The sequence below is a fragment of the Blastococcus xanthinilyticus genome (genome assembly GCF_008124835.1).
Lineage (GTDB): Bacteria > Actinomycetota > Actinomycetes > Mycobacteriales > Geodermatophilaceae > Blastococcus > Blastococcus xanthinilyticus.
The window spans coordinates 227,790-277,068 of sequence record NZ_VNHW01000006.1; the positions used below are offsets into that span (position 1 = coordinate 227,790).

Annotated in this window: 45 protein-coding genes and 1 tRNA gene (1 of these 46 running past the window's edge); 23 read left to right on the forward strand and 23 right to left on the reverse strand. The window is 74.6% G+C overall.

Annotated features, from left to right (window positions below; translation table 11 throughout):
* Positions 1–249 carry the 5' portion of an acyl-CoA thioesterase gene (locus tag BD833_RS11570; RefSeq protein WP_166533272.1) on the reverse strand. It extends 165 nt beyond the left edge of the window, so only the first 249 of its 414 coding nucleotides appear in the window; it begins with the start codon at positions 247–249; the stop codon falls past the left edge of the window.
* Positions 250–582: 333 nt separating this feature from the next.
* On the opposite strand from BD833_RS11570, the gene BD833_RS22990 reads away from it, so the two are divergent.
* The gene (locus BD833_RS22990; protein WP_243737603.1) at positions 583–753 is read left to right on the forward strand and encodes a protein-tyrosine phosphatase family protein; all 171 of its coding nucleotides are present in this window, start codon (positions 583–585) and stop codon (positions 751–753) included.
* A gap of 28 nt (positions 754–781) precedes the next feature.
* On the opposite strand, the gene BD833_RS11580 is transcribed toward BD833_RS22990, so the two are convergent.
* From BD833_RS11580 to BD833_RS11590, 3 genes are all read right to left on the reverse strand, one after another.
* On the reverse strand, positions 782–1,405 hold the full coding sequence (locus BD833_RS11580) for a maleylpyruvate isomerase family mycothiol-dependent enzyme (RefSeq protein WP_166533273.1): 624 nt from the start codon (positions 1,403–1,405) through the stop codon (positions 782–784).
* Between the two features lie 166 nt (positions 1,406–1,571).
* On the reverse strand, positions 1,572–3,242 hold the full coding sequence (gene ettA / locus BD833_RS11585; protein WP_166533274.1) for an energy-dependent translational throttle protein EttA: 1,671 nt from the start codon (positions 3,240–3,242) through the stop codon (positions 1,572–1,574).
* Between the two features lie 102 nt (positions 3,243–3,344).
* Positions 3,345–3,890, reverse strand: a complete 546-nt coding sequence (locus BD833_RS11590) for a single-stranded DNA-binding protein (RefSeq protein WP_166533275.1) — start codon at positions 3,888–3,890, stop codon at positions 3,345–3,347.
* A 187-nt stretch (positions 3,891–4,077) separates the two neighbouring features.
* Here BD833_RS11590 and BD833_RS11595 point away from each other — a divergent pair.
* The 3 genes from BD833_RS11595 to BD833_RS11605 all read left to right on the forward strand — a co-directional run bounded on the left by BD833_RS11595 (position 4,078) and on the right by BD833_RS11605 (position 5,369).
* Positions 4,078–4,150 (forward strand) — tRNA-Arg (locus BD833_RS11595).
* A gap of 391 nt (positions 4,151–4,541) precedes the next feature.
* Positions 4,542–4,751, forward strand: coding sequence for a hypothetical protein (locus tag BD833_RS11600; RefSeq protein WP_166533276.1), 210 nt, complete (start codon positions 4,542–4,544; stop codon positions 4,749–4,751).
* A gap of 96 nt (positions 4,752–4,847) precedes the next feature.
* Positions 4,848–5,369, forward strand: coding sequence for a DinB family protein (locus BD833_RS11605; RefSeq protein ID WP_166533277.1), 522 nt, complete (start codon positions 4,848–4,850; stop codon positions 5,367–5,369).
* An 88-nt stretch (positions 5,370–5,457) separates the two neighbouring features.
* Here the strand turns inward: BD833_RS11605 and BD833_RS22995 are convergent, their stop codons facing one another.
* Positions 5,458–7,482 carry a transcriptional regulator gene (locus BD833_RS22995; RefSeq protein WP_166533278.1) on the reverse strand — a complete coding sequence of 675 codons (2,025 nt, stop codon included), beginning with the start codon at positions 7,480–7,482 and terminating at the stop codon, positions 5,458–5,460.
* A 144-nt stretch (positions 7,483–7,626) separates the two neighbouring features.
* On the opposite strand from BD833_RS22995, the gene BD833_RS11615 reads away from it, so the two are divergent.
* A complete protein-coding gene (locus BD833_RS11615; protein WP_166533279.1) occupies positions 7,627–7,989 on the forward strand; it encodes a cupin domain-containing protein in 363 nt (120 codons plus the stop codon).
* 121 nt (positions 7,990–8,110) lie between these two features.
* Here the strand turns inward: BD833_RS11615 and BD833_RS11620 are convergent, their stop codons facing one another.
* Both BD833_RS11620 and BD833_RS11625 read right to left on the reverse strand, forming a co-directional pair.
* On the reverse strand, positions 8,111–8,266 hold the full coding sequence (locus BD833_RS11620) for a DUF6131 family protein (RefSeq protein WP_166533280.1): 156 nt from the start codon (positions 8,264–8,266) through the stop codon (positions 8,111–8,113).
* A gap of 140 nt (positions 8,267–8,406) precedes the next feature.
* Positions 8,407–9,120: an NUDIX hydrolase gene (locus BD833_RS11625; RefSeq protein ID WP_166533281.1), complete on the reverse strand. Its 714-nt coding sequence runs from the start codon at positions 9,118–9,120 to the stop codon at positions 8,407–8,409.
* Positions 9,121–9,182: 62 nt separating this feature from the next.
* Here BD833_RS11625 and nadA point away from each other — a divergent pair, with 62 nt between their 5' ends.
* The 3 genes from nadA to nadC are packed head-to-tail and all read left to right on the forward strand — an operon-like array spanning position 9,183 to position 12,774.
* Positions 9,183–10,196, forward strand: coding sequence for a quinolinate synthase NadA (gene nadA / locus BD833_RS11630; protein ID WP_166533282.1), 1,014 nt, complete (start codon positions 9,183–9,185; stop codon positions 10,194–10,196).
* Positions 10,193–11,884, forward strand: a complete 1,692-nt coding sequence (locus BD833_RS11635; RefSeq protein WP_166533283.1) for an L-aspartate oxidase — start codon at positions 10,193–10,195, stop codon at positions 11,882–11,884. The genes nadA and BD833_RS11635 overlap by 4 nt, the downstream gene beginning before the upstream one ends.
* Complete coding sequence (nadC, locus tag BD833_RS11640) at positions 11,881–12,774, forward strand: carboxylating nicotinate-nucleotide diphosphorylase (RefSeq protein WP_166533284.1); 894 nt, start codon at positions 11,881–11,883, stop codon at positions 12,772–12,774. The genes BD833_RS11635 and nadC overlap by 4 nt, the downstream gene beginning before the upstream one ends.
* A gap of 65 nt (positions 12,775–12,839) precedes the next feature.
* Here the strand turns inward: nadC and BD833_RS11645 are convergent, their stop codons facing one another.
* Positions 12,840–13,025: a hypothetical protein gene (locus tag BD833_RS11645; protein ID WP_166533285.1), complete on the reverse strand. Its 186-nt coding sequence runs from the start codon at positions 13,023–13,025 to the stop codon at positions 12,840–12,842.
* A 191-nt stretch (positions 13,026–13,216) separates the two neighbouring features.
* Positions 13,217–14,251, reverse strand: a complete 1,035-nt coding sequence (locus tag BD833_RS11650; RefSeq protein ID WP_208092604.1) for an LLM class flavin-dependent oxidoreductase — start codon at positions 14,249–14,251, stop codon at positions 13,217–13,219.
* Positions 14,252–14,450: 199 nt separating this feature from the next.
* Here BD833_RS11650 and BD833_RS11655 point away from each other — a divergent pair, with 199 nt between their 5' ends.
* Entirely contained in the window at positions 14,451–16,379 is a 1,929-nt protein-coding gene (locus BD833_RS11655) for a putative bifunctional diguanylate cyclase/phosphodiesterase (RefSeq protein ID WP_243737604.1), read from the forward strand.
* Between the two features lie 72 nt (positions 16,380–16,451).
* On the opposite strand, the gene BD833_RS11660 is transcribed toward BD833_RS11655, so the two are convergent.
* From BD833_RS11660 to BD833_RS11670, 3 genes are read right to left on the reverse strand one after another with little or no spacing between them, the layout of a single operon-like run.
* Positions 16,452–17,258 carry an SGNH/GDSL hydrolase family protein gene (locus tag BD833_RS11660; protein ID WP_166533286.1) on the reverse strand — a complete coding sequence of 269 codons (807 nt, stop codon included), beginning with the start codon at positions 17,256–17,258 and terminating at the stop codon, positions 16,452–16,454.
* 46 nt (positions 17,259–17,304) lie between these two features.
* On the reverse strand, positions 17,305–18,270 hold the full coding sequence (locus BD833_RS11665; RefSeq protein ID WP_166533287.1) for an epimerase: 966 nt from the start codon (positions 18,268–18,270) through the stop codon (positions 17,305–17,307).
* A gap of 35 nt (positions 18,271–18,305) precedes the next feature.
* Positions 18,306–19,727: a dihydrolipoyl dehydrogenase family protein gene (locus BD833_RS11670; protein WP_166533288.1), complete on the reverse strand. Its 1,422-nt coding sequence runs from the start codon at positions 19,725–19,727 to the stop codon at positions 18,306–18,308.
* Between the two features lie 35 nt (positions 19,728–19,762).
* Here BD833_RS11670 and BD833_RS11675 point away from each other — a divergent pair, with 35 nt between their 5' ends.
* The 8 genes from BD833_RS11675 to BD833_RS11710 all read left to right on the forward strand — a co-directional run bounded on the left by BD833_RS11675 (position 19,763) and on the right by BD833_RS11710 (position 29,468).
* Positions 19,763–20,275: a flavin reductase family protein gene (locus BD833_RS11675; protein WP_166533289.1), complete on the forward strand. Its 513-nt coding sequence runs from the start codon at positions 19,763–19,765 to the stop codon at positions 20,273–20,275.
* Between the two features lie 127 nt (positions 20,276–20,402).
* Positions 20,403–22,031, forward strand: coding sequence for a thiamine pyrophosphate-binding protein (locus BD833_RS11680; protein ID WP_166533290.1), 1,629 nt, complete (start codon positions 20,403–20,405; stop codon positions 22,029–22,031).
* A 166-nt stretch (positions 22,032–22,197) separates the two neighbouring features.
* Entirely contained in the window at positions 22,198–22,716 is a 519-nt protein-coding gene (locus tag BD833_RS11685; RefSeq protein ID WP_243737605.1) for a sigma-70 family RNA polymerase sigma factor, read from the forward strand.
* A complete protein-coding gene (locus BD833_RS11690; RefSeq protein ID WP_166533292.1) occupies positions 22,700–23,788 on the forward strand; it encodes a hypothetical protein in 1,089 nt (362 codons plus the stop codon). The genes BD833_RS11685 and BD833_RS11690 overlap by 17 nt, the downstream gene beginning before the upstream one ends.
* A gap of 19 nt (positions 23,789–23,807) precedes the next feature.
* Positions 23,808–24,887 carry an ABC transporter ATP-binding protein gene (locus BD833_RS11695; RefSeq protein ID WP_243737606.1) on the forward strand — a complete coding sequence of 360 codons (1,080 nt, stop codon included), beginning with the start codon at positions 23,808–23,810 and terminating at the stop codon, positions 24,885–24,887.
* Positions 24,884–25,729, forward strand: coding sequence for an ABC transporter permease (locus BD833_RS11700; protein ID WP_166533293.1), 846 nt, complete (start codon positions 24,884–24,886; stop codon positions 25,727–25,729). Before BD833_RS11695 ends, BD833_RS11700 begins: the two co-directional genes overlap by 4 nt.
* Positions 25,672–26,655 carry a class A beta-lactamase gene (gene bla, locus BD833_RS11705; protein ID WP_424945170.1) on the forward strand — a complete coding sequence of 328 codons (984 nt, stop codon included), beginning with the start codon at positions 25,672–25,674 and terminating at the stop codon, positions 26,653–26,655. The genes BD833_RS11700 and bla overlap by 58 nt, the downstream gene beginning before the upstream one ends.
* A 209-nt stretch (positions 26,656–26,864) precedes the next feature.
* Positions 26,865–29,468, forward strand: a complete 2,604-nt coding sequence (locus BD833_RS11710; RefSeq protein WP_166533295.1) for a bifunctional FO biosynthesis protein CofGH — start codon at positions 26,865–26,867, stop codon at positions 29,466–29,468.
* Between the two features lie 62 nt (positions 29,469–29,530).
* Here the strand turns inward: BD833_RS11710 and BD833_RS11715 are convergent, their stop codons facing one another.
* Complete coding sequence (locus BD833_RS11715; RefSeq protein ID WP_166533351.1) at positions 29,531–30,346, reverse strand: SRPBCC family protein; 816 nt, start codon at positions 30,344–30,346, stop codon at positions 29,531–29,533.
* Between the two features lie 213 nt (positions 30,347–30,559).
* On the opposite strand from BD833_RS11715, the gene BD833_RS11720 reads away from it, so the two are divergent.
* Positions 30,560–30,997: a cupin domain-containing protein gene (locus BD833_RS11720; protein WP_166533352.1), complete on the forward strand. Its 438-nt coding sequence runs from the start codon at positions 30,560–30,562 to the stop codon at positions 30,995–30,997.
* Between the two features lie 146 nt (positions 30,998–31,143).
* Here BD833_RS11720 and BD833_RS23400 read toward each other — a convergent pair whose 3' ends face one another.
* Positions 31,144–31,686, reverse strand: coding sequence for a DUF981 family protein (locus BD833_RS23400; protein WP_208092605.1), 543 nt, complete (start codon positions 31,684–31,686; stop codon positions 31,144–31,146).
* A 310-nt stretch (positions 31,687–31,996) separates the two neighbouring features.
* On the opposite strand from BD833_RS23400, the gene BD833_RS11730 reads away from it, so the two are divergent.
* Together BD833_RS11730 and BD833_RS11735 are read left to right on the forward strand one after the other, a co-directional pair.
* A complete protein-coding gene (locus BD833_RS11730) occupies positions 31,997–32,413 on the forward strand; it encodes a hypothetical protein (protein ID WP_166533296.1) in 417 nt (138 codons plus the stop codon).
* 120 nt (positions 32,414–32,533) lie between these two features.
* Positions 32,534–33,574 carry a LacI family DNA-binding transcriptional regulator gene (locus BD833_RS11735; protein ID WP_208092606.1) on the forward strand — a complete coding sequence of 347 codons (1,041 nt, stop codon included), beginning with the start codon at positions 32,534–32,536 and terminating at the stop codon, positions 33,572–33,574.
* Between the two features lie 82 nt (positions 33,575–33,656).
* Here BD833_RS11735 and BD833_RS11740 read toward each other — a convergent pair whose 3' ends face one another.
* Complete coding sequence (locus tag BD833_RS11740) at positions 33,657–35,624, reverse strand: glycosyl hydrolase family 28-related protein (RefSeq protein WP_166533297.1); 1,968 nt, start codon at positions 35,622–35,624, stop codon at positions 33,657–33,659.
* A 414-nt stretch (positions 35,625–36,038) separates the two neighbouring features.
* On the opposite strand from BD833_RS11740, the gene BD833_RS11745 reads away from it, so the two are divergent.
* Both BD833_RS11745 and BD833_RS11750 read left to right on the forward strand, forming a co-directional pair.
* On the forward strand, positions 36,039–37,052 hold the full coding sequence (locus BD833_RS11745; protein ID WP_166533298.1) for an NADPH:quinone reductase: 1,014 nt from the start codon (positions 36,039–36,041) through the stop codon (positions 37,050–37,052).
* Positions 37,053–37,116: 64 nt separating this feature from the next.
* A complete protein-coding gene (locus BD833_RS11750) occupies positions 37,117–38,250 on the forward strand; it encodes a glycerate kinase (RefSeq protein WP_166533299.1) in 1,134 nt (377 codons plus the stop codon).
* On the opposite strand, the gene BD833_RS11755 is transcribed toward BD833_RS11750, so the two are convergent.
* The 7 genes from BD833_RS11755 to BD833_RS11785 form a co-directional block, all read right to left on the reverse strand.
* On the reverse strand, positions 38,231–38,998 hold the full coding sequence (locus BD833_RS11755) for a DeoR/GlpR family DNA-binding transcription regulator (RefSeq protein WP_166533300.1): 768 nt from the start codon (positions 38,996–38,998) through the stop codon (positions 38,231–38,233). The two genes, BD833_RS11750 and BD833_RS11755, sit on opposite strands and share 20 nt — an antisense overlap.
* A gap of 24 nt (positions 38,999–39,022) precedes the next feature.
* A complete protein-coding gene (gene pdxA, locus BD833_RS11760; RefSeq protein ID WP_166533301.1) occupies positions 39,023–40,060 on the reverse strand; it encodes a 4-hydroxythreonine-4-phosphate dehydrogenase PdxA in 1,038 nt (345 codons plus the stop codon).
* The gene (locus BD833_RS11765) at positions 40,057–41,412 is read right to left on the reverse strand and encodes a four-carbon acid sugar kinase family protein (RefSeq protein ID WP_166533302.1); all 1,356 of its coding nucleotides are present in this window, start codon (positions 41,410–41,412) and stop codon (positions 40,057–40,059) included. Before BD833_RS11765 ends, pdxA begins: the two co-directional genes overlap by 4 nt.
* Before the next feature lie 19 nt (positions 41,413–41,431).
* Positions 41,432–42,937: a GntP family permease gene (locus BD833_RS11770; RefSeq protein ID WP_166533303.1), complete on the reverse strand. Its 1,506-nt coding sequence runs from the start codon at positions 42,935–42,937 to the stop codon at positions 41,432–41,434.
* Positions 42,938–43,306: 369 nt separating this feature from the next.
* On the reverse strand, positions 43,307–44,461 hold the full coding sequence (locus tag BD833_RS11775; RefSeq protein WP_166533304.1) for an acyl-CoA dehydrogenase family protein: 1,155 nt from the start codon (positions 44,459–44,461) through the stop codon (positions 43,307–43,309).
* Positions 44,461–46,464, reverse strand: a complete 2,004-nt coding sequence (locus BD833_RS11780; protein WP_166533305.1) for an acetyl/propionyl/methylcrotonyl-CoA carboxylase subunit alpha — start codon at positions 46,462–46,464, stop codon at positions 44,461–44,463. The genes BD833_RS11775 and BD833_RS11780 overlap by 1 nt, the downstream gene beginning before the upstream one ends.
* Before the next feature lie 84 nt (positions 46,465–46,548).
* Positions 46,549–48,162 (reverse strand): carboxyl transferase domain-containing protein, encoded by a 1,614-nt coding sequence (locus BD833_RS11785; protein ID WP_166533306.1) that lies wholly within the window; start codon positions 48,160–48,162, stop codon positions 46,549–46,551.
* Positions 48,163–48,251: 89 nt separating this feature from the next.
* On the opposite strand from BD833_RS11785, the gene BD833_RS11790 reads away from it, so the two are divergent.
* The gene (locus tag BD833_RS11790) at positions 48,252–48,878 is read left to right on the forward strand and encodes an SACE_7040 family transcriptional regulator (RefSeq protein WP_166533307.1); all 627 of its coding nucleotides are present in this window, start codon (positions 48,252–48,254) and stop codon (positions 48,876–48,878) included.
* Between the two features lie 118 nt (positions 48,879–48,996).
* Here the strand turns inward: BD833_RS11790 and BD833_RS11795 are convergent, their stop codons facing one another.
* Positions 48,997–49,236: an HNH endonuclease signature motif containing protein gene (locus BD833_RS11795; RefSeq protein ID WP_341770594.1), complete on the reverse strand. Its 240-nt coding sequence runs from the start codon at positions 49,234–49,236 to the stop codon at positions 48,997–48,999.
* Between the last annotated feature and the right edge of the window lie 43 nt (positions 49,237–49,279).

A 49,279-nucleotide genomic window follows, 5' to 3' on the forward strand; every position in this document is an offset into this window, starting at 1 on the left:
CCGGATGCCCGAGACCCACACCTGCACCTCGAGGGGCTCGGCGTCGTAGACCACCGACCGCTTGTAGGCGATCTCGTGCGAGGCGACGACGAGGCCGCGGCGCATCCCGGTCCGCTCGTCGTGGGTGGGCTGCTCGAAGAACAGGCTGACGCGCGCCATCTCGAAGTAGCCGAGGAAGGCCACGTTGTTGATGTGCTGGTAGGCGTCCATGTCCGACCAGCGCATGGGGACGTGCACCGTGTGCCTCACGCCGCCACCCTGCCGCAGGCCGGTCGGGGCCGGCGCGCCGGGGCCCCGGGCCGTTCCTACGCTGCGGGGCATGCCGCTGCCGTGGGACCCCGCCACCCCCGGGGTGCTCCGGCTGCCGTCGGGCCGCCTGGTGCGCGGACGCGCGCTGCGCTCTGCGCTCCCGGCCGGGGACGCCCCGGAGTTCGGGCTGTACCTGGCGCGCCGGCCGCCGGAGCCGGTCACGTGGGAGAGCCGGTGGGTGCGCTGGCCGGACTTCCGGCTGCCCGCCGACCCGGCCGACCTGCGGAGCGCGCTCGAGATGCTGTGGGGGCGGGCCGTCCAGCAGCGGTGGAGGTGGCGTGCCCGGGCGGTACCGGCCGGACCGGGACGGCGCTGGCCTGCCTGGCCGTGCTCGACGGCGTGCCGGGCGACGAGGCGGTGGCCTTCGTGCGCCGGCACTACCGCCGGCGGGCGGTCGAGACCCGGGGGCAGCGGCGGTCCGTCGCCGGCTTCGGCGTTCCCTGACGCCCTCCCTGACCGGGACGCCCTGAGGTCAGCCGCGCAGGCGCCGGGCGACCCGCTCCTGGCCGGGTCCGGACAGCTCCGCCGCGATCCCCCGACGACCTGCCACCGTCATCAGGACCGCCTCCGCCGGCCCCCGGACCTCGGGACCGCGACCGAACGTCCAGTCGATGTCGGTGGCGACCAGCCGGACGTCGCGCACCCGCAGCACGCCCAGCAGGGTGGGCGCGAACAGCGCGGTGCGCAGGGCCGGCACCAGCCGCTCCGCCGAGATGCTGCGTGGCAGCCCGAGCGGGCGCCGGATGTCCTGCTGGTGGATCATGCCGTCGGTCAGGGCGATCGCCCCGCCCATGCCGGCGGTGAGCCCGGCGGGGGTGAGGTGGTCGCCGAGCAGCGTCACGAGCTCGGCGGGGGTGCACGCCGCGTACTCCTGGAGGCCGAGGGCGTTGATCCGGTCGACCCGGAACCGGCCGCGGGTGAACCGCTGGGCGAGCCGCCGGCGGTCGAGCTCCTCGTAGCTGAGCATGTGCGCCACGACGTCGCGCACCGACCACCCGGCGCACAGTGACGGCGCCCGCCACTGCTCCTCGGTGAGGCCGCTCAGGAGGTCGCGCAGGTCCTCGCGCTCGGCGCGGGCCAGGGCCATGAGGGTCATCCGCGCTCCGCGGGGTCACGGCCGCGCCGGTGCGCGGCGGAGGAGGCCGACCCTAGGGGACGCGCACGGGCCCTGGCGGGCCGCGCAGCGCCACCGTCGCGGGTGGACCCGGGAACGCCGACGGCCGGCCGGAGCAGGTGCTCCGGCCGGCCGTCGGATGAACCGCCTAGTCGCGGCTGAGCTTGCGGTAGGTGGCGCGGTGCGGCCGGGCGGCCTCGGGCCCGAGCCGCTCGACCTTGTTCTTCTCGTAGTCCTCGAAGTTGCCCTCGAACCAGAACCACTTCGAGTCGCCCTCGTAGGCGAGGATGTGCGTCGCGACGCGGTCGAGGAACCACCGGTCGTGGCTCACGACGACTGCGCAGCCGGGGAACTCGAGCAGGGCGCCCTCGAGGCTGGTGAGCGTCTCGGTGTCGAGGTCGTTGGTCGGCTCGTCGAGCAGCAGGAGGTTGCCGCCCTGCTTGAGGGTGAGCGCCAGGTTCAGCCGGTTGCGCTCACCGCCGGACAGGACGCCGGCCGGCTTCTGCTGGTCGGGGCCCTTGAAACCGAACGCCGCGATGTAGGCGCGGGAGGGCATCTCGACGTTGCCGACCTTGATGTGGTCGAGGCCGTCGGAGACGACCTCCCACAGCGTCTTCTTCGGGTCGATGCCGCTGCGGCTCTGCTCGACGTAGGACAGCTTCACGGTCTCGCCGACCTTGATCTCGCCGTCGTCGGGCTTCTCCTCGCCGACCAGCATCTTGAACAGCGTGGTCTTGCCGACGCCGTTCGGGCCGACCACGCCGACGATGCCGTTGCGCGGCAGCGTGAAGGACAGGTCGTCGATCAGCATCCGGTCGCCGAAGCCCTTGCTCAGCTTCTTCGTCTCGACGACGACGCTGCCCAGGCGCGGGCCCGGCGGGATCTGGATCTCCTCGAAATCCAGCTTGCGGAACTTGTCCGCCTCCGCGGCCATCTCCTCGTAGCGGGCCAGCCGCGCCTTGCTCTTGGCCTGCCGTGCCTTGGCGCCGGAACGGACCCACTCCAGCTCGTCCTTGAGCCGCTTGGCGCGCTTGGCGTCCTTGGCCCCCTCGACCTGCAGGCGGGCGGCCTTGGTCTCCAGGTAGGTGGAGTAGTTGCCCTCGTAGGGGTAGGCGCGGCCCCGGTCGAGCTCGAGGATCCACTGGGCCACGTTGTCCAGGAAGTACCGGTCGTGGGTGACCGCGACGACGGTGCCGGCGTACTTCTCCAGGTGCTGCTCCAGCCACGCCACGCTCTCGGCGTCGAGGTGGTTGGTGGGCTCGTCGAGCAGCAGCAGGTCGGGCGCCTCGAGCAGCAGCTTGCACAGCGCGACCCGGCGGCGCTCGCCACCGGACAGGACCGTGACGTCGGCATCGCCGGGCGGGCAGCGGAGCGCGTCCATGGCCTGCTCGATGCGCGCGTCGAGCTCCCAGCCGTCGGAGTTCTCGATGGTCTCCATGAGCTCGCCCTGCTCGGCCATGAGGGCGTCGAAGTCGGCGTCGGGCTCACCCATCGCCGCGCTGACCTCCTCGAACCGGGTCAGCGCGTCGCGCAGGGGCTTGACCGCCTCCTCCACGTTGCCGCGGACGTCGAGCGCCTCGTTGAGCGGCGGCTCCTGCAGCAGGATGCCGACGGTCGCCTCGGGAGCGAGCGTGGCGTCACCGTTGGAGGGCTGCTGCATGCCGGCCATGATCTGCAGCACCGTGGACTTGCCGGCCCCGTTGGGTCCGACGACGCCGATCTTGGCGCCGGGCAGGAACGACAGGGTGACGTTGTCGAGGATCACCTTGTCGCCGTGCGCCTTGCGCGCGCGGACCATCGTGTAGATGTACTGAGCCACTGGGCCTCGGAGCCTTCCGTCGTCGTGCGAGCGGGGGGTGGGGCCGCGGGCTCGCGGCCCCACCCCGACGTGCTGGCCTCCGATCCTCCCAGCCCGGGGCAACTACGCGTGCGCGGGCTCCTCCGAGAGGTCGAGGTCCTCCACCGGGGTCAACGTCTCCTCCTCCCCCACGTAGTCCCGGCCGGCCACGAGATCGTCGGCCGCGGGGTGGCCGTTCCCCGGTTCGGCGAGGGGCTGCGAGTCCGGCTCGACCGGCGCGGTGCCCTCGACGCCGGCCTCGGGTGCGCGGCCGGGCCGGTCCCGCTTGAACACCGCCATGCCCTTGGCCAGGTTGGGGCCGACGGCGAGCGCCTTGATCTGCGGCTTGCTGCGCGGCCCGCTGTCGGACTCCCAGGTCTTCGTCGTCATGGTGCCGTGGACGATCACCGGATCCCCCTTGCTGATCGACCCGGCGACGTTGCCGCTCAGCCCGTTCCAGCACTCGACGTCGACCCAGAAGGTGCCGGAGTCGACGAACTGCCCGCTGCCGGAGTCGTACCGGCGGCCGGTGGAGGCCATGCGGAAGTTGGTGACCGTGCCGTTCTGCGTGTTCTTGCGGCGCGGGTCGTCGGCCACGTTGCCGACGACGGTGATCGTGGTGTGGTTCACGGTGCTCCTCGGAGAGTGCGGCGCCGGTCGGCGCGGCCGGCGCGGTGCCGGCGTGCCGTCGACCCTGACCGCCCCGACCGCCGGTGAGCCGCGCGCCGCCGGAACTGTGGACGGGCCTGCCCCTTGTGGACGACGCACGCCCGGGTGGCGTCGACCGCAGCCGGGGCGATGCGATGATCGAGTGCGAGCGCCCGTAGCTCAGCGGATAGAGCAGGTGCCTTCTAAGCACTTGGTCGCAGGTTCGATCCCTGCCGGGCGCGCCTCCGGCCTCCCGCCTCCGGGTGGGCTGGTCGTCGGGCCGCCACGCCGGGGGAATGATCGTCTCCATGTGAAGACTGATCGCGGGGCTGGTCGTCGCCATCGCCTTCCTGGAGCCCTGGCCGTCGTCGGCTGGACGCTGGTCCGCCTGGCGACCGCACGTCGGTCGCCGGAGGCACGGCAGCCGAGCTGGTGCCGTGCTGCGACTACCGCGCCCACGAGGGCGAGGCCGCCGTCTGCGGCTGCACCGGCCACCCGCGGAGCCACGTCCACCCGTTCGGGATGGGGGCACAGCCCGCGTGACGCCGTGACCCACGGTGGCCATGTGGCCGCGGGCCCTCGGCACCGTTCTCGGCCCTTGCCCTTCCCCGATGCGTGTCCTACGAACAGCGCGTGGACAAAGCCATCAGACGCCCGAACCCGACGTGGTACTTCGTCCTCGGGACGATGTGGACGGTGCTCGCCGTCGGCGGGTGGGGCACGTCCGGCGGCACTCTCGCCACGGTGGCCTTCACCCTGCTGGCCTTGGCGAACCTGGGCCTGGGCGCCCACCTCCTGCGGAAGCACCGGCGGACCGCGCGGGGTGACGTGGCCGGACGGTGACCGCAGTACGGCGACCGGCCCCGTGATGTCGCCCCCGTGCCGCAGGATGAGCGCCGCCGCAACCCACCGCGCCACGACTCCCAGGAGACGGTCCCGATGACCCCCGCCGACCACCGCACCGAGCCACAGCTGACCGGGGACGAGGCGACGCTCCTGACCAGCTTCCTGGAGTTCCACCGGCAGACGCTGCAGTGGAAGTGCGCCGACCTCACCCCGCAGCAGCTGGCCACGCGCGCCGTCCCCACGTCGGAGCTGACGCTGCTGGGCATGGTGCGCCACCTCGCGGCGGTGGAGACCGGCTGGCTCGTCGGCTTCGGCGGACTGCCCGCCGACCTCTGGCCCGACGTGGTCCGGGACCAGGAGGAGCAGTGGCGCGTCGAGCCGGCCACCGTCACCGCGGACGACGTGGCCCGCGCCTGGGCGACCTGGCGGGCGGCCGGCGACACGGCCGCCGAGGTCGCCCGCCGGCTGCCCCTGGACACCGAGGACCGGCCGTGGGGCCGCGACGACACCTTCTCGCTGCGCTGGATCCTCCTGCACCTGGTCGAGGAGTACGCCCGGCACAACGGCCACGCGGATTTGATCCGCGAGGCGCTGGACGGCGCGACCGGCGAGTGAGCGGCGCTCGGCGCACCGGCGGACGGAGCGGTGGGCGACGAGTCGGAGGCGCCGACGCGGGAAGCCCGTCGGTGGTCGGCTCCTCGCGTCAGAGCTCCCAGGAGGTCGGCATCCGCGGATCGGGCACGTAGCAGCAGTAGGTCCCGGTGCGGATGGTCCGCACCAGGTGGTCGGCGAACGGCGGATGGTGCTCGGCGATCCGGCAGACGGCATAGCGGAGGGACCGGCTGACGCTGGCACGGGCCCGCTCGGAGGCAGATCCCGCGACGCGGACGCGTCCCCCGAGGCCGAAGGCGCCGGCGAGTTCCCGGAGCAGGTAGTCGCGATCGGCCTGCGCCAGGGCGAGCCGCACGTCGTCGCCGAGGGCCTCGGCCTCTGCCATGTCGTCGTCGATCTCCGCCAGCCGGCGCTTGTAGGCCGCCCGAGCCTGCCCGTCGACCACGGGCCCCAGGTCTCCGCCCGGCCGCGCCGTCTCACCGGTCTCGCCCCCCACCAGGTCCAGGACGTGGAGCTCGCGGTCGGGTGCGGCCAGCAGGCGCGCCAGGTAGCGCATCCCCTTGAGGTCCCGCAGGACGACGGCGCGGCCCGCGAAGGCCACCGTCCGGATGTCCCCGTCGCGACGGAACACGCATGCCGAGGGGGTGGGCGGCGAAGGATCGGGCGCGGGAAGTCCACCCGCCAGCGGGACCCCGATGCGGGCGGCCGTCGCGCGAGCGGCGCCCTCATGCAGGTCGGCGCGCGCTGTCCGCCCCAGCAGGCGTTCGGCTTCGGCCAGGACGAGCTGTGCGACGGCGGCTTCGTAGGGGGCGCCGACGTCGCTCCAGCCGGCCACCGCCTCCTCGCACTCCCCGACAGCCGCCTCGGCGTCCCCCTCGGCGAGCAGCACCCGGCCACGCGCGAGGGCGGTCGCGGCGGACAGCGCCCGGCTGCGGTAGGTCTCGGCGATCCCCGACAGCTGACCGGTCGCCGTCCGCGCCGTCTCCACGTCCCCCGCGGCGAGGCAGATCTCGGCCTGCGCCACGAGCAGGGGCGCCCGTCGGAGCGCACCGAGCGGCGGCCACTCCTTGGACGGCACCGTGCTGGGGTGCTCGAGCGCGTCGGCGATCATCGCTGCGGCCGCCCCGACCTGGCCCTGCGCCAGCCGCAGCAGCGCCAGCCACGGCTGGGGATCCCAGCCGTGCGCGAGCGCTTCGATCAGGGCTGTCTCCGAACCGACCAGGTCGCCGGTCCGCAACCGGATCGCCCCGAGCTCGGTGAGCGGCCAGCCGAACTCCCGCCGCATCCACGGGCGCAGCTCCCGGCAGGCCTCGAGCGCCTCCTCCGTGGCCGCGGAGCAGGCGCCGCGCAGCCGCAGGATCTCGGCGCGATGCACCCGGCAGCGGCCGATGATGCCGCCGTAGGCGTGGCCCACGCGCCAGCGCTCCATGGCCTCGGTCCACTGCTCGGCCCGGTCGTACTGCGCCAGCCCCTGCATGGCGCAGATCAACTCGCAGTAGACCATCCCGGCGCCGAGGGCATCGAGTTCACCGGACACCACGCTCACGGCCGCCTCGTCCAGCAGCGCCAGCCCCGGCTCGACCGCGCCGTCCAGGATCATCAGCCGGGCGGTCGCCACCCGGCCGAGGGCGGCCGCCAGCGGGACGTCGTGACGACCTCCCAGGTCGACGGCCCGCTCTGCCCAGCGGGCAGCGGCCCTCGCGTCCCCGCACATGAACCGCTCGTAGGTATGGGTCATCGCGAGCAGGGCGTGCGTGGGCGACTCCGGCCGGTCGCCCAGCAACCGCTCGGCCCGGGCGAGCCAGCCGCGCACCGGCGCCATCAGCCCGGTGTCCATCATCAGGAACATGGCGACCGTCGTCGCAGCCGCTGCGGCGGCGACGTCGTCGTCGAGCGAGTGGCACGCCGCGCTCTGCTGTTCCCACGCCGAGATCGCGGCCTCGAACTGACCGGCTCCGTAGGCGCTGCGCCCCAGGAGGTCCAGTTCCGCCGGCGTCAGCGGCCGCTGCTGCTCAGCCTCCCGCAGCAGCCCGAGCGCCGCCGGGAAGTCCCCCCGGTCCAGCGCCGCACCGACGCGGCCGTCCACCGGGGCCTGACCGAGCCCACTCGCCGTCATCGCGCCTCCGCCACCGGGAAACCCGAGCGTAGGGGCCGACGGAGCCGGTCGACCGACCGCCGACCTCCCCGGGGGAACAACGTTTGTCCCGCCTCTCCTACGACCGGTCGATCGGCCGGTGTGGCTGAACGAGAGGACGGGACCATGAACGGCGCACTGGACGAACTCCCCATCGAGGTCCGGCAAGGCGGCATCGTCACCCGGTACGCCGAGTGGGGGGACCTGGCCGTGCGGTTCGCGCGGGTCCCCGCCGGCACCGACATGAGCCCGGTGCTCGAGGGACTGCCCGGCGACCGGTGCCCGAGCCCGCACTGGGGCCTGGTCCTGGAGGGCGCCGTGCGCCTCACCGGTGCGGACGGCGCGGAGGAGGTCACCCCGGCCGGGCACGCCTACTACTGGCCGGCCGGGCACACCGCCCGCATGGACGAGGACACGGTGTTCCTGGAGATCGGGCCGGTGGCGGCGATGCGGCAGTTCAGCGAGCACGCGAAGGCGAAGTTCGCCTGACCCACGGGCGGGTCCACCGCCCGGACGACGGCGAACCCCCGGCCGCTCGATGCAGCCGGGGGTTCGCGGTCCCACCCGTGTCGCCGTGCACGTCTCGACGAGGAGACCTGCACCGCGGGGGTCAGAAGTAGTGTTTCCGCCCCCCGACGGCACGTCCGGTCGCGCCGAGCACGTAGAGGACGGCTCCCACGACGAGGAGGATGATCCCGATCGTCCAGAGGATCGAGATCTCGAGGAAGAAGCCGAGCAAGAGCAGGATCAGGCCAAGGATGAGCACGTGCGTCTCCGTTCGGTTCCTGCAATCTGCGGTTTGCAGTCGGCGCTACGGATAGCCACCTCCACGTCCCCGCCAAACCGGCCCGCTCGACGTTCACCCGTTCGTGATCATGGGCTCTACCGCCGTCGGACGCGGTGCACTCAACGCGCGACCGGTGGCTTCAGCACGGCGAAGGGGTCGGTCACCTCGAGGGTGGTCGTGACGAAGCGGTAGAGCGCGGCCGGCCGGCCACCCGCGCGGCCGGGCGCCGCCATCTCACCGGTCGGCTCCAGCACGCCGCGCCGCAGCAGCACCCGCTGCAGGTTCGTGGCGGTCACCTCGTAGCCCAGCGCGGCCACGTAGATCTCCCGCAGCTCCGCGATGGAGAACACCGGCGGCGCCAGGGCGAACGCCACGTTGGTGTAGGACAGCTTGGCCCGCAGCCGCTCCAGCGCCGAGGCCACGATCGAGCCGTGGTCGAACGCCGTCTCCGGCAGCGCGTTGACGGGGTGCCAGGCGGTGTCGTCGGGCAGCACCGGATCGAGGTCGCCGGGGATCAGCCCCAGGTACGCGGTGGCCACCGTTCGGGCGCGCGGATCGCGGTGCGGATCGCTCCGGGTCTCCAGCTGCTCGAGGTGCGCCAGCTGCGCCACCTCCACCTTCGACGCCAGCTGCCGGCCGACCGAGGCGCCGAGGGTCTCCTCCGGCAGCAGCGGCCCGCCGGGCAGCGCCCAGGTGCCGGCGAAGGGGTCCTTCGCGCGCCGCCACAGCATCCCGTGCAGCCGGCCGGCGCGGACCTGGAGCACCACGGCCAGGGCCTGGTGCGGATAGGCCGGCCGTTCCGGCGAGGACCACACGGACGTCACGGAACCCATGCTAGGTTTTGTCCGCGAGGTTTTCGCCTCTCGGTCAGAAACCCACTCCTCCGGAGGTCCCCGTGACCGCAACGCTCCCCGCCCCGCCCGCCGCGCAGTGGACGCCGGAGCAGTGGCAGGACTGGCGCGACGAGGTGCGCCGGCTCGCCGCCGAGCGGGACGCCGTCGTCCTGGCGCACAACTACCAGGCCGCCGAGATCCAGGACGTCGCCGACCACGTGGGCGACTCCCTCGCCCTGTCGCGGATCGCCGCGGGCAGCAGCGCGGGCACGATCGTCTTCGCCGGCGTCCACTTCATGGCCGAGACGGCGAAGATCCTCAGCCCGGAGAAGACCGTGCTGGTCCCCGACGCCGCCGCCGGCTGCTCGCTGGCCGACACCATCACCGCCGACCAGTTGCGCGCGTGGAAGGCCGAGCACCCCGGCGCCGCCGTCGTCTCCTACGTCAACACCACCGCCGAGGTGAAGGCCGAGACCGACGTCTGCTGCACCTCCTCCAACGCCGTCGAGGTCGTGAACTCGATCCCGGCCGACCGCGAGGTGCTCTTCCTCCCCGACCAGTTCCTCGGCGCGCACGTCCAGCGGGTCACCGGGCGGCAGAACATGCGCATCTGGATGGGCGAGTGCCACGTGCACGCCGGCATCTCCCCCACCGACCTCCGGGCCAGCGTCGAGGCCGCCCCCGACGCCGAGCTGCTCGTGCACCCCGAGTGCGGCTGCGCGACCAGTGCGCTGTGGATGGTGTCCGACGGTCAGCTGCCGACCGAGCGGGTGCACATCCTCTCCACCGGCGGGATGCTCGACGAGGCCCGCCGGACGACGGCGAAGCGCGTCCTGGTCGCCACCGAGATCGGCATGCTGCACCAGCTCCGACAGGCCAACCCGACGACGTCGTTCGAGCCGGTCAACTCCCGCGCCGCCTGCCCCTACATGAAGATGTCGACGCCGGAGAAGCTGCTGCGCGCGCTCCGCGAGGGCCGCGACGAGGTGACCGTCGACCCGGAGGTCGCCGCCCGCGCCCGCTCGGCCGTCGAGGCGATGATCGCCCTCGGCACCCCCTCCCTGGTCGGCGAGTGACGCCGGGGCTCCGCCGGGCGGCGCCGGTCGTCGTCCCGGCCCTGCCCCTCCCGGAGGCCGGCTGGTCCCGCACCACCGACGTGGTGGTCGTGGGCAGCGGGGCCGCCGGGCTGATGACCGCGCTGGCGCTGGCCGCGGCCGGGCGGCGGGTCACCGTCGTCACCAAGGGCGCGCTCGGCGACGGCAGCACCCGCTGGGCCCAGGGCGGGCTCGCCGCCGTCCTGGGTGCCGACGACGACCCCGCCCTGCACCTGCAGGACACGCTCACCGCCGGGGCCGGGCTCTGCGACGAGGCGGCCGCCGCGACGCTGGTCGCCGACGCGCCCGCCGCCATCCGGCTGCTGCGGGAGCTCGGCGCGCGGCTGGACCTGGACGGGCACGGCCGCCCGGCGCTGACCCGGGAGGGCGGGCACAGCCGCGACCGGATCGTGCACGCCGGCGGAGACGCCAGCGGCGCCGAGGTCACCCGCACCCTGGTCGAGGCGCTGGCCGCCACCGGCGTCGAGGTGCTCGAGCGCACGGTGGCGCTCGACGCCCTGCGCACCCCTGACGGCGAGGTGGGCGGGCTGCGCGTGGCCCGCGTCGCCGTCGACGGCGCGCTGACCGACGCCGGCGACCTGCGCGCGCACGCCGTCGTCCTGGCGACCGGCGGGTACGGGCAGGTGTACGCCGCCGCGACCAGTCCGGCCGGCGCGACCGGCGACGGCCTGGCCCTGGCGCTGCGGGCCGGCGCCGAGGTGGCCGACGTCGAGATGGTGCAGTTCCACCCGACCGTCCTGTGGCAGGGGCCGGGGGCGACCGGCCAGCAGGTGCTGATCAGCGAGGCGGTGCGCGGCGAGGGCGCCGTGCTGGTCGACCGCGCCGGACGGCGGATCATGGCCGGCGTCCACCCGCTGGCCGACCTGGCGCCGCGCGACGTCGTCTCGGCGACGATCGCGGCGCACCTGGCCGCCACCGGCGACGACTGCGTCCTGCTCGACGCGACGGCGCTCGGCACGGACTTCCTGGAGCGCCGCTTCCCCGGCATCCTGCGCGCCTGCCGGGCGGCCGGGTTCGACCCGGCCACCGAACCGGTGCCGGTCGCGCCGGGCGCGCACTACACGTGTGGCGGGGTGCTCGCCGACCTGGACGGGCGCACCGGCGTCCCGGGGCTGTTCGCCGTCGGGGAGGTCGCCTGCACCGGGGTGCACGGCGCCAATCGGCTGGCGTCGAACTCGGTGACCGAGGGCCTGGTGGCCGCCCGCCGCTGCGCCGCGCTGCTCGACGCGGAGCTGCCCACGGACGCTCCCGCCGCCGGCGTCGCTCCCCCGACCGGGGCGGCCGTCGACCCCGCCGGCCGGACGGCGATCGGCCGCGCCACCAGCCGGTACGCGGGCGTCGTGCGCACCGCCGAAGGGCTCACCCGGCTGGACGAGCTGCTCGCCGCGGTGGACCGGCTGCCCGCAGGAGCACCGCTGGACCTGGCCGCCGTCGAGGCCACCGCCGTGCACACCGTCGCCGTTCTGCTGGCGACCGCCGCCCGCACCCGCCGGGAGAGCCGGGGCTGCCACCGGCGCGCCGACGCGCCCGGCGCGCGGCCCGAGTGGCAGGTCCGGCTGGCCTGCCGGGCCGACGCCACGGGCCGCCTGCACCTGCGCACCGTGCCGCTGACCGCGGCCGGCACCGACCGGACCCGGGGAGTGGCATGACCGAGTGGTTCCCGCTGCGCGATGCGCTCGCCGATGCCCTGCGCGACGGGGGGCTGGACCCGGCCGCGGTGGAGCTCGTGGTGCGCCGCGCCCTCGACGAGGACCTGGCGCTGGGCCCCGACGTCACCACCCTGGCCACCGTGCCCGAGGGCGCCCGCGCCACCGGCGACATCACGCCGCGCTCCCCCGGGGTGCTGGCCGGCCTGCCGGTGGCCGCGGCGGTGCTCGAGCTGGTCGGCGGGCACGAGGTCGAGGTGTCGCTGCACGCGGCCGACGGCATGGCGGCGCGGACGGGCTCGCCGGCACTGACCGTTTCCGGTCCGACGCGGTCGCTGCTGACCGCCGAGCGGACCGCGCTCAACCTGGTCTGCCACCTGTCGGGAATCGCCACGCTGACGCGGCGGTGGGTGGACGCGGTGGCCGGCACGGACGCGGGGATCCGGGACACCCGCAAGACCACGCCGGGGCTGCGGGCGCTGGAGAAGTACGCGGTGCGCTGCGGCGGCGGGGTCAACCACCGGATGGCCCTGGGCGACGCGGCGCTGGTGAAGGACAACCACGTCGCCGCCGCCGGGGGCATCGCCGCCGCCGTCGCGGCGGTGCGGGCGCACGCGCCGGAGATCTCGCTCGAGGTCGAGTGCGACACCCTCGACCAGGTGCGCGAGGCGATCGACGCCGGGGTCGCGCTGGTGCTGCTGGACAACTTCTCCCTCGCCGACACCCGGGCGGCCGTCGAGCTGGCGCGGCCGGCCGGGGTGCGCCTGGAGGCCAGCGGCGGGCTGACCCTCGACCGCGCGGCAGAGGTCGCCGCGACCGGCGTCGACTACCTGGCCGTCGGGGCGCTCACCCACAGCGCCCCGGTGCTGGACCTGGGCTTCGACCTGCGCTGACCGCTCTGGGGGTGTTGTCCGCGCTCCGGGAGTTCTGCAGGAGGAGCAGAGCGCGAGCAACACCCCTAGAGCGGACCGTGAACCGGGTGCTCGGCGAGGAACCGCTGCACCCGGCGGGCGTCCCGCCGCACCTGCACCTCGGCGGCTCCCACGGCCACCGCCATGAGGGCGACGAGGACGAGCCGCACGGTGCCGGGCATGACGACCTGCTGCCCCACGAAGATCAGCAGGAAGCCGCTCGGGACGGCCATGGGCGCCCGGCGGGCCAGGAGCAGGCGGGCCGCGTTGCGGGTGAGCGTCGGACGCGCCGGATCCCGACATCGGCGTCGGCCCGAGGTCCCCCGGCGGCCCCAGGCATAGGAGGCTTTACCTACGGATCCGGGCCGCAATGCATAGGTAGAGCTTCCTATGCCCCAGGTGCGGCGGCGGGTCGGGCGGGGCGCTACCGCTGGTCCGGGTGCACCCAGCCGATCGCGGGCGCGACCTGCTCGACGATCGTGCGCAGCAGGTGCGCGTTGTAGTCGACCCCGAGCATGTTCGGGACGGTGAGCAGCAGGCTGTCGGCCTCCCGGACGGCGGCGTCCTTGGCCAGCTCCTCGGCGAGGACGTCGGGGACGCCGGTGTAGCTCTTGCCGAACCGGGCGCGCACCCCCTCGAGGATGCCGACCTGGTCCTCGCCCTCCCGGCCGCCGCCGAAGTACTGCCGGTCGGTGTCGGTGACGATCGGCAGCACGCTGCGGCTGACCGACACCCGCGGCTCGCGCTCCCAGCCGGCCTCGGCCCAGGCGGCGCGGTACCGGGCGATCTGCTCGGCCTGCAGCTCGTCGAAGGGCACGCCGGTGTCCTCGACCAGCAGCGTGGAGCTCATCAGGTTCAGCCCCTGCCGCGCCGTCCACTCCCCCGTCGCCCGGGTGCCCGAGCCCCACCAGATGCGCTCGGCCAGGCCGGGCGACTGCGGCTGGATCGGCAGCTTCACGCTGCCGCCGCCGGCCATCCGCGGGTCGGCGTCCACGAGCGGCCGGCCGGAGATGGCGGCCATGAACAGCGCCGTCTTCTGCCGCGCCAGGTCGGCGTCGCTGCTGCCTTCGGCGGGCACGTAGCCGAAGGCCTCCGAGCCGCGCAGCGCCGTCTCCGGTGATCCCCGGCTGACCCCGAGCTGGAGCCGGCCGTCGGCGAGCAGGTCGGTCGCGGCCGCCTCCTCCGCCATGTACAGCGGGTTCTCGTAGCGCATGTCGATGACGCCGGTGCCCAGCTCGATCCGAGAGGTCCGCGCCGCCATGGCCGCCAGCAGCGGGAACGGGGAGGCGAGCTGGCGGGCGAAGTGGTGCACCCGCACGTAGGCGCCGTCCAGACCCATCTCCTCGGCGGCCACCGCCAGCTCCACGCTCTGCACGAGGGCGTCCCGCCCGGTGCGCACCTGCGACCCGGGAATGGGCTGCCAGTGCCCGAAGGACAGGAACCCGATCCGCTTCTCCACGACTGCATCCCTCTCGTCGATGTCTGCTCCAGCAGCGCTCGGCGAGCACCCCGGATTCCCGGCGGGTATGGCAGTTCACCGGAGCGGGCGCGACCGGTGTGACGCGTGAGCCTTGATGCCACACACTGTGACGGGCTGATCACGACTCTCCGTGAACCGGTTCCGTCACTTCTCGCCTGCGATGCGTGACGCTGTCCCGGTGAGCCTTCCCGCACCCGACATGCCCCGGCCCCCGGGCACGCCCGGCGGCTCGGCCGGGCAGCGCTTGCGGGCCATCGACACGCTGCTCGCCGATCGCGGTCAGCTGTTCCAGGCACTGTTCCTGTCGGCCCCGATCGCCAAGGCCCTCGTCGCCCTCGACGGACACGTGCTGGTCGCCAATCCGCGCATGTGCGCGCTCACCGGCCGGACCGCCGAGAGCCTCAGCGGCCGGCACATCGACCTGCTCGCCCACCCCGACGACCCGCCGGTCGGCGACCTCGGCCTCGAGCCGGCCCCCGGGGAGCCCGCGCTCGACCCGAACCTGCTCCTGGACGGCGAGCGCCGGCTGCGCCGCTCCGACGGCACCGAGCTGTGGGTCGTCCAGTCCCACGAGGTGGTCCGGCAGAACAACGGGACGCCGCAGTTCGTCGTCCTCTCGCTGGTCGACGTCACCGACCGCCGCCGCGCCGAGGAGGACGCCGTCCGCCGGGCGTTCACCGACCCGCTGACCGGCCTGCCCAACCGGCGCGCGCTCACCGACCGGCTGCGGCACGCCGTGGCGCTGTCCCGCCGCCGGGGCCTCCAGGTGGGCCTGGTGCACCTGAACATCGACCGCTTCCAGGCGGTCAACGAGGCCCTGGGTCACGAGGCCGGCGACCTGCTGCTCAGCCAGTTCGCCGACCGGCTGCGCTGGAGCACCCGCGTCGAGGACACCGCCGTGCGGCTGGGCGCCGACGAGTTCCTCGTGGTCGCCGAGGACGTCGAGGACCTCGACGGCCTGCGCGCCCTGGCCGACCGGCTGCTGAGCGTGCTCGACGAGCCGTTCGTGGTCAGCGACCGGGAGATCACCCTCTCGGCCAGCGTGGGGCTCACCCTCGGCGCCGACATGACCCCCGACGACCTGCTCCGCCAGGCGCAGAGCGCGCTGACCCGGGCCAAGGCCGACGGCCAGCGCGCCCGGATCGGGGTGCACGAGGGGGCGCTCTCCCGCAGCGAGGTCGACGCCCTCCAGCTGGAGACCGAGCTCCGGCACGCCCTGGACAACGACGAGCTGCGGCTGTTCTACCAGCCCATCGTCGCGCTGGCCGACGAGACGCTGCTGGGCTACGAGGCGCTGATCCGCTGGCAGCACCCGACCCGCGGGCTGCTCCCGCCCGGCGCCTTCCTGGACGTCGCAGAGAACAACCGGCTGACCTCCAAGCTCGGCGCGTGGGTGCTCCGCCGCGCCTGCCTCGACGCCGCCACCTGGCCCGAGGACCTGCGGGTGCACGTCAACGTCTCCGCGCGGCACCTCGGCGAGGACGGGTTCAGCGAGCTGGTCACCGCCGCGCTCGAGGAGTCGGGGCTCCCCCCGCACCGGCTCGAGCTGGAGATCACCGAGTCGACCGCGCTGTTCGCCGCCGAGGCCACGCTGCACGCCGTCGCCGTCGTCACCGACCAGGGCGTCACCCTCGCGCTTGACGACTTCGGCACCGGCTACTCGGCGATCACCGCGCTGCACCGGCTGCCCATCCACACCGTCAAGATCGACCGGTCGTTCGTCGCCGACGTCGTCACCCAGCCCTCGACCGCCGCGCTGGTGCACGGGCTGCTGCAGCTCGGCCGCGGCATGGGGCTGCAGGTGATCGCCGAGGGCATCGAGGACCTCGACCAGGCCGCCTGGCTGCTCGACCACGGGTGCGCGATGGCCCAGGGCTACGCCTTCGGCCGCCCGGCGCCGCTGCCCAGCCCCGCCGAGGTGCTCATCGGCGAGGTCACCCAGGCACCCGCCGAGGACGTCGCCGGCGAGCTGCTACCCGAGCCGCCGGCGCCGCCCGCGCTGCCCCGCCAGCGGAGGCCCTCGGTCCCCGAGGCGCAGGACCTAGCCGACACCGGCCGGCTGCACGGCCGCACGCTGTTCGACGAGCTGGCCGACCCCGACCAGTGAGCGGCCTGGCCTTTCGTGCACGGAAGGTGGCCACCCGCTCCGGATGACGACCGTTCGTGCACGAACGGCGGGTCAGCGTCGAGGGAGGACCAGCGGCACCGGGCGCTTGGCGGCCCGGCCGTCGCCGGAGGACCGCCCGCGCAGCCGCCGGCCGATCCACGGCGCGACGAAGCCGCGCACCCACGCGGCCTCCTCCGCCAGGGCCACCCGCAGCTCGCGCGGCGGCTGCGGCGGGAGCGGCGTCCGCCAGTCCTCGCCGTCGGCCCCGGGCAGGCCCAGCGCCGCCGCGGCGGCCAGCGCGGTGCGGCGGTGCCCCTCGTCGGTCAGGTGGATGCGGTCGGAGTCCCACATCCGCCAGTCCTGGATCCAGGCCGCGCCCCACTGGTCGAGGACGGCGGCGCCGGTGCGGGCCGCGACCGACCAGAGGTTGGCGTTGAAGATCGCCACCTTGCCGCGGGTGCGGCGCAGGATCGGCGTCTGCCGCGGGTCGACGCCGGTGGCCAGCAGCACGTCGGCACCGGCCTCCCGGAACCGGACGACGGCGCCCTCCAGCTGGGCGGCCAGCTCGTCGGGGTCGGTGCCGGGGCGCAGCAGGTCGTTGCCACCCGCGACCAGGCTCACCAGGTCCGGCTGCGCGTCCAGCGCGACGGGCACCTGCTCGTCGAGCACCTGGGGCAGCAGCCGGCCGCGGATCGCCAGGTTCGCGTACTCGACGTCGCCGTGCGGCGCGGCGGCCGCGAGGTGCTCGGCCAGCCGGTCGGCCCAACCGCGGAACTCCCCGGGGCGGTCGGGGGCGGGGTCGCTCAGGCCCTCGGTGAACGAGTCGCCGAGGGCGATGTAGCGGTGCCAGGAGGAGCGGGACGAGCGGTCGAACTGCACGGGCCCACTCCAGCACGGCCATCCGCACCGCCATAGGCGGGGTGGATCAGCGCCGCCGCGCCTGCGCGACCAGGTCAGCGGCCGCGGCGTCCCAGCGCGGATGCGCGAACTCGAAGCCGGCGTCGAGCAACCGGCCAGGCACCACCCGGCGGCTCTTGAGCAGCAGCTCGGTGTCGGTGCGCAGGACGACGGCGCCGAGCTCGGCCATGAGGCGCGTCGCGGGCAGGCCCGGCCGCCCGCCCCAGGCCCGGCGCAGCGACCGCATGAACTCGCGCTGCGGCAGGGGTTCGGGCGCGGCGAGGTTGACCGGCCCGTCGAGGTCGTCGCGCTCGAGCAGCAGCTCGACCGCACGCACGAAGTCCTCGCCGTGGATCCACGACACGTGCTGCCGGCCGCCCGCGACCGGCCCGCCGAGCCCGAGCCGCGCCATCCACGAGAGGTAGTCGAAGACCCCGCCGCGGTCGGCGCTCATCACCATCGCCGTGCGCAGCGCGACCCGGCGCGTCCCCGGGACGTCGGCCGCGGCCTGCGCGTCCTCCCACCGGCGGGCGATGCGCACGCTGTACTCCCAGTACAGCGGCACGTCGGGCTCCTCACCGCCGATGACCCCGGTCGCCTCGTCGTGCGCGGGCTCTCCGGGGCGGCTGCGCGCGTCGGCGTAGATGGTGGCGGTGCTCATCTGGAGCCACACCGCCGGCGGCCGCGCCGCACGCCCGATCGCCTCCCCGACCACCCGCGTCGAGTCGACCCGCGAGCTCATCATTTGGCGCAGGTTGGTGTCGGTGTACCGGCAGCTCACCGTGCGGCCGGCCAGGTTGACCACCGCGTCGGCGCCGTCGAGCTCCGCCGCCCACGGGCCCAGGGTCCGCCCGTCCCACCGGACGTGCCGGACGCCGTCCTCCAGCTCCTCGGGTCGGCGGCTCAGGACGACGACCTCGTCGCCGCGCTCCGCCAGTGCCCGCCGCAGCAGGCCACCGACCTGCCCGGTACCGCCGGGGAGGACGATCTTCACCCCGCGACCCTAGTGCTCCCCGGCGAGCGCCCGGGTCAGCCGCGGTAGGTCTCCAGCAGCCGCAGCCAGATCTCGCTGATCGTCGGGTAGGCGGGGACGGCGTGCCAGAGCCGCGCGATCGGCACCTCCCCGACCACGGCGATGGTCGCCGCGTGCAGCAGCTCGGCCACGCCCGGGCCGATGAACGTGACGCCGAGCAGCACCTCGCGCTGCGTGTCCACGACGGCGATCGCCGTCCCCTCGTAGCCGTCGGCGAACACCGAGGCGCCCGCGATGCTGCCGATCGGGTACTCGACGACGCGGTGCGGGAGGCCGGCCTCCGCCGCCTCGGCCGCGGTGCGCCCCACGCTGGCGACCTGCGGCGAGGTGAAGACCACCGACGGCGTCGCGACGTCGTCGGCGGTGGCCACGAACGGCGACCACGCGTCGGTGGCCACCTGCTCCTCCCGGGCGCGCGCCACGATCGCCGCACCCGCCTGCCGCGCCTGGTACTTGCCCATGTGGGTGAGCTGGCTGCGCCCGTTCACGTCGCCGACGCCGTAGAGCCAGGAGCGGCCCTCGACCCGCAGCGTGGCGTCGACGGAGAGGTACTCCCCCGGCTCCAGGCCGACGGTCTCCACCCCGATGTCGGCGGTGCGGGCCGCCCGGCCGATCGCCACCAGCACCTCGTCCCCGCGGACCTCGCCGTCGGCCGTCGTCAGCACCACCTCGGTGCCCTCCCGGCGGGCCGCGCGCACCTCCGTGCCCAGCCGCACGTCGACGCCGGCCTTCCGCAGCGACTCGGCGACCGCATCGCCGGCCTGCGGCTCCAGGCGCGGCAGCAGCCGATCGCCGCGCTGCAGCACGGTCACCTGCGAGCCGAGCGCCTGCCAGGCGGTCGCCATCTCGCAGCCGACGTAGCCGCCGCCGAGCACCAGCAGCCGCGCCGGCGCCTCCTTCGCGCTGGTCGCCTCGCGCGGCCCCCAGGCCGCGACGTCGGCCAGCCCGTCGACCGGCGGGGTCGCCGGCGAGGACCCGGTGCACACGGCCACCGCGTGCCGCGCCGTCAGCCGGGTCGTCGTCCCGTCCTCGGCGGTGACGACGACGGTGCGCTCGCCGTCGAGCCGGCCGGCGCCCCGCAGGAGGTCGATGCCGGCGCCGTGCACCCACTCGACCTGGCTCGAGTCGTCCCAGTGGTGGGTGAACTCATCGCGGCGGGCGAGGGTGGCCGCGACGTCCTGCTCCCCCGTGACCGCCTGCGCCGCGCCGTCCACGGAGCGCGCCTCGGCCAGCACCTCGGTGCCGCGCAGCAGCGTCTTGCTCGGCATGCAGGCCCAGTAGGAGCACTCGCCCCCGACCAGCTCGGGCTCGACCAGGACGGCCGACAGCCCGCCGCGCACGACGATGTCGGCGACGTTCTCCCCGGTCGACCCGGCCCCCACGACCACGACGTCGTACGTTCGCTCGGCTTCGCTCACCCGCCCATCCTGGTGGGTGTGGTCGACTGGCCGCCATGCCGGTCGACGCCCGCGAGTTCACCGCCGCCCTGGCCCAGTACGCCGCCGGGGTGTGCCTGCTGACCGTGCGGGACGACATCGACGACGTCGGGACGACGGTCAGCTCGGTCATGAGCGTGTCGGCGTCCCCGCCCCTGGTCGCCGTCGGGCTGACCGCCGGCGGGTACCCCGCCGAGGTGCTCGAGGCGGTCGGCAGCTGCGCGCTGACGGTGCTGGCCGCGCCGCACGCCATCGTGGCGTCCCGCTTCGCCTCCGCCGGCCGGCCCAGCGCCCGGCACCTGCTGGAGACGGTGCCCTGGACCCGCGCCGAGGGCAGCGGCGCCATCGTGCTGCGCGAGGCGCCGGCCGCCCTGGACTGCCGGCTGGAGCGGCTGGTGGAGGCCGGCGACCACGTGCTGGCCCTGCTGCGGGTCGAGGACGTGCCGGTGCTGAACCCCGCCGCCCCGCCCCTGCTGCGGGTGCGCGGGCGCTTCGTCGACGAGACCGGTGCCGCGGCCGGGCGCGGCTGAGCCGGCTCCGGCCGACCCGCCCGACCCGCTCGGCACGTCCGCGCAGCGCGGGAGCCCGCCGCCCCGGACAGACTGTCCCCCACGCGCCCCGATCCGACCCCGGACCGCCCGGCAGAGAGGCTCCCTGATGAGTTCGTCGCAGTCCGTCGCGAGACGGGTCCTGGAAGCGTTCGCCGCCGCCGGTGTGCAGACCGCCTTCGGGCTCCCCGGGGTGCACAACCTGTCGTTCTGGCGGGAGACCGGCCCGGGCCTGCCCCGGATCGTCGGGGTCCGGCACGAGCAGACGGCGGTCTACGCCGCCGACGGCCTCGCCCGCGCCACCGGCGGCCTCGGGGTCGCCCTGACCACGACCGGTCCCGGCGCCGCGAACGCCGCGGGGGCCTTCGGCGAGGCCGCCGCCTCGGGCACCCCGCTGGTCCTCGTGGCCAGCGAGGTGTCGACGGCGCTGACCCGCCCGGGGGTGTCCCGCGGCATCCTGCACGAGTGCCGCGACCAGGCCGGCATCTTCGAGCCCCTGGCGAAGGCGGTGTTCCGGCCGCGGACGGCGGAGGACGCGTGCGCCGCCGTCGCCGAGGCCATCCGCACGGCCATGACCAGCCCGCGGGGTCCGGTCTACGTCGACATCCCCACCGATGTGCTGAACCGGCCCGGTCCGGCCGTCCCCCCGCTCCCGATCGCCCGGGTCGCCCCGGACGACGCCGCCGTCCGGGCCCTGCACGAGCTGGTGGAGGCGTCGCCGTCGGTGGTCCTGTGGGTCGGCGGTGGCGCCGTCCAGGCCGACGCGGCCGAGGAGGTGGCGGCGCTCGCGGAGCGGCTGCAGGCGCCCGTCGTCACTACCTACACCGCCCGCGGCATCCTGCCGCCGGACTCCCCGCACCTGGTGGGGCTGCCCCCGCACGAGCCCGAGATCGCCGACCTGGTGGCCGGCGCCGACCTGCTGATCGGCATCGGCAGCGACTTCGACGGGATGATGACCCGCAACTGGTCCATGCCGTTGCCCCGGGCCATGGCCACGATCAACTGCGCGGCCGAGGATCTCACCAAGAACTACCCGTTCGACGTCGCGGTGCTCGGCGACGCCAGGGAGGCGCTGCGGGCGCTGCTCGCCCTCCCGACCGGGCCGCGGCCCGCGGGAGCCGGCCGGGTGCGCGAGGTGCGCGAGCGCTGCTGGACCCGACTGTCCGCCGATCCCCGTGCCGCGGCCGGGCTGGAGCTGCTCGGATCGCTGCACACCGCGACGCCGGAGGGCACGGTCGTCGTGGCCGACATGGCGATCCCCGGCTACTGGTTCGGCGGCTACGGCACGGTCCGGGGGCCCCGGACGCTCCAGTACCCCGTCGGCTGGGGAACGCTCGGGTACGCCCTGCCCGCCTCGGTCGGCCCCGGGGTACTCGGCGACCGGCCGGTGCTCGCCGTCTGCGGCGACGGCGGCTTCATGTTCGCCGTGGGTGAGCTGGCGACCATCGCCCAGGAGAACCTGCCGGTCACGGTCCTCGTCGTCGACGACGGCGGCTACGGCATGCTCCGCTACGACCAGGACCACGCCGGGGACGAGCACCGCGGCGTCGACCTCCTCCGCCCCGACTTCGCCGCGCTCGCCGAGTCCTTCGGCATCCCGGCGACGCGGGTCACCGGGCTCGGCGAGCCGCTGGCGAAGGCGCTGGGCGCGGCCCTGTCCAGCCGAGCGCCGCGGCTGGTCGTCACCGAGGCGACGCTGACCCCGCCGCGGACGACCTCGCCCCGGTGGGCGGAGTGACCGGCCGGCTGCCGCGGGGGCAGCGCGAGGGATCCGGCGCCGGGTGTCACATCCGCGGGCCCGGCGGTGCTATCGGTACATGGACCTCGTACGGAACGGGCGGTCGGCACCCGCGGCCGTCCTGACATTCCCCGGTCCGCTGGGCCGGGTCGGAGGGGTGGGCGACGTGCCGGCAGCAGGGTCGCGCGGTGCGGTGCGGCCCGACCTCGAGGAGGTCTTCCGCGGCAACTACCCGCGGGTGGTCGCCGTCGCCGCCCGGGTGCTGGGCTCGCGCGACTCCGCCGAGGACGTCGCCCAGGAGGTCTTCCTGTCCTTCGGCCGGTCCGCGGTGCCGGCCGAGGAGGCCGGCGGCTGGCTGACCGTCGCCGCCACCCACACCGCGCTCAACCTGCTCCGCTCGGGCCGCCGCCGCAGCGCCCGGGAGGAGCTCGCCGGGGACGGCCCGGCCGTCGTCCCCGACACCGCCGACCTCGTGATCACCCGGGACGAGCGCAGCTCGGTCCGGGCGGCGCTCGCCCGGCTGCCGCACAAGCAGGCCGCCGCCCTCGTGCTCCGGCACAGCGGGCTGAGCTACGCCGAGGTCGCCACCGCACTCGACATGTCCCCAGGAAGCGTGGGCACCACCGTGCGCCGCGCCGAATCCGTGCTGCTCAAGGAGCTGAACCGCCATGCGTCACCCGAGTGAGGGCGTGCTGCGCCGACTGGTCGACGAGCCGGCCGGCGTGACCGACGACGACCGCGCCCACGTCGCCGGCTGCCCCGACTGCCTGCGCGCGCTGGACTCCGTGCGCGCCGATGCCGACCTGGTGGGCGCCGCGCTCGCCCCGTCCGGCAGCGCGGACGCCGACGCCGCCTGGGCGCGGTTCTCCGCGACCGCATCCGCCCCGGCGGCGGCGGCCGCGCGCCGGCCGGCGGCCGCCGCCGCCCGGCGCCGGTGGAGCACGCGGATGGGCCGCCCGGCGATCGCCGCCGCCGGCGCGGTGGCGCTGCTCACCGGCGCCGGCGTGGCCGCGGCCAACGACTGGCTGCCGATCTTCTCCGCCGAGCGGGTCGACCCGGTCGCGATCACCTCCACGGACCTGGTGCAGATCCCCGACCTCTCCGCCTACGGCGACCTGGAGTTCACCCAGGCGCCGGAGCCGGAGCAGGTGGCCGACGCCGCGACCGCGCGGGAGCGGACCGGCCTCGACGTCCCCGAGGTGGGCGACCTGCCCGCGGGCGTGAGCGGCGACCCCTCGTACCTGGCCGCCGGGCAGATGAGCGCCACCTTCACCTTCTCCGCCGACAAGGCCGCCCAGGCCGCGGCCGCCGAGGGCGAGGTCCTGCCGCCGCCGCCGGCGGGGCTGGACGGCAGCCGGCTGCGGCTGCAGGCCGGTCCCGGGGTCGCGGCCGTCTGGACCCAGCCGACCGGCGTTCCCACGCTCGTCGTCGCCCGGGCCGGGGCGCCGACGGTCTACTCCTCGGGCGTGCCGTTCGAGACCGTCCGGGACTACCTCCTGTCGCTCCCCGGGCTGCCCGCCGGGCTCGCCGACCAGCTGCGCAGCCTCTCCACGGACGCGGCCACGCTGCCGCTGCCCGTGCCCGCGGAGCTGGTGACCAGCTCCACGGCCGACGTCGACGGCGCGGAGGCGACCGTGCTCACCTCGCGCGACGGGCTCTTCGCCGGAGTGGTCTGGGTGGAGGACGGCGTGCTGACCGGCGTCGCCGGCTCGCTGAGCGCCGACGAGCTGCTGTCGGTCGCCCGTGACCTCGGCTGACGCCGATACCGTCGCCCGCGTGACCTCCTCCACCACGGCCGGTGCGCTCGCCGAGCTGCCGCCGTCCCCGGCGGTCTGGTGCTCCGGGCTGCGCAAGCGGTACGGACGCCGGACCGCCGTGGACGACGTCTCCTTCTCGGTGGCCCGCGGCGAGGTGCTCGGCCTGCTGGGACCCAACGGTGCCGGCAAGACCAGCGTCATCAAGATGCTCCTGGGGCTCGTCCGCCCCGACGCCGGCGAGGTGCTGCTCCTGGGCCGCCGGTCCACCGACCCCCGGTCCCGCGCCGCGGTCGGCTACCTCCCCGAGCTGTTCCGCTACCAGCCGTGGCTCACCGCGGCCGAGGTGCTCGACCTGCACGTGAAGCTGGCCGGCGCCGACGTCGGTGCCTCCGAGCGGCGGGAGTGCCTGGCCCGGGTGGGTCTCGCGCAGCGGACCGGCGACCGGGTGGGCGGCTTCTCCAAGGGCATGCAGCAGCGGCTCGGCCTCGCCGTCGCGCTGGTCGCCCGGCCGCAGCTCGTCGTCCTCGACGAGCCCACCAGCGCGCTGGACCCGGTCGGCCGGGTCGACGTCCGCGACCTCGTGCTGGAGCTGAAGGCCCGCGGCGTGGCCGTGCTGCTCAACTCGCACCTGATCGGCGAGGTGGAGCGGGTGTGCGACCGGGTGGTGATCCTCGACGAGGGCCGGGTGGCGGCCTCGGGCACCCTGGCGGAGCTGCTGGGGCAGCGCGAGGTGCGGCTGCACCTGGCCGACGTCGACGCGCGCGCGGAGGAGCGCATGCGGGCCGCGGGGTCGCTGGCCCGCAGCGGCGACTGGTTCACCGTGGCGCTGGCGTCGGAGGACGACGGCGTCACCGTGCCGGACCTGGTGCGCGACCTGGTGGCTCTCGGCGTCCGAGTGCACGCCGTGGAGCCGGTGCGGATCAGCCTGGAGGAACGGCTGCTCGCCGTGCTGCGGCACGAGGTGCCCGGGCACCAGGAGCCCGGGCACGAGGAGCCCGCCGGCGAGGAGGCCCGCCACGTGACCGAGCTCGCGAGGTCACGCATGAGCACAGCATCGCCGAGCACGGGGCCGACGAGCGCCAGCGAGGAGGACACGTGATCGTCCTGACCATCGCCGGGCTCACCCTGCGCGAGGCGTTCCGGCGCAAGGTCGTCTGGGCGCTGCTGATCCTGACCGTGGTGCTGCTCGCGCTCAGCGGCTGGGGCTTCTCCCGGCTGATCGGCCTGGACACCGAGCTCGGCACGCTGACCAGCGGTGAGGCCCGCCTGGTCGCCTCGATGCTGATCAACCTGATCATGTTCGGCTTCAGCCTGATCGCGGCGATCGGCACGGCGTTCCTGGCCGGGCCGACCCTCGCCGGCGAGGTGGAGTCGGGGCAGGCGCTGGCGCTGCTGGCCCGGCCGGTGCGCCGGTCGTCGGTGCTGCTCGGCAAGTGGCTGGGCCTGCTCACCTTCGGCTGCGGCTACGTGGTGCTCGCCGGCCTGGCGCAGCTGCTCGTCGTGCGGGGCGTCGTCGGCTACTGGCCGCCGTCACCCGCCGGCGGGCTCGCCCTGCTCGCGGCCGAGACGATCGTGCTGCTGAGCCTGGCGCTGCTGCTGTCCAGCGTCATCTCCCCGATGGCGTCGGGCATCGTCGCGGTCGGCCTGTTCGGCGCGACCTGGGTCGCCGGTGTCGTCGGCGGCATCGGTGGCGCGCTGGGCAACGAGGGCGTGGAGCGGGTGGGCAGCGTCTCGCGGATGCTGCTGCCCACCGACGGCCTGTGGCGCGGCGCGATGAACGCCTTCCAGGACCCGTCGGCGCTGATCCAGATGGGCCCCGAGGGCGGCTTCCCGTTCCTGAGCGACGCCGCACCCACGCCGGCCTACCTCGCGTGGGCGGCGGTGTGGGTCGCGGTGGTCCTGGGGCTGACCGCGCTGTCGTTCCAGCGCCGCGACGTGTGAGGGCCGGCCGGGCGGCCGGCGCCGTCCTGCTGATCGCGCTGCTCGGCGGCTGCTCGAGCGGCGCGCCGGCGGCTCCGGCGGAGCCGGCCGGGACGTCGGCGTCCCCGGCTCCCGGGACGTCGGCCCCAGCGGCCGACGTCCCGGTCGACGTCTCGGCGGATCTCGCCCAGCTGGAGGCCGAGTTCGGCGCCCGGCTCGGGGTCTTCGCCGTCGACACCGGGACGGGGCGGACCGTGGCGCACCGCGCGGACGAGCGGTTCGCGTTCGCCTCCACGCACAAGGCGCTGTCGGCCGCCGCCGTCCTGGACCGGACGTCTCCGGCCGAGCTCGACGAGCTGGTCCCCTACGCCGCGGCCGACCTGGTCGCCCACTCGCCGGTGACCGGGCAGCACGCCGGTGCCGGGCTGCCCCTGCGCGACCTGCTGGCGGCCGCGGTCGGCCAGAGCGACAACACCGCCGCCAACCTGCTGCTCGCCCGGCTCGGCGGTCCGGTCGGTCTCGAGCGGGCGCTGCGCGAGCTGGGGGACGACGTCACCCGCGCCGACCGCACCGAGACCGAGCTGAACGAGGCGGTCCCCGGCGACGAGCGGGACACCAGCACGCCGCGGGCGCTGGCCGCGGACCTCCGGGCGTTCCTGCTCGACGGCGCGCTGGAGCCCGCGGATCGGGACCTCCTCACCGGCTGGATGCGGGACACCGTCACCGGCGCGACCCTGATCGAGGCGGGCGTGCCCGCCGGCTGGGACGTCGCGGCCAAGTCCGGCGCCGGCGGCTACGGGACCCGCAACGACATCGCCGTGGTCTGGCCTCCGGACGGCGCGCCGATCGTGCTGGCCGTCCTCTCCAGCCGGGACACCGCGGACGCCGAGCACGACGACGCGCTCGTCGCCCGCGCCGCCGCGGCGGTCGCGGATGCCCTGCGCTGAAGGTCCGTGCCGCCCGCCGCGGGCAGCGCGGCGACCCGCGCGGAGGTCGCGCCGTGAGGCTCCCGGGCACGCGGCGCCTGGCCAGGTCCGGTTCTCCGGGCAGTCTGCCTCTGCCCACCCGGGTGGGCAGAGGCAGACCCTCGGCGGACCCACCATGAGCCGGGTCGGCAACGCCGCCGTCATTCCGGCGGTCTAGCGTCGGACCCGCTATGAGCGCCCTGCCTGCACCGTCCGAGTCCGCCCTCCGCCGTGTCCTCGTGCGCGCCGAACGCGGCGTGACCCTCGACGCGGTCGAGGCCGAGACGCTGCTGCACGCGCGCGGGCTGGGCGACGGCGAGCCGCTGGACCGGCTGCTCACCGCCGCCGCACGGGTGCGCGACGCCGGGCTGGCCTCGGCCGGGCGGCCGGGCGTGGTCACCTACAGCCGCAAGGTCTTCATCCCGCTCACCCACCTGTGCCGCGACCGCTGCCACTACTGCACGTTCGTCACCACCCCCGGTCAGCTGCGCCAGGAGGGGAAGGCGCCCTACCTCTCCCCCGACGAGGTGCTCGACATCGCGCGGGCCGGTGCGGCGCTGGGCTGCAAGGAGGCGCTGTTCACCCTCGGCGACCGCCCGGAGGACCGCTGGCCGGTCGCGGCGGAGTGGCTGGAGGCGCACGGCTTCGACTCCACGCTGGGCTACCTGCGCGCCATGGCGATCCGGGTGCTCGAGGAGACCGGCCTGCTCCCCCACCTCAACCCCGGCGTGCTGTCGTGGGAGGAGATCCAGCGGCTCAAGCCGGTGTCGGCGTCGATGGGGATGATGCTCGAGACGACGGCGACCCGTCTCTGGTCGGAGAAGGGTGGCCCGCACTTCGGCAGCCCCGACAAGGAGCCCGCCGTCCGGCTGCGGGTGCTGGAGGACGCCGGGCGCTCCGCCGTCCCGTTCACCACCGGCGTGCTGCTGGGCATCGGCGAGGACTACGCCGAGCGGGTCGACGCCGTGCTGCAGATCCGGGCCGCGGCCGCCCGGCACGGGCACGTGCAGGAGACGATCGTCCAGAACTTCCGGGCCAAGCCGCGCACCGCGATGCAGGCCCACGACGACCTGGAGCTGCAGGAGTACGTCGCGGCCGTCGCCGTCACCCGGCTGCTGCTCGGCCCGAAGGCCCGCGTGCAGGCACCGCCGAACCTGAGCGACTCCACCGAGCTCGGGCTGCTGCTGCGGGCCGGCGTCGACGACTGGGGTGGGGTCTCCCCGCTGACGCCGGACCACGTGAACCCCGAGCGGCCCTGGCCGAACATCGACAAGCTGGCCCAGCTGACCGCCGACGCCGGGTTCACCCTCCGCGAGCGGCTGGCTGCCCAGCCGCCGTACGTGCAGCAGCCCGAGCCGTGGCTGGACCCGCGGGTGCGCCCGCACGTCGACGCCCTCGCCGGCCCCGACGGCCTCGCCGTCGAGGGACGGCTGCCGGTCGGGCTGCCCTGGCAGGAGCCGGACGAGTCGTGGGGTGCCGCGGCGAGCGGGCGGGTCGACCTGCACGTCGAGGTCGACACCGTCGGGCGCACCGGCGACCGCCGCAGCGACTTCGACGCCGTCTACGGCGACTGGGCCGAGCTCCGCGACCGGACGACCGGCGCCCGCGACGGGCACTCGACGGCGCTGGCCGCCGGCGACCCCGAGGTGCACGCGGCGCTCGCGCACGCCGAGACCGACCCGGCCGGGCTGTCCGACGCCGAGTACCTCGCGCTGCTGGGCGCCGACGGCGCTGACCTGGACGCCCTGGCAGCGCTGGCGGACGCCGTCCGCCGGGACGTGAACGGCGACTCAGTCACCTACGTCGTGAACCGGAACATCAACTTCACCAACGTCTGCTACACCGGCTGCCGGTTCTGCGCCTTCGCCCAGCGGCGCACCGACGCCGACGCCTACACGCTGTCGATGGCGCAGGTGGGCGACCGCGTGGACGAGGCGTGGGCGGCCGGGGCCACCGAGATCTGCATGCAGGGCGGCATCCACCCCGACCTGCCCGGCACCGCCTACCTCGACCTCGCCCGCGAGGTGAAGCAGCGCCGGCCGGGCATCCACCTGCACGCCTTCTCGCCCATGGAGATCGTGAACGGCGCCGCCCGCACCGGCCTGTCGTTCCGCGACTTCCTCACCGGCCTGAAGGAAGCGGGGCTCGACTCGGTGCCCGGCACGGCCGCGGAGATCCTCGACGACGACGTCCGCTGGGTGCTCACCAAGGGGAAGCTGCCCACGGCGACCTGGCTGGAGATCATCGGCACCGCACACGAGGTGGGCCTGCCGACGACGTCGACGATGATGTACGGCCACGTCGACACCCCCGCCCACTGGGTGGCGCACCTGCGGACGCTGGCCGCGCTGCAGGACCGCACCGGTGGCTTCAGCGAGTTCGTGCTGCTGCCGTTCGTGCACCACAGCTCACCGATCTACCTGGCCGGCGTCGCCCGGCCCGGCCCGACGGTGCGGGAGAACCGGGCGGTGCACGCGGTCGCCCGGCTGCTGCTGCACGGCCGGATCCCGAACATCCAGACCTCCTGGGTCAAGCTCGGCGACGCCGGCACCCAGACCGTGCTGCAGGGCGGCGCCAACGACCTCGGCGGCACCCTGATGGAGGAGACGATCAGCCGGATGGCCGGCAGCGAGAACGGCTCGCTGAAGACCATCGCCCAGCTCGAGGCGATGGCCGAGGCTATCGGCCGGCCGGCCCGCCAGCGGACGACGGAGTACGGCACCCCGTCGGCCGAGCGCCTGGCGACCGCCCGGTCCGACGAGGGCCGCCGCCGGCTCACCCTGAGACCGGTCTGAGCGACGGCGGTGGGGGCCGGGAGGATCCGTCCCCCACCGCCCGGTTCAGCGGCTGCCTCCGGTCACGCCTGGTCGCCGGTGCGGCGCGCGGTCGACCCGGCGCCGTCGGGAGCCGCCGGGGCGGCGTACCCCTCGGCGACCGGCTCCTCGACCACCACCTCGACCTCCTCCGCCGCGGCCCGGTCCACCGGGGTCTCCTCCACGACCGCCACGGGCTGCGGCGGCGCCGGGGGCGCCGACGGCACCGGCTGCGGCTGCTCGGACCCCGAGCCGCTCTTCGACCCGGCCACCGCCGCGCCGGCGGCCGCGGCCCCCGCCAGCGCGGCGGCGCCTGCGGCCACGACCTTCCCCGACAGGCCCGCCTTGCCGCTGTCCCCGCGAGACATGGCCGCGTCCTCCACGTCCGGGGTGCGCCCGCTCACCGCGTGGTCCTTCGAACCACGCCACGCGCCGCTGGCGTAGCCGGCGTCCTCGATCAGGTCCTTGAACTTCTGCAGGTCCGACTTCGCCTGCCGGCCCACGATGCCCAGCTTGTCGCCGGCCTGCTCCACCAGGCCCTCGGGCTCGTACTCCAGGGTGAGGTGCACGATCGTGGACGACGGGCCCGCGGGTTCGAACCGGACGGCACCAGCGTTGGTCGCACCACCCGTGGCCGCCCAGCTGATCTTCTGGTCGGGGACCTGCTCGAGGATCGCGGCGTCCCACTCCCGCCGGACTCCTGCGATCTCGGCCACCCAGTGCAGCCGCAGGTCACCGCGCTGCTGGACCTCCTTGACCCCGCCCATGAAGTGTGGGAAGTCCTCGAACTGGGTCCACTGGTTGTAGGCGGTGCTCACCGGCACGTCGACCTGGATCGACTCTTCGACCTTGGTGGTCATCGTCAGCTCCTGTTCTCTGGCGGTCTGCGGTCTGCGGTCTGCGGTCTGCGCGGTACCCCTGGGGCAGCATCGATGCACGTTCCGGCGCAGCGCCTCGAGCTGCTCGACCTCGACGGCACCGGGCTCGAGAGCCTCCGGATGCCGAGCCGCCGGCGGAGGTCTGCCGGGCCGCTGGGGTCGCCGTCGGCCGGGGGCCGGCGCTAGCGTCCGCGCATGGCACCGGACTCCGACGCTCCCGACCACTGGCACGCACCGCTGCGGCACGTCCGGGCGGCGGAGCTGTCCGGGGACACCGGTCAGAGCAGCGGCATGACCCGCCGGGAGGCGGTGTCCGGCAAGAGCGTCGGCGCGGAGAAGGTCTGGATGGGTCAGGCGCACGTCGCGCCCGGCACCGCCTCGGCCAACCACCACCACGGCGACTCGGAGACCGGCATCTACGTCGTCTCCGGCCGACCGGTGTTCGTCTTCGCCCGCGACGGCGAGGAAGTGCGGCTGACCCCGGAGCCGGGCGACTACGTCTTCGTGCCGCCGTGGACCCCGCACCGCGAGGAGAACCCGGGCGAGGAGGAGGCCGTCGTCGTCCTCGCGCGCAGCAGCCAGGAGGCGGTCGTGGTGAACCTCCCGCCGGGCTCGCTCACCGACCACGCTTGAGCAGTCGGTCCGCGCCCGGACCTGACCGCTCTGCCCAGGTGGGTACATCGTGTTGACGATCAGCCCGATGTGGGTGAAGTAGTTCAGCGCGCCGAACACCAGGAAGGCCAGTCCGGCCAGGCCCCACGCGACGCTGACCACCGTGGTCACCGCGCCCATCCGGCAGGCGCGCAGCACCAGCGGGAAGAGCACCGCGCCGAGGCCCACCAGGACGTAGGGCCCGAGATGAAGACCGCCTCGAGCATCGGGGCGTCGGCGAACTCGCCGGCGATCGGCTCGGCCGGCGGGGCGGCGAACACTGTGTAGTTGACCCCGGCCACGGCGATGCCGAAGGCACCCAGGCCCATGCCGACGACGAAGACCGACAGCGGCAGATAGTCACGTGCGAACCCGGCGACAGGGTCCGCGGACTCCAGCAGCACGCGCCCGCGGCGCCACAGGTGCACGGCGGCACCGAGCATCAGGACACCGAAGGCGAGCGCCGGCTCGCCGAAGATGATGTTGTCGAAGGGGAACGTCGGCGCCAGCGGCCAGGTCAGGGTCATGTGCGCCCCGGTGAGGGTCAGGATGACTCCGAGGACGCCGAAGGCGAGCGCGTAGCCGTCGAGCCGGACGTCGCACGGGTCCTTGAGCAGCTGACGGCCGAGCAGCGCCACCAGGAGCAGTCCGGCTCCGGCGGCGACGGACATGATCGTGTTGTAGGTGGGCAGCTGGTTCCAGTCGATGGTCAGCGTCCTCGTCCTTCGTGGTGGTGTGTGGCCTCCGGTGACGGTCCACCAGGGCAGACGGCGGGCGCCGTCGCGGAACCCGACCGGGAGGGTCTGACCAGCCGCGGGACGCGCCAACCGGGCCGCCACCGGCGGAAACCGCAGGTCCGCGGGGTGGACGGTCCGCCTCCCCGCGGGTCTGCCCCGGTGGATCGTGGCGTCGCGCGTGCCCGTCGCACGGCCGACGTCCGACCGGACGGCCGCGCCCGACGGGACCACTAGCCTCGGGTGCATGGGGTACTTCGGGACGCTGGTGTACAGCGAGGGACGGTGGCGGAACGGAAGGCCGACCGCGGTGCCGTTCCTCATGGTCGACGTCCACGACAGCGACATCGCGACCGTCGACTACCGGGCCGCGGATGCGACGGGCGGACGCTTCTTCCTCGGCTACGAGCCCCGCGTCTACTTCGACGAGCCCGACGCCTCCGTGCCGGTCGACGTCGACGCCGAGGCCGAGGGCTTCACCCGCTGGGTGCGCGACGCCGTCGGCACCGAGATCGAGCCGGCTGAGGTGCGGCGGCTGATGGCCTCGCCAGGCGGTGCACCACCGACCGACGAGGTGGTCGAGGAGACGGTGGAGCGGCTGCTCACCCTGGCCGGGCTCCCCACGCCGGTGTGGCCGACCGACGACGACGCGCCGGCGGGCTGAGACCGCCGGGAGTCCGCCCCGGTACGGGCCGGAGGCGGCCCGCTCCGTGTCGCCGCGCGATGATGCTCGGTGTCGGCGCGCGCTACCGTGCGGCGACACGTCTCCCCGAAGAGGAACGTCATGGCTCAGCACCCGACCGAGGACGCGCCGGACCGCGCGGTGGGCGGGGTGCCCCTGCCACGGATCACCAGTGCGGACGTGGCACGGGAGAGCGGGGTCTCGCGCACCACGGTGAGCTACGTCCTCAACGACACCGCCGGCGCGATGATCTCCGAGGAGACGCGCCGCCGGGTGCGCGCGGTCGCCGACCGTCTCGGCTACGCCCCGTCCGCCGCCGCGCGGGCACTGCGCAGCGGACGCAGCGACCTCGTGCTGTGCGCCCTCCCGGACTGGCCGGTCGGTCCGGTCATCGACGCCCTGCTCGACCACCTGACCGAGGAGCTCGCCGTCCGGGACCTGTCCGTGCTGGTCTACCACTGCCGGGGCCACCGGCCGCTGTCGGACCTGTGGCGCGCGGTGACGCCGCGTGCGGTCGTCGGCTTCACCGCGTTCACCGCCGAGGAGGAGGACGGCATGCGCCGGGCCGGCATCCAGGTGCTCGGCACCGTGCAGGACGAGGACCTGCGCCGGCCGGGCGCGTTCGCGGTTCCGCAGATGCAGGTGGGACGTCTGCAGGTGCAGCACCTGGCGGCGCAGGGCCACCGGGTGCTCGGCTACGCCGCGCCGACCGATCCACGGGTGGCCGGCTTCGCCGCGCCGCGGCTGGCCGGCGTGCGCCAGGAGTGCCGCCGGTCGGGCCTGCCGGCGCCACGCGTCCAGCCGGTCGACGTGTCCGCCGACTCCGGGGCTGCGGCCGTCCGCGCCTGGCGCACCGGGTCCTCACCGGCCACCGCGGTGGCTGCGTACAACGACGAGGTGGCGTTGGCGGTCCTCGCCGGCCTGCGCGCCGAGGGCCTCCGCGTACCGCAGGACGTCGCCGTGATCGGGGTCGACGACGTGCCGGCGGGGCGCCTGTCGGCCCCTCCGTTGACCACCGTCTCGCAGTCCGTGGATCTCCAGGCCCGCTTCCTGTCGGCTGCGGTGGTCGCCGCGCTGGACGGCGCCCCGGAGCCGCCGCACCCTGCCGACGTGCTGCGGCTGGTGGTGCGCGAGTCGGCCTGACCCGTCGGGTGGCGGACAGGCCGGTGGGCCGGAGCGGAACGCTCCGGCCCACCGGGGAGTGCGGTTCAGGTGCTGGTGCTGATCACTCCTCGCCCGGGGTGACGCACGGCGGGTACGAGATGACGTACTGGGGCGCACCGGTGTTGCTGTTGTCGGACTGGCTGCCGCAGTCGTTGACCACGTGCTCGACGGTCCCCTCGCCGAGGTTCACGGTCATGACGTGGAACAGCTCGACGCCCGGGGTGACAGGCACCTCGAAGCCCATCTCGGTGACGATGTCGGGGTTGTTGCGGTTGTAGACGTAGACACCGCCGCCGTACAGGTTGTGCGTCGTCACGTCGTCGGCGACCTTGTAGCCCGCCCAGCCGAGCGTGCCGTCGGGCTCCTGCCAGTCCGCCTGGGTCGGCGGGTCGTAGGGCAGCTCGTTCTGGTACAGGACCGTCGTGCCGTTCTCGCCGTTCCAGATGGTGTTGTGCTCCTGGAAGTGCTCGACGAACAGGCCGGTGGCGGTCACGTCGTCACCGTTCACGACGACCCCGTTGCGGCCGATGTTGACCTCCCAGCGCACGTCGTCACCGAGGAAGCCGGGCTCCCCTTCGAAGCCCTCGATGCCGTGGTCGGCGCGCCACACCCAGGTGTGGTCGATGAGGACGTCGTCGCTGTTGACCTCCAGGGCGATGTCCGCCTTGCCGATGTGCGGCCCGCCGACGCGGAAGTAGACGTCGGACAGCGTCGTCGGGTTGGCCGATGCGTCGTGCGCCCGACCGTTGTTGCCGTTCTTCTTGCCGACCTGCAGCAGCACCGGCGACTCGACGGTGCCGGCGTCGATCGTGACACCGGCGACCACGACACCCGGGACGTCGGCCACCGTCAGCGGGATCGAGCCGCCGACCGCGGTGAGCGTCGCGTGCCCGAGCCCCAGGACGACGGTGTCGGCCCGCTTGACCGAGATGCTCTTCGCGATGTCGTAGACACCGGGGGTGATCAGCAGGTTCTTGCCGCGGGCAAGCTGGTTGTTGATCTCCTGCACCGAGGTCGACGGCTTCGCGATGAAGAAGTCGGTGATCGGGATCGTGCGGCCGGCGGTCATGCCCTCGTCCCACGAGACGCCGCGGGTCCCGGTCTGCGCAGCCGGCACGCGGACGTTGTAGGCGCCCTGCTCGTCGATGAAGAGGTAGGGCTTCTCCCGGCTGACCGGGGTCGTCTCGAGCGTGGTGTACGCCGGGTCCGGGAACGAGGCGTCGTCAGGTGCACCCACGACCCCGGAGAAGACCTGGTTCCACACGGCGTTGGACCAGCCGCCGATCTCGCTGTCGCGGGTGTACCACTGCTGCTGGGAACCGTTGACCACGGTGCCGCCGAACTTCGAGTCGGCGATGTAGCCACCGCTGGCGAAGTGCGGCCCGCGGGTGCAGTAGTCCATCAGCGAGAACTGCGGTTGCCCGTCACCGGCGAGGACGTTGAGCCGGCGGAGGGACACCGCCTGCGACACGGCCCAGAAGTTCGCCGAGGCGCGGCAGCCGTCCTGCCCGGCACCGTTGGCGTCGATGGTCAGGTTGGACAGCGTGCGCCAGAAGTTCACCAGCGCGATGCAGTTGCCGGGCTCGCCGTCGGGGTCGGTGTCGAGGCAGCGGTTGTAGACCTCGACCTTGCCGTTGATGACGACATCGGTGGGCGAGGCGCCCAGGCCGGTGATCTCGGTGTAGTAGCCGACCTTGATCTGCAGCGGATTCTCGTCCGTGCCGTACGTACCGGGCTTGAAGAGGTAGGCGTACCGCTCGGTGCCCATCTCGTTGTCGACCTGCTGGGCGTACGTGGCATCCAGCGTCGCCTGGATGTCGTCGACCGGCATGCTCGGGTCGAAGACGGTGATGTTGGGGCCGAGGTCGGGGTTCGTGGGGTCGACGGCCTGCGGGGGCGCTGCCGACGCGACGCCGACCGTGGCCGGGGCGACGGACAGCGCGACGGCGACGGAGAGCAGGCCGGGGAGGCGTCGGCGACCGCGGCGGCGGAGCGCCGGGGTGTGCAGTGGCGTGCCTGGTGAGTTCATCCGAGTCCTCGTCATCGAGTACGACACCAGCCATAGTGACTCGTGTCACGTGCGGGCAACCCTAGGTGCGTCCACGGGCTTGTCAAGACGGCGGTGGCACCCGACCGCGGAGTGCCTGGTGGCAGCAGGGTCCCGCCGAGCCCGTCGGTCGTTCGAGGCATGTCCTCCACGCTGGCTGTCACGGGCGGCGCCGCCGCAGGAGCCCGCGCCCCTCTTCCACGTCGAGGCTGCCGTGATCGCCGCGGGCGGGGAACCCCGGCCGTACACGCCTCACCGAGGACAGGCGCGGTGCGGCACGACGGTGATCCGGCTTCACCGGCCGGCGGCGGTAGACCTGTCGCACCGCCGAGCGGAGGGGGTGGATGCGGCCGAGCGGCACGAATCACCTCCGCGACGCCGGGTAGGGGCACGTGCGTGCGAGCGATCTCCTACACCCGGCCCGGCGGTCCCGACGTCCTGCAGCTGACCGACCGCCCCGTTCCCGAGCCCGGCCCCGGCGAGGTGCGGGTCCGCGTCGCGTTCTCCGGGGTGAACCCCACCGACTGGAAGTCCCGCAGCTCCGCGCAGCCCGGCCCGGACGGGCAGGTGCCGAACCAGGACGGCTCGGGCACCGTCGACGCCGTCGGCCAGGGCGTGGACCCGGCGATGCTGGGCCAGCGGGTGTGGATCTGGGAGGCCGCCTGGCAGCGCCCGTGGGGCACCGCCGCGGAGTTCACCGTCGTCCCGGCGCGGCACGTCGTCCTGCTGGGCGAGCAGATGCCGTTCGAGCTGGGCGCGGCCCTCGGCATCCCGTTCCTCACGGCGCACCGCTGCCTGACCGTCGCCGAGTCCCTCCCCGACCGGCTGGGCGCCGGGGCGCTCACCGGCTCCACCGTGCTGGTGCAGGGCGGGGCCGGCGCGGTCGGCAACGCCGCCATCCAGCCCGCCCGCTGGGCCGACGCGACGGTCATCGCCACGGTGAGCAGCCCGCGGAAGGCCCAGCTGGCCGCCGCGGCCGGGGCCGACCACGTCGTGAACTACCGGGAGCAGGACGTCGTCACCGAGGTGCGCAAGGTCGCGCCGAAGGGCGTCGACGCGATCGTCGAGGTCTCCGCCGCGGTGAACGCCGGCGTCGACGCCCAGGTCATCGGGATGCACGGGGCGATCGCCATGTACGCCGACGACGGCGGCGCCGAGGTGACCGTGCCGGTGCGCGCCCAGATGGGCCCGAACGCCCGCTGGCAGTTCGTCCTCGTCTACACCGAGCCCGAGCGCGCCAAGGTGCTGGCCATCGAGGACGTCGCCACCGCGGTCGCCGACGGCGCCGTGCGGGTCGGCGAAGAGGCCGGGCTGCCGCTGCACGTGCACCCGCTGGCCGAGACCGCCCAGGCGCACGAGGCGGTGCGGCAGGGCGCCGTGGGCAAGGTGCTGATCGACGTCACCGCGTGACCGGCTCGGTCGCCGGGCCGACGGGCCCGGTCCCCTCGGGCGGGCGGCTGGCACGATCCCGGACATGACACGGGTCCTCGTCGCGCCGGACAAGTTCAAGGGCTCGCTGACCGCGGCGGAGGTCGCCGCCGCGGTCACCCGGGGGCTGCACGCCGGGGCGCCGGGGCTGGAGATCCGGGCGGTGCCCGTGGCCGACGGCGGCGACGGCACCCTGGCCGCGGCCGTGGCCGCCGGGTTCGAGCGGGTGCCGGTGACCGCCGCCGGCCCCACCGGCGAGCCGGTGGCCACCGGCTACGGCCGCCGCGGCGAGGTGGCCGTCGTCGAGATGGCCGACGTGTCGGGCCTGTCCCGCCTGCCCGCCGGCCGGCCGGCCCCGCTCACCGCCACCAGCCGCGGCACCGGCGAGGTGATCGCCGCGGCGCTGGCCGGCGGCGCCCGCCGGGTGGTCGTCGGCATCGGCGGCAGCGCCTGCACCGACGGGGGCGCCGGGATGCTGCAGGCGCTGGGTGCCCGGCTGCTGGACGCGGACGGCCGCGAGCTCCCCGCCGGGGGCGGGGCGCTGGGGGACCTGGCCCGCGTCGACCTCGGCCGGCTGCACCCGGCCGTCGCCGGGGCGGAGATCGTGGTCGCCTGCGACGTCGACAACCCGCTCACCGGGCCGGGTGGCGCCGCCGCCGTCTACGGGCCGCAGAAGGGCGCCGACGAGGCCTCCGTGCAGCTGCTGGACCGCAACCTGGCGCACCTCGCGGACCGGGTCGCCGACGCCACCGGCCAGGACGTCAGGAGCGCACCCGGCGCGGGCGCCGCGGGCGGTGTCGGCTTCGCCGCGATGGCCGTCCTCGGCGCGGCGCTGCGGCCGGGGATCGACCTGTTGCTGGACCTGCTCGACTTCGCCGCGCAGGTGCGCGACGCCGACCTGGTCGTCGTGGGCGAGGGCTCGCTGGACGAGCAGACGCTGCACGGCAAGGCGCCGGTGGGCGTCGCCCGGATGGCCCGGGAGGCCGGCGCGGCGGTGGTGGCGGTCTGCGGCCGCAGCACGCTGGACGAGCAGCAGCTGCGGGCGGCCGGGATCGACGCCGCCTACGCCCTGGCCGAGCTGGAGCCGGATACCGCGCGGAGCATGGCGCACGCCGCCGAGCTGCTCGAGCGGGTCGCCGCCGACATCGCCGTCCGGCACCTCACGCCGGGACCACGCTGACCCCCCGGCGCCCGAACGCGGCGACGGTCGCCGGGTCGACGCCGTCGTCGGTGAGCACGCTCCACTCCCCCGCCAGCTGCGTCCAGGCAGGGGGCGTGGCCGCGAGGAACTTGGAGGAGTCGGCGAGCACCACCACCCGGCCCGAGCGCCCGGCGACCAGCTCCTTCACGTAGGTCTCCTCGACCGTGGGCTCCCCGAGCCCGCGGTCCGGGTGCAGGGTGTCCGCCCCCAGGAAGGCGACGTCGAAGGCGAGCCGGCCCAGCGCCACCTCCGACAGCGCGCCGGCAACGCCGTGGCTCAGCGGCTGCACCTGGCCGCCGACCATGATCACCCGCACCTCCGGCGCCCGCGCCAGCAGCAGGGCCGCCTCGAGCCCGCGGGTGGCCACGGTGAGCGGCCCGCGGTCGGCGAGGACCCGCGCCAGGGCCAGGCAGGTGGTGCCGGCGTCGACGAAGACGCTGGCCTCGGCGGGGACCAGCTCGGCCGCCGCGGTGGCGATGGCCGCCTTGGCCCCGGCGAACAGCTGCGCGCTCTCGCCGAAGGAGCGCTCGTGGAAGACGTCGCGGACCAGCGCACCCCCGTAGGTCCGGGCGATCCGCCCCTCGCCCTGCAGCGTGGCGAGGTCCCGCCGCACCGTCGAGGCGGAGACGCCGACCCGCTCGGCCAGCGTCTCCACCCCGTCGATGCCGCTGCGCAGCAGGGTCACCAGGGCCTCGTGCCGCTCCTCGGTCGAGCGGCGTCTGCGCATCTCCGCCATGGACGCCGGCTGCGCTCAGGACCCGTAGGTGCGGCGGATGTTGTCGACGAACGGGGCGTAGTCCACCGCGGCGAGGTAGGCCGACAGCATGGTGCCGTGCCCGGCCTTCCCGGTGCCGGCGATGTCGAACGCGGTGCCGTGGTCGACCGACGTCCGCAGGATCGGCAGGCCCACCGTCACCGAGATGGTGCCGTCGAAGTCGAAGGTCTTCGCCGGGATGTGCCCCTGGTCGTGGTACTGCGAGAGCACCCCGTCGTACCTACCGACCAGGCCCTGGTGGAACACCGAGTCGGCCGGGACGGGCCCGCTGACGTCCAGGCCCTCGGCGCGGGCCGCCTCGCACGCGGGGCCGATGTGCACGATCTCCTCGTCGCCGAAGTTGCCGTTCTCGCCGCCGTGCGGGTTCAGCGCGGCGACGGCCAGCCGCGGGTTCTCCACGCCGAAGACCTGGAGCGCGGTGTGCGCCTTGCGGATGGAGTCCTGGATGCGCTCCTTGGTCAGCTGGTCGATGGCCTTGCGCAGCGAGACGTGCCGGGTGGTGAAGAAGATCCGCAGGTGGTGGCCCTCGGCCGCGGAGTTGCGGACGACGAACATCGTGTCCTGCTCGGTGACGCCGGTCAGCTCGCCGAGCATCTCGGTGTGGCCCAGGTGCTTGGAGCCGGCGGCCCAGATGGCCTCCTTGTTGATGGGGCCGGTCACGATGCCGGCCACCTTCCGCTCCATCGCGGCGCGCGTGGCGGTCTCGATCGCCGCGACCGCGGCCTTGCCGGCCCGCGCGTCGACCTGCCCCCACTCGGGCACGTCGTCGCCGAGCACGCCGGTGTCGACGATGTCGATGACGCCCTCGGCGGGCTCGACGTCGAAGTCCTCGACGCTGCGTACCTCCACGTCGAGGCCCATGGCCGCCACGCCGCGGCGCAGTGCGGCGGCGTCCCCGACGGCGACGCCGTGGTGGTCGGCGGCGCCGGCCTGCTCGGCCAGGGTGCGGGCGGTGATCTCCGGGCCGATGCCCACCGGGTCACCGAGGGTCACCGCGAGTACGTGTCGGGTCATGTCCGTGTCTCCTTCGTGCGGGGCGGCGGAGGGCGGTGCGACGTCCGGGCGGAGGCCACCCGGCGGCGGTCGAGCTCGACGGTCTGCCGGAGGTGGTCGAGGCACGCGACGGTGGTGCCCACGTTCCCGACCAGTCCACCCTTGGTGACGATGGTCAGCCCGTCCCACGGCCCGCCGACGAGTGCCCCGGCGACCGCCAGGGGGACCACTTCGCCGGAGATGTCCAGCCCGTGGGAGCCGAGCTCGGCCAGGACGGCGGCGGTCACGTCGCCGCCGGTGGTGAACAGCCCGTCCACCGGGTGCTCCTCCAGTACGCGGCGGACCGCCGTCGCCAGGGAGCGCGGGATGCGGGCGGCGTCCTCCGCCGTCGTCGGCTGGACGTCGGCGTCCTCGACCACGGTGGCGAACACGACGATGTCGTCCCCGCCGGCCCCGGCGAGTGCGGAGCCGAGGACGGCGACCGCCGCCTCGACGTCGGGCACGGCGCTGCCGGGCAGCACCGGCACCCGGTGCACCGCGGCGCCGCGCTCGGCGACCAGCTGCCGGAGCTGCTTGCGGGTGAGCTCGGTCGCCGATCCGGACACCACCAGGAGCGGCGCGCCCTGCGCGGTGCGGGTGAGGCCGAGGGCCCGCGCCATCGCCACCGAGCACGGGCCCGGGTCGCTGGTCACCCACACCAGCTCCTGCCCGGCCGACGCGGCGACCGCCGCGGTGGCGACGCGGTCGAGGTGCTCCTCGGTGGTGGCGTCGGCGATCAGGATCTGCACGCCGTCGGCGAGGGCCGAGCCGATGGCGGCGACCAGGTCCGCCGCCGGGCCGGTCACCGTGGCCATGGGCACCAGCGCGGCCGACAGGCCGGTCTGCTGCCGCAGGATCTGCGCGACCTCCGAGGTGCGCACGGGGCTGCGGGCGTCGCGGGCGACCTCGGTCTCCTCCAGCCGCCGGCCGTCGAGCAGCTGGGTGCCCCCGATGGTGTGCCGCCCGGCCGTCGGGTGCGCCGGCGCGCAGAGCACCACCACCCGCGCCCCGGCGAGCCGGCGCACCTCGTCGGCCACCGCCTCGGTGGTGGCGCCGACGTTGCCGCGCAACGTGGTGTCGATCCGGTTGCAGACCAGCCGGGCCGGCCACCCGGTGCGGACGACGGCCCGGGCCAGCGCCGCCGCCTCCTCCGGCGAGGCGTGCCGGCTGTCGGTCGTGGCGACCACCACGTCGAAGCGGGCGGCCATCCCGGCGACCACGTCGGCCCGGGTGGCGGCGCTCGCCGTCGCCGCCCGCAGGCCGGCGGACGCGAAGTCCGCGGCGGTCGCGTTCGCGCCGGTCAGGTCGTCGGCGACGACGAGTACCTCGGCCATCAGCTGGGGCTCCCGCCGGTCAGAGGAACAGGCTGGCGATGAGCAGCAGCGGGAGCGACGCCAGCCAGACCGCGGTGGTGATGCCGGACCAGCCCTTCAGCGCCGCGGTGCCCTCCAGCCCGGTGAACCGGGTGACGACCCAGAAGTAGGAGTCGTTGAAGTAGCTGAAGACCATGGAGCCGGCGCAGCACGCCAGGGCGGCCAGCAGCGGCGACAGCCCGAGGGCGAGGACGAGCGGCGCCGTCACCGAGGCGGCGGTGATCATCGCGACCGTCCCCGACCCCTGCGCGAGGCGGACCAGCGAGGCCACGAGGAACGGCACGAGCACGCTCGGCAGCGACAGCGCGGACACCGCCTCGGCCAGCTCGTTGCCCACCCCGGTGTCCCGCAGCACCTGACCGAGCGCGCCACCGGCACCGGTGATCAGGATGATCAGGCCGGCCGAGGCGGCGGCGTCGGCGAGCCAGCCGTGCACCCGGTTGCGCGGCGTCCAGCGCGGGAGCAGCAGGTAGACGGCCAGGATGATGCCGATGATCAGCGCGACGACCGGGTTGCCGATGAAGCCCATCACCGAGGCGAGCCCGGACGGGGTGTACTCGTCTGTCGGGGCCAGGACGCCCTGCGCGTTCCGGTCGCTCGCGGTGGCGACGGTGTTCGCGACGATCAGCAGGAGCGGGACGAGCAGCGGGACGGCGGCCAGCCAGAAGCCCACCTTGTGCGGTGCGGCGCCCGCCGGCGGCTCGCCCAGGGCGGACGGGGTGTCCTCCCGCAGCGGTTCGCCGGTGACCTCGTCCGGCCCGGCCCCGGTCCCGCCGCCACCCGAGGCCGCGGCGCCGGGGGCGTTCGCAGCCGCGCTCGTGCCGGCCGGCACGCCGGCGTAGACGGCCTCGCGGACGTTGGGGCTGATCTCGCTCTCGAGCTTCGGCCCGATCCAGGTGGCGTAGGCGATGACCACGGGGAGGAGCAGGAGCGCGAAGACCAGCCCGGCGAGGATGAGCGCGCCCAGGTCGGTGCCCAGGATGCCGGCCACGCCGAGCGGGCCGGGCGTCGGCGGGACGAGGTGGTGGGTCAGGGTCATGCCGCAGCCCAGGGCGAGCGCCAGGGTGACGTAGCGGCCGCGGATCCGGCGGGCGATCGAGCGGGCGAGCGGGTTCATGATCACGTACCCGGAGTCGCAGAACACCGGGATGGAGACGACGGCTCCGGTCCCCGCCATGGCCCAGTGCTCCCGACCCTTGCCGAGCAGCTTGACGAACTTCTGGGCGAGCGCGTCGGCGGCGCCGGAGACCTCGAGGATCTTGCCGATCGCGACACCCAGCCCGATCACGATGCCGATCGAGGCCAGCGTGTTGCCGAAGCCGGTGGTGATCGAGGCGATGATCTCCCCCGCCGGCGCGCCGGCGACGAAGCCGGTCACCAGGGCCGCGATCAGCAGCGCCACGAAGGCGTCGAGCCGGGTGCGCAGGACGATCACGACGATCGTCGCGATCCCCAGCGCCAGGGCGAGAAGCAGTTGCACGTCCATGCGGGACCTCTCTGACACTCCTCCGCCGTTGGAGGAATCCAGAGGAATGGTGGAGCACGTCACTGCGCACAGCAAGCGCTACTGGCGAAAAACGTGCGCAGACTGCGCAACTAGCTCCTGACCGCGCCACGGGTGCGCGCTCGTCGTGGTCCCGGGCGCCGGATCACCACGACGAGCGCGCAACCGCCCTCCTCGTACCCGTCAGCCGACGCCCTGCCCCTGGTCGGCCTCCGCCACCGGTCCGCTCCTCGGTCGCTGGCGCTCCCTGCGATGCTCCCGCCGGCGTCAGCCGACGCCCTGCCCCTGGTCGGCCTCCGCCACCGGTCCGCTCCTCGGTCGCTGGCGCTCCCTGCGATGCTCCCGCCGGCGTCAGCCGACGCCGAGGTCGCGGGCGATCAGCATCCGCTGCACCTCGCTGGTGCCCTCGCCGATCTCCAGGATCTTCGCGTCCCGGTAGAACCGGCCGACCGGGAACTCGTTCATGAACCCGTAGCCGCCGTGCACCTGGGTGGCGTAGCGGGCGTTGTCCATCGCGACCTCGGAGCTGTACAGCTTGGCGATCGAGGCCTCGCGCCTGAACGGCTCGCCCCGCAGCATCTTCTCCGCCGCCCGGTAGTAGGCCAGCCGCGCGGTGGAGGCCCGCACCTCCATGTCGGCGATCATGAACTGGATCGCCTGGTTCCGGCCGATCGGCTGACCGAAGGCCTCGCGCTCGGCGGCGTACTTGATCGACTCGTCCACGCAGCCCTGCGCGAGCCCGACCGACAGCGCCGAGATCGCGATCCGGCCCTCGTCGAGGATGGAGAGGAACTGGGCGAACCCGCGACCGCGCTGCCCCACGAGGTTCTCCTCGGGCACCCGGCAGTCGTCGAAGGAGAGCTCGCGGGTGTCCGAGGCGTTCCAGCCGACCTTGGAGTAGCGCTTGCCGACGCTGAAGCCCGGCGTGCCCGACGGCACGATGATCGCCGAGATCTCCTTGCCGCCCTGCGGCTTGTCGCCGGTGACGGCGGTGACCGTGACCAGCTCGGTCAGGTCGGTGCCGGAGTTGGTGATGAACGCCTTCGAGCCGTTGATCACCCAGTGCCCGTCCTCCAGCCGCGCGGTGGTGCGGGTGGACCCGGCATCCGAGCCGCCGCCCGCCTCGGTCAGCCCGAAGGCGCCCAGCGCCTCACCCGCGCAGAGCCGGGGCAGCCACTCCCGCTTCTGCTCCTCGGTGCCGAACCGGAAGATCGGCATGGCGCCCAGCGAGACGCCGGCCTCCACGGTGATCGCCATCGAGCTGTCCACGCGGGCCAGCTCCTCCAGCGCCACGCAGAGGTCGAAGTAGGTGCCACCCCCGCCGCCGTACTCCTCGGGGAACGGCAGGCCGAACAGGCCCAGCTCGCCCATCTGCCGCACGATCTCCGTCGGGAACTCGTCCCGCTCGTAGAACTCGCCGATCTGCGGGGCGATCACCTCCTGCGCGAACTCGCGGACGGTCGTGCGGAGGCTCTCGGTCTCGTCGCTGAGCCGGTAGTCCAACATCAGTTCTCCTGCTGCTCCGGTGCGGGCGCGGCTGGGGTCACCAGCGCCACCCGCTCGTCCAGCGCGACCGTCTGGCCCGCCGTCACACCTAGCTCGGCCACCGTCCCCGCGACCGGGGCGGTGAGCACGTGCTCCATCTTCATCGCCTCGACGACCAGCAGCGGGGTCCCCGCCGCCACCTCGTCGCCGACCGCTGCCTGCACCACCGTCACCGTGCCAGGCATGGGCGAGGTGACGACGCCGTCCCCCGCTCCCGAACCCGCCGCCGCGGACGCCAGCCGCTCCTGCTCGCGCAGCTCGGTCACGTGCCCGTCGGCGGCCAGCCACACCGAACCGCCCACGTGCGCGACCGCGTAGCGGACGGTCGAGTCGCCGACGGTGACCAGCAGGTCGTCCCCGACGCGCACCGCGCGGGACGGCACGACCCCACCGGCGACCCGCAGCTCCGCCGCGGCGGCCCGCCCGCGGAGCTCGACCTCCACCGGCTCGCCGCCGGGCGCCTGCAGCCGGCGGACCGTCCACGCCGGCTCCCCGAGCCGCCAGCCGTCGGGCACGTCGAAGCGGTCGACGACCGGGCCGGCGGGCTCCGCCTCCAGCTGGAGGGCGAGCGCGGCGGCGGCGTGCACCGACCAGGGCACCGGCTCGGCCGCCGTCAGCTCCTCGCCCCGCCGCTCGATCAGCCCGGTGTCCAGGGTTCCGGCGACGACGTCGCCGTCGGTGAGCAGCGCCCGCAGGAAGGGTGCGTTGGTGGTGACGCCGAGGACGGCGGTGCGGCCCAGCGCGCCGACCAGGCGCGCCCGCGCGGTCTCCCGGTCCGGGCCCCAGGCGACGACCTTGGCCAGCATGGGGTCGTAGTCGGTGCCTACCACGGTGCCGACGGCCAGCGAGCTGTCCACCCGCACCCCGGGGCCGGAGGGCTCGACCAGGCCGAGCACCGTGCCGGCCTGCGGCAGGAACCCGCGCGCCGGGTCCTCGGCGTACAACCGGGCCTCGATGGCATGCCCGTCGAGGGAGACGTCGCTCTGGTCGATCGGCAGCCGCTCACCGGCGGCCACCCGGATCTGCTGCTCGACCAGGTCCAGGCCGGTGATGCACTCGGTGACCGGGTGCTCGACCTGCAGCCGGGTGTTCATCTCGAGGAAGAAGAAGTCGCGCGGGGAGTCGGCGTCGACGATGAACTCGACGGTCCCGGCCCCGGTGTAGCCGACCGCCTTCGCCGCCTCGACCGCCGCGCGGCCCATGGACGCCCGCATCGAGGTGTCCAGCAGCGGCGAGGGCGCCTCCTCGATCACCTTCTGGTGCCGGCGCTGCAGGCTGCACTCCCGCTCGCCGAGGTGGATGACGCTGCCGTGCGCGTCGCCGAGCACCTGCACCTCGATGTGCCGGGAGTTGCCGACGTAGCGCTCGACCAGGAGCGTGTCGTCGCCGAAGGAGTTCCGCGCCTCGCGCCGGGCGGCGGCGATCGCCTCGGCCAGCTCTCCCGCCGACCGGACGACGCGCATGCCCTTGCCGCCGCCGCCCGCGCTCGGCTTGAGCAGCACCGGGAAGCCGGCGGCGACGGCGGCCTCGGCCACCGCGTCGTCGTCCATCCCCGGCTCGCTGCGCCCCGGCACGACCGGCACGCCCGCGGCCATCACCGTCCGCTTGGCGCGGATCTTGTCGCCCATCGCCTCGATCGCGGCGACCGGCGGGCCGATGAACACGATCCCGGCGTCGCCGCAGGCGCGGGCGAAGTCGACGTTCTCCGACAGGAACCCGTAGCCGGGATGGATTGCCTGCGCGCCGGTCTGCTCCGCGGCCGCCAGCACCCGCTCGATGGACAGGTAGCTCTGCACGGCCGGTGCCGGGCCGAGCCGGACGGCGACGTCGGCCAGCCGGGTGTGCAGCGCGCCGGCGTCGGCGTCGCTGTGCACGGCGACCGACCGGATGCCCATCTCGCGCAGCGTGCGGATGACCCGGACGGCGATCTCGCCGCGGTTGGCGACCAGGACGGTGTCGAACATCAGGCGGGCTCCCCCGGTCACATCCGGAAGACGCCGTAGCCGACGTCCTCCAACGGCGCGTTGGCACGTCGTGGACGTGAGAGGTCACATACGGAAGACGCCATAGCCAACTTCCTCCAACGGGGCGTTCGCGCAAGCAGACAAAGCGAGGCCGAGCACCGTGCGGGTGTCGGCGGGGTCGATGACGCCGTCGTCCCAGAGCCGGGCGGTGGCGTAGTACGGGTGGCCCTGCGACTCGTACTGGTCGCGGATCGGCGCCTTGAACGCCTCCTCGTCCTCGGCCGGCCACTCCTCGCCGCGGGCCTCGATCCCGTCGCGCCGGACGGTCGCCAGCACCGAGGCCGCCTGCTCCCCGCCCATCACCGAGATGCGGGAGTTGGGCCAGGTGAAGAGGAACCGGGGCGAGTACGCCCGGCCGCACATCGAGTAGTTGCCGGCGCCGAACGAGCCGCCGATGACGACGGTGAGCTTCGGGACCCGGGCGCAGGCGACGGCGGTGACCATCTTGGCGCCGTGCTTGGCGATGCCCCCGGCCTCGTAGTCGCGGCCGACCATGAAACCGGTGATGTTCTGCAGGAACAGCAGCGGGATACTCCGGCGGTCGCACAGCTCGATGAAGTGCGCGCCCTTGAGCGCCGACTCGGCGAACAGCACGCCGTTGTTGGCGATGATCCCCACCGGGTGCCCGTGCAGCCGGGCGAAGCCGGTGACCAGCGTCTGCCCGTACAGCGGCTTGAACTCGGCGAAGCGGCTGCCGTCGACCAGCCGGGCGATGACCTCCCGGACGTCGTAGGGCGTGCGCGGGTCGGGCGGGACCACCTCGTAGACCGACTCCGGCGGGTACGCGGGCTCGACCACCGGCTCGACGTCCCACGGCCGCGGCTCGCGCGGGCCCAGCGTCGACACGATCTGGCGGACGATCTGCAGGGCGTGCGCGTCGTCGTCGGCCAGGTGGTCGGTGACCCCGCTGACCCGGCTGTGCAGGTCGCCGCCGCCGAGGTCCTCGGCGGTGACGACCTCGCCGGTCGCCGCCTTCACCAGGGGCGGGCCGCCCAGGAAGATCGTGCCCTGCTCCCGCACGATCACGGCCTCGTCGCTCATCGCGGGCACGTAGGCGCCGCCGGCCGTGCACGAGCCCATGACCGCCGCGATCTGGGCGACGCCGGCCTTGGAGAGGTTGGCCTGGTTGTAGAAGATCCGGCCGAAGTGCTCGCGGTCGGGGAAGACCTCCTCCTGCATCGGCAGGAAGGCGCCGCCGGAGTCGACCAGGTAAATGCAGGGCAGCCGGTTCTGCAGCGCCACCTCCTGCGCCCGGAGGTGCTTCTTCACCGTCATCGGGTAGTAGGTGCCGCCCTTGACGGTGGCGTCGTTGGCGACCACGACGCACTCGCGGCCGGAGACCCGGCCGATGCCGGTGATGATGCCGGCCGCCGGGGCGTCGCCGTCGTACAGACCGTGGGCGGCCAGCGGCGAGAGCTCGAGGAACGGGCTGCCCGGGTCGAGCAGGGCGTCGACCCGCTCGCGGGGCAGCAGCTTGCCGCGCGCGGTGTGCCGCTCGCGGGCGCGCTCACCTCCGCCGAGGGCCACCCGCCGCAGCTGGCCGGCGAGGTCGGCGACGAGCTCGGCATGCGCGGCGGCGTTGCGGGCGGCCGACGCCGGGTCGGCGGTCAGGGTCCGGGGCAGCACCGGTGCGTCCACGCCCAGCAGGTTAACCGTCGTTCACCGCCGGGGTCCACTCCCGCGCCGCGGGGTGAACCGTCGTTCACCCCGGCGCTACCATCCCTGCCATGACGAGGGCGGGCACGCAGGCGGGCCCCGGCCGGTCGGCGCGCGACACCGCCCTCATCGCCGATACCTCGCACCCCTCCCGCCGGGAGCAGATCCTGCAGGCCGCCGCCCAGCTGTTCGCCGAGCGCGGCGCCCGCGCGGTCGGCGTCGACGACATCGGCGCCGCGGTGGGGGTCACCGGCCCGGCGATCTACCGCCACTTCGCGAGCAAGGACGCGATGCTCGCGGAGATGCTCGTGGGCATCAGCGAGCGGCTCGCCGACGGCGCCCGAGAGCGGATCGCCGAGGCGGGGCCGGAACCGGCCGCCCAACTGCGCGCCCTGATCGACTTCCAGGTCGAGTTCGCCCTCGACAACCCGGCGCTGATCGTGGTGCACGACCGCGATCTGCCGTCGCTCCCCGGTGCCGATGCCGCGGCGGTGCGCCGGCTGCAGCGCCGCTACGTCGAGGAGTGGGTGGCGGTGCTCGCCCGGCTGCACCACGGCGACGACGCCGCCGCCTGCCGGGCGCGCGCCCACGCCGTCTTCGGTTTGATCAACTCCACGCCGCACAGCGCCGGCCGGCTGGGTCGCCCGGCCATGGGCGAGCTGCTCCGGCGCATGGCCTGGTCCGCCGCCACCGGCTGAACGCAGTCGCTTCCGGCTCAGCCTGACTGGGCGCGGGCGTCATCGCGCTCGCTCGCTGCGGATTCGTCGCCACCCTGCAGCCCGCCGCGAACTCGGCCGGATCCTCGGCGCCGACGGCTCAGGGGCCGGCGCGGCTGAGGATCTCGGTGCCGTCCGGCCGGTAGGTGTGCCAGTGAGCGGTGCCGGGATCTCGGCGAATCGCGAATCCGCCTTCGTGACAGCTGGTGTGGTGCCGCTCGCAGAGGAGCGCCCCGTTGTCGCAGCTGGTCGGGCCGCCGTGTGCCCAGTGGATGACGTGGTGGACGTTGAGCTTGCCCCGGTCCAGCGGACGGCTAGGTACTGAGCATGGCGTAGGCAGCGGGGGTTCGGTAGCCGAGGGCGGAGTGCAGTCGGTGGTTGTT

Bases quoted from the DNA above. Each gene is read 5' to 3' on its own strand.
- BD833_RS11780 (WP_166533305.1), bottom strand. From the start codon at position 46,464: ATGTTCGACACCGTCCTGGTCGCCAACCGCGGCGAGATCGCCGTCCGG.
- BD833_RS11740 (WP_166533297.1), bottom strand. From the start codon at position 35,624: ATGAACTCACCAGGCACGCCACTGCACACCCCGGCGCTCCGCCGCCGC.
- BD833_RS11580 (WP_166533273.1), bottom strand. From the start codon at position 1,405: ATGACCCTCATGGCCCTGGCCCGCGCCGAGCGCGAGGACCTGCGCGAC.
- BD833_RS11690 (WP_166533292.1), top strand. From the start codon at position 22,700: ATGCGTCACCCGAGTGAGGGCGTGCTGCGCCGACTGGTCGACGAGCCG.
- BD833_RS23400 (WP_208092605.1), bottom strand. From the start codon at position 31,686: ATGTCCGTCGCCGCCGGAGCCGGACTGCTCCTGGTGGCGCTGCTCGGC.
- BD833_RS11645 (WP_166533285.1), bottom strand. From the start codon at position 13,025: ATGGCCGTCCCGAGCGGCTTCCTGCTGATCTTCGTGGGGCAGCAGGTC.
- BD833_RS11720 (WP_166533352.1), top strand. From the start codon at position 30,560: ATGGCACCGGACTCCGACGCTCCCGACCACTGGCACGCACCGCTGCGG.
- BD833_RS11750 (WP_166533299.1), top strand. From the start codon at position 37,117: ATGACACGGGTCCTCGTCGCGCCGGACAAGTTCAAGGGCTCGCTGACC.
- BD833_RS11605 (WP_166533277.1), top strand. From the start codon at position 4,848: ATGACCCCCGCCGACCACCGCACCGAGCCACAGCTGACCGGGGACGAG.
- BD833_RS11715 (WP_166533351.1), bottom strand. From the start codon at position 30,346: ATGACCACCAAGGTCGAAGAGTCGATCCAGGTCGACGTGCCGGTGAGC.
- BD833_RS11765 (WP_166533302.1), bottom strand. From the start codon at position 41,412: ATGGCCGAGGTACTCGTCGTCGCCGACGACCTGACCGGCGCGAACGCG.
- BD833_RS11710 (WP_166533295.1), top strand. From the start codon at position 26,865: ATGAGCGCCCTGCCTGCACCGTCCGAGTCCGCCCTCCGCCGTGTCCTC.
- BD833_RS11615 (WP_166533279.1), top strand. From the start codon at position 7,627: ATGAACGGCGCACTGGACGAACTCCCCATCGAGGTCCGGCAAGGCGGC.
- BD833_RS11770 (WP_166533303.1), bottom strand. From the start codon at position 42,937: ATGGACGTGCAACTGCTTCTCGCCCTGGCGCTGGGGATCGCGACGATC.
- BD833_RS11735 (WP_208092606.1), top strand. From the start codon at position 32,534: ATGGCTCAGCACCCGACCGAGGACGCGCCGGACCGCGCGGTGGGCGGG.
- BD833_RS11775 (WP_166533304.1), bottom strand. From the start codon at position 44,461: ATGTTGGACTACCGGCTCAGCGACGAGACCGAGAGCCTCCGCACGACC.
- BD833_RS22995 (WP_166533278.1), bottom strand. From the start codon at position 7,482: ATGACGGCGAGTGGGCTCGGTCAGGCCCCGGTGGACGGCCGCGTCGGT.
- BD833_RS11675 (WP_166533289.1), top strand. From the start codon at position 19,763: ATGCCGGTCGACGCCCGCGAGTTCACCGCCGCCCTGGCCCAGTACGCC.
- BD833_RS11625 (WP_166533281.1), bottom strand. From the start codon at position 9,120: ATGGGTTCCGTGACGTCCGTGTGGTCCTCGCCGGAACGGCCGGCCTAT.
- BD833_RS11730 (WP_166533296.1), top strand. From the start codon at position 31,997: ATGGGGTACTTCGGGACGCTGGTGTACAGCGAGGGACGGTGGCGGAAC.
- pdxA (WP_166533301.1), bottom strand. From the start codon at position 40,060: ATGACCCGACACGTACTCGCGGTGACCCTCGGTGACCCGGTGGGCATC.
- BD833_RS11790 (WP_166533307.1), top strand. From the start codon at position 48,252: ATGACGAGGGCGGGCACGCAGGCGGGCCCCGGCCGGTCGGCGCGCGAC.
- nadC (WP_166533284.1), top strand. From the start codon at position 11,881: ATGACCGAGTGGTTCCCGCTGCGCGATGCGCTCGCCGATGCCCTGCGC.
- BD833_RS11755 (WP_166533300.1), bottom strand. From the start codon at position 38,998: ATGCGCAGACGCCGCTCGACCGAGGAGCGGCACGAGGCCCTGGTGACC.
- BD833_RS11680 (WP_166533290.1), top strand. From the start codon at position 20,403: ATGAGTTCGTCGCAGTCCGTCGCGAGACGGGTCCTGGAAGCGTTCGCC.